This is a genomic window from Paracoccus sp. FO-3 (genome assembly GCF_006386455.1).
Classification (GTDB): Bacteria; Pseudomonadota; Alphaproteobacteria; order Rhodobacterales; family Rhodobacteraceae; genus Paracoccus; species Paracoccus versutus.
In genome coordinates this window covers 1-55,508 of record NZ_VCBQ01000024.1, presented here as the reverse complement: position 1 = coordinate 55,508, position 55,508 = coordinate 1, and the positions used below count along the sequence as shown (strand labels likewise).

Annotated in this window: 57 protein-coding genes (1 of these 57 running past the window's edge); 34 read left to right on the top strand and 23 right to left on the bottom strand. The window is 68.9% G+C overall.

Going from position 1 to position 55,508, the window contains the following annotated elements:
- The 3 genes in view from FE811_RS09140 to FE811_RS09130 are tightly spaced (at most 54 nt apart) and all read left to right on the top strand, a layout consistent with a single transcriptional unit that may run on beyond the window.
- Positions 1–205: the 3' portion of a response regulator transcription factor gene (locus FE811_RS09140; RefSeq protein ID WP_116220741.1), read on the top strand. It extends 167 nt beyond the left edge of the window; 205 of the gene's 372 nt are visible here — the last part of the coding sequence; its start codon lies beyond the left edge, outside the window; it ends in the stop codon at positions 203–205.
- Between the two features lie 54 nt (positions 206–259).
- Positions 260–1,279 carry a bifunctional enoyl-CoA hydratase/phosphate acetyltransferase gene (locus tag FE811_RS09135; protein WP_255469699.1) on the top strand — a complete coding sequence of 340 codons (1,020 nt, stop codon included), beginning with the start codon at positions 260–262 and terminating at the stop codon, positions 1,277–1,279.
- Positions 1,276–2,379, top strand: coding sequence for an acetate/propionate family kinase (locus tag FE811_RS09130; RefSeq protein ID WP_072463679.1), 1,104 nt, complete (start codon positions 1,276–1,278; stop codon positions 2,377–2,379). Before FE811_RS09135 ends, FE811_RS09130 begins: the two co-directional genes overlap by 4 nt.
- On the opposite strand, the gene FE811_RS09125 is transcribed toward FE811_RS09130, so the two are convergent.
- From FE811_RS09125 to FE811_RS09100, 6 genes are all read right to left on the bottom strand, one after another.
- Positions 2,376–4,142, bottom strand: coding sequence for an alpha/beta hydrolase (locus FE811_RS09125; RefSeq protein WP_116220742.1), 1,767 nt, complete (start codon positions 4,140–4,142; stop codon positions 2,376–2,378). The genes FE811_RS09130 and FE811_RS09125 overlap by 4 nt on opposite strands.
- 62 nt (positions 4,143–4,204) lie before the next feature.
- A complete protein-coding gene (locus FE811_RS09120) occupies positions 4,205–5,188 on the bottom strand; it encodes a zinc-dependent alcohol dehydrogenase family protein (RefSeq protein WP_116220743.1) in 984 nt (327 codons plus the stop codon).
- Positions 5,189–5,288: 100 nt separating this feature from the next.
- Positions 5,289–6,062: a heme ABC transporter ATP-binding protein gene (locus FE811_RS09115; protein ID WP_116220744.1), complete on the bottom strand. Its 774-nt coding sequence runs from the start codon at positions 6,060–6,062 to the stop codon at positions 5,289–5,291.
- Complete coding sequence (locus FE811_RS09110; RefSeq protein WP_116220745.1) at positions 6,059–7,135, bottom strand: iron ABC transporter permease; 1,077 nt, start codon at positions 7,133–7,135, stop codon at positions 6,059–6,061. The genes FE811_RS09115 and FE811_RS09110 overlap by 4 nt, the downstream gene beginning before the upstream one ends.
- Entirely contained in the window at positions 7,135–8,013 is an 879-nt protein-coding gene (locus FE811_RS09105; RefSeq protein WP_116220746.1) for a hemin ABC transporter substrate-binding protein, read from the bottom strand. Before FE811_RS09105 ends, FE811_RS09110 begins: the two co-directional genes overlap by 1 nt.
- Positions 8,010–9,050 (bottom strand): hemin-degrading factor, encoded by a 1,041-nt coding sequence (locus FE811_RS09100; RefSeq protein ID WP_116220747.1) that lies wholly within the window; start codon positions 9,048–9,050, stop codon positions 8,010–8,012. Before FE811_RS09100 ends, FE811_RS09105 begins: the two co-directional genes overlap by 4 nt.
- A 148-nt stretch (positions 9,051–9,198) precedes the next feature.
- Between FE811_RS09100 and FE811_RS09095 the strand changes: the two genes are divergently transcribed.
- The 5 genes from FE811_RS09095 to FE811_RS09075 all read left to right on the top strand — a co-directional run bounded on the left by FE811_RS09095 (position 9,199) and on the right by FE811_RS09075 (position 15,813).
- Entirely contained in the window at positions 9,199–11,253 is a 2,055-nt protein-coding gene (locus FE811_RS09095; RefSeq protein ID WP_116220748.1) for a TonB-dependent receptor domain-containing protein, read from the top strand.
- A gap of 411 nt (positions 11,254–11,664) precedes the next feature.
- Positions 11,665–12,960, top strand: a complete 1,296-nt coding sequence (gene ugpB, locus FE811_RS09090) for a sn-glycerol-3-phosphate ABC transporter substrate-binding protein UgpB (RefSeq protein ID WP_116220749.1) — start codon at positions 11,665–11,667, stop codon at positions 12,958–12,960.
- Positions 12,961–13,010: 50 nt separating this feature from the next.
- Complete coding sequence (gene ugpA / locus FE811_RS09085; RefSeq protein WP_116220750.1) at positions 13,011–13,892, top strand: sn-glycerol-3-phosphate ABC transporter permease UgpA; 882 nt, start codon at positions 13,011–13,013, stop codon at positions 13,890–13,892.
- Positions 13,885–14,748: a sn-glycerol-3-phosphate ABC transporter permease UgpE gene (gene ugpE, locus FE811_RS09080; protein ID WP_036757731.1), complete on the top strand. Its 864-nt coding sequence runs from the start codon at positions 13,885–13,887 to the stop codon at positions 14,746–14,748. The genes ugpA and ugpE overlap by 8 nt, the downstream gene beginning before the upstream one ends.
- Positions 14,749–15,813, top strand: coding sequence for a sn-glycerol-3-phosphate import ATP-binding protein UgpC (locus FE811_RS09075; protein WP_116220751.1), 1,065 nt, complete (start codon positions 14,749–14,751; stop codon positions 15,811–15,813).
- Positions 15,814–15,830: 17 nt separating this feature from the next.
- Here FE811_RS09075 and ligD read toward each other — a convergent pair whose 3' ends face one another.
- The gene (ligD, locus tag FE811_RS09070; protein ID WP_244294885.1) at positions 15,831–16,739 is read right to left on the bottom strand and encodes a non-homologous end-joining DNA ligase; all 909 of its coding nucleotides are present in this window, start codon (positions 16,737–16,739) and stop codon (positions 15,831–15,833) included.
- Between the two features lie 126 nt (positions 16,740–16,865).
- On the opposite strand from ligD, the gene FE811_RS09065 reads away from it, so the two are divergent.
- The 12 genes from FE811_RS09065 (at position 16,866) to FE811_RS09010 (ending at position 28,547) form a co-directional block, all read left to right on the top strand.
- Positions 16,866–18,296, top strand: a complete 1,431-nt coding sequence (locus FE811_RS09065) for an alkaline phosphatase D family protein (RefSeq protein WP_116220752.1) — start codon at positions 16,866–16,868, stop codon at positions 18,294–18,296.
- Between the two features lie 94 nt (positions 18,297–18,390).
- Positions 18,391–19,092: a 7-cyano-7-deazaguanine synthase QueC gene (gene queC / locus FE811_RS09060; protein WP_072463688.1), complete on the top strand. Its 702-nt coding sequence runs from the start codon at positions 18,391–18,393 to the stop codon at positions 19,090–19,092.
- Positions 19,092–19,445, top strand: a complete 354-nt coding sequence (locus FE811_RS09055) for a 6-pyruvoyl tetrahydropterin synthase family protein (protein WP_116220753.1) — start codon at positions 19,092–19,094, stop codon at positions 19,443–19,445. Before queC ends, FE811_RS09055 begins: the two co-directional genes overlap by 1 nt.
- Positions 19,442–20,149, top strand: a complete 708-nt coding sequence (gene queE / locus FE811_RS09050) for a 7-carboxy-7-deazaguanine synthase QueE (RefSeq protein ID WP_116220754.1) — start codon at positions 19,442–19,444, stop codon at positions 20,147–20,149. The genes FE811_RS09055 and queE overlap by 4 nt, the downstream gene beginning before the upstream one ends.
- Positions 20,150–20,166: 17 nt before the next feature.
- Positions 20,167–20,631, top strand: a complete 465-nt coding sequence (gene queF, locus FE811_RS09045; RefSeq protein WP_072463691.1) for a preQ(1) synthase — start codon at positions 20,167–20,169, stop codon at positions 20,629–20,631.
- Positions 20,632–20,777: 146 nt separating this feature from the next.
- Positions 20,778–22,085: a sugar ABC transporter substrate-binding protein gene (locus tag FE811_RS09040; protein WP_036757743.1), complete on the top strand. Its 1,308-nt coding sequence runs from the start codon at positions 20,778–20,780 to the stop codon at positions 22,083–22,085.
- 99 nt (positions 22,086–22,184) lie between these two features.
- The gene (locus tag FE811_RS09035; protein WP_036757744.1) at positions 22,185–23,054 is read left to right on the top strand and encodes a carbohydrate ABC transporter permease; all 870 of its coding nucleotides are present in this window, start codon (positions 22,185–22,187) and stop codon (positions 23,052–23,054) included.
- Between the two features lie 5 nt (positions 23,055–23,059).
- Complete coding sequence (locus tag FE811_RS09030) at positions 23,060–23,890, top strand: carbohydrate ABC transporter permease (protein ID WP_036757746.1); 831 nt, start codon at positions 23,060–23,062, stop codon at positions 23,888–23,890.
- Between the two features lie 10 nt (positions 23,891–23,900).
- Positions 23,901–24,899, top strand: coding sequence for an ABC transporter ATP-binding protein (locus FE811_RS09025; protein ID WP_036757748.1), 999 nt, complete (start codon positions 23,901–23,903; stop codon positions 24,897–24,899).
- Between the two features lie 65 nt (positions 24,900–24,964).
- Complete coding sequence (locus FE811_RS09020; RefSeq protein ID WP_116220755.1) at positions 24,965–26,428, top strand: mannitol dehydrogenase family protein; 1,464 nt, start codon at positions 24,965–24,967, stop codon at positions 26,426–26,428.
- Positions 26,429–26,432: 4 nt separating this feature from the next.
- A complete protein-coding gene (locus FE811_RS09015) occupies positions 26,433–27,089 on the top strand; it encodes an HAD-IA family hydrolase (RefSeq protein ID WP_116220756.1) in 657 nt (218 codons plus the stop codon).
- Between the two features lie 15 nt (positions 27,090–27,104).
- Entirely contained in the window at positions 27,105–28,547 is a 1,443-nt protein-coding gene (locus FE811_RS09010; RefSeq protein ID WP_116220757.1) for an FGGY-family carbohydrate kinase, read from the top strand.
- Between the two features lie 3 nt (positions 28,548–28,550).
- Here the strand turns inward: FE811_RS09010 and FE811_RS09005 are convergent, their stop codons facing one another.
- Positions 28,551–29,483 carry a sugar-binding transcriptional regulator gene (locus FE811_RS09005; protein WP_114535884.1) on the bottom strand — a complete coding sequence of 311 codons (933 nt, stop codon included), beginning with the start codon at positions 29,481–29,483 and terminating at the stop codon, positions 28,551–28,553.
- A 311-nt stretch (positions 29,484–29,794) separates the two neighbouring features.
- Here FE811_RS09005 and FE811_RS09000 point away from each other — a divergent pair, with 311 nt between their 5' ends.
- From FE811_RS09000 to FE811_RS08965, 8 genes are all read left to right on the top strand, one after another.
- Positions 29,795–32,017, top strand: coding sequence for a TonB-dependent receptor (locus FE811_RS09000; protein ID WP_116220758.1), 2,223 nt, complete (start codon positions 29,795–29,797; stop codon positions 32,015–32,017).
- Positions 32,018–32,160: 143 nt separating this feature from the next.
- Positions 32,161–32,568 (top strand): Rrf2 family transcriptional regulator, encoded by a 408-nt coding sequence (locus tag FE811_RS08995; protein WP_114535901.1) that lies wholly within the window; start codon positions 32,161–32,163, stop codon positions 32,566–32,568.
- Positions 32,569–32,571: 3 nt separating this feature from the next.
- Positions 32,572–33,192, top strand: a complete 621-nt coding sequence (locus FE811_RS08990) for a hypothetical protein (protein ID WP_116220759.1) — start codon at positions 32,572–32,574, stop codon at positions 33,190–33,192.
- On the top strand, positions 33,189–33,494 hold the full coding sequence (locus FE811_RS08985) for a DUF1971 domain-containing protein (RefSeq protein WP_036757758.1): 306 nt from the start codon (positions 33,189–33,191) through the stop codon (positions 33,492–33,494). The genes FE811_RS08990 and FE811_RS08985 overlap by 4 nt, the downstream gene beginning before the upstream one ends.
- Positions 33,495–33,600: 106 nt before the next feature.
- Complete coding sequence (locus FE811_RS08980) at positions 33,601–34,596, top strand: ABC transporter substrate-binding protein (RefSeq protein WP_116220760.1); 996 nt, start codon at positions 33,601–33,603, stop codon at positions 34,594–34,596.
- Positions 34,593–35,411, top strand: coding sequence for an ABC transporter permease (locus FE811_RS08975; RefSeq protein ID WP_072463698.1), 819 nt, complete (start codon positions 34,593–34,595; stop codon positions 35,409–35,411). The genes FE811_RS08980 and FE811_RS08975 overlap by 4 nt, the downstream gene beginning before the upstream one ends.
- A complete protein-coding gene (locus tag FE811_RS08970) occupies positions 35,408–36,157 on the top strand; it encodes an ABC transporter ATP-binding protein (protein ID WP_036757760.1) in 750 nt (249 codons plus the stop codon). Before FE811_RS08975 ends, FE811_RS08970 begins: the two co-directional genes overlap by 4 nt.
- The gene (locus FE811_RS08965; protein WP_116220761.1) at positions 36,154–37,323 is read left to right on the top strand and encodes an NnrS family protein; all 1,170 of its coding nucleotides are present in this window, start codon (positions 36,154–36,156) and stop codon (positions 37,321–37,323) included. The genes FE811_RS08970 and FE811_RS08965 overlap by 4 nt, the downstream gene beginning before the upstream one ends.
- A gap of 19 nt (positions 37,324–37,342) precedes the next feature.
- Here FE811_RS08965 and FE811_RS08960 read toward each other — a convergent pair whose 3' ends face one another.
- Positions 37,343–37,891 (bottom strand): FMN-dependent NADH-azoreductase, encoded by a 549-nt coding sequence (locus FE811_RS08960; protein ID WP_036757762.1) that lies wholly within the window; start codon positions 37,889–37,891, stop codon positions 37,343–37,345.
- Between the two features lie 135 nt (positions 37,892–38,026).
- Between FE811_RS08960 and FE811_RS08955 the strand changes: the two genes are divergently transcribed.
- Complete coding sequence (locus FE811_RS08955) at positions 38,027–38,392, top strand: helix-turn-helix domain-containing protein (protein ID WP_036757763.1); 366 nt, start codon at positions 38,027–38,029, stop codon at positions 38,390–38,392.
- Positions 38,393–38,436: 44 nt separating this feature from the next.
- Here FE811_RS08955 and FE811_RS08950 read toward each other — a convergent pair whose 3' ends face one another.
- Complete coding sequence (locus FE811_RS08950; protein WP_114535902.1) at positions 38,437–38,748, bottom strand: H-NS family nucleoid-associated regulatory protein; 312 nt, start codon at positions 38,746–38,748, stop codon at positions 38,437–38,439.
- A 515-nt stretch (positions 38,749–39,263) separates the two neighbouring features.
- Between FE811_RS08950 and FE811_RS08945 the strand changes: the two genes are divergently transcribed.
- Both FE811_RS08945 and FE811_RS08940 read left to right on the top strand, forming a co-directional pair.
- A complete protein-coding gene (locus FE811_RS08945; RefSeq protein WP_114535903.1) occupies positions 39,264–40,325 on the top strand; it encodes a YeeE/YedE family protein in 1,062 nt (353 codons plus the stop codon).
- Positions 40,326–40,447: 122 nt separating this feature from the next.
- Positions 40,448–41,032, top strand: a complete 585-nt coding sequence (locus tag FE811_RS08940; protein WP_072464274.1) for a rhodanese-like domain-containing protein — start codon at positions 40,448–40,450, stop codon at positions 41,030–41,032.
- 51 nt (positions 41,033–41,083) lie between these two features.
- On the opposite strand, the gene FE811_RS08935 is transcribed toward FE811_RS08940, so the two are convergent.
- The 13 genes from FE811_RS08935 to FE811_RS08875 form a co-directional block, all read right to left on the bottom strand.
- On the bottom strand, positions 41,084–42,022 hold the full coding sequence (locus FE811_RS08935; protein WP_036757768.1) for an MBL fold metallo-hydrolase: 939 nt from the start codon (positions 42,020–42,022) through the stop codon (positions 41,084–41,086).
- Positions 42,022–42,933: an MBL fold metallo-hydrolase gene (locus tag FE811_RS08930; RefSeq protein ID WP_116220762.1), complete on the bottom strand. Its 912-nt coding sequence runs from the start codon at positions 42,931–42,933 to the stop codon at positions 42,022–42,024. Before FE811_RS08930 ends, FE811_RS08935 begins: the two co-directional genes overlap by 1 nt.
- A 17-nt stretch (positions 42,934–42,950) precedes the next feature.
- Positions 42,951–44,213, bottom strand: coding sequence for an NAD(P)/FAD-dependent oxidoreductase (locus FE811_RS08925; protein ID WP_116220763.1), 1,263 nt, complete (start codon positions 44,211–44,213; stop codon positions 42,951–42,953).
- Between the two features lie 54 nt (positions 44,214–44,267).
- Positions 44,268–44,978, bottom strand: coding sequence for a c-type cytochrome (locus tag FE811_RS08920; protein ID WP_116220764.1), 711 nt, complete (start codon positions 44,976–44,978; stop codon positions 44,268–44,270).
- Positions 44,979–44,981: 3 nt separating this feature from the next.
- Positions 44,982–46,133, bottom strand: coding sequence for a c-type cytochrome (locus FE811_RS08915; protein ID WP_116220765.1), 1,152 nt, complete (start codon positions 46,131–46,133; stop codon positions 44,982–44,984).
- On the bottom strand, positions 46,117–47,409 hold the full coding sequence (soxC, locus tag FE811_RS08910; protein ID WP_036757778.1) for a sulfite dehydrogenase: 1,293 nt from the start codon (positions 47,407–47,409) through the stop codon (positions 46,117–46,119). The genes FE811_RS08915 and soxC overlap by 17 nt, the downstream gene beginning before the upstream one ends.
- Positions 47,410–47,432: 23 nt before the next feature.
- On the bottom strand, positions 47,433–49,127 hold the full coding sequence (soxB, locus tag FE811_RS08905) for a thiosulfohydrolase SoxB (protein WP_116220766.1): 1,695 nt from the start codon (positions 49,125–49,127) through the stop codon (positions 47,433–47,435).
- Positions 49,128–49,247: 120 nt separating this feature from the next.
- Complete coding sequence (gene soxA / locus FE811_RS08900) at positions 49,248–50,120, bottom strand: sulfur oxidation c-type cytochrome SoxA (RefSeq protein ID WP_116220767.1); 873 nt, start codon at positions 50,118–50,120, stop codon at positions 49,248–49,250.
- A 35-nt stretch (positions 50,121–50,155) separates the two neighbouring features.
- On the bottom strand, positions 50,156–50,485 hold the full coding sequence (soxZ, locus tag FE811_RS08895) for a thiosulfate oxidation carrier complex protein SoxZ (protein ID WP_036757783.1): 330 nt from the start codon (positions 50,483–50,485) through the stop codon (positions 50,156–50,158).
- Positions 50,486–50,507: 22 nt separating this feature from the next.
- Positions 50,508–50,930: a thiosulfate oxidation carrier protein SoxY gene (gene soxY / locus FE811_RS08890; protein WP_036757785.1), complete on the bottom strand. Its 423-nt coding sequence runs from the start codon at positions 50,928–50,930 to the stop codon at positions 50,508–50,510.
- Positions 50,931–50,969: 39 nt separating this feature from the next.
- Positions 50,970–51,443, bottom strand: a complete 474-nt coding sequence (gene soxX, locus FE811_RS08885) for a sulfur oxidation c-type cytochrome SoxX (protein WP_036757787.1) — start codon at positions 51,441–51,443, stop codon at positions 50,970–50,972.
- 114 nt (positions 51,444–51,557) lie between these two features.
- Positions 51,558–52,118, bottom strand: coding sequence for a thioredoxin family protein (locus FE811_RS08880; RefSeq protein WP_114535896.1), 561 nt, complete (start codon positions 52,116–52,118; stop codon positions 51,558–51,560).
- Positions 52,119–52,131: 13 nt separating this feature from the next.
- On the bottom strand, positions 52,132–52,869 hold the full coding sequence (locus FE811_RS08875; protein WP_036757789.1) for a cytochrome c biogenesis CcdA family protein: 738 nt from the start codon (positions 52,867–52,869) through the stop codon (positions 52,132–52,134).
- Positions 52,870–52,989: 120 nt separating this feature from the next.
- On the opposite strand from FE811_RS08875, the gene FE811_RS08870 reads away from it, so the two are divergent.
- From FE811_RS08870 to FE811_RS08860, 3 genes are all read left to right on the top strand, one after another.
- A complete protein-coding gene (locus FE811_RS08870) occupies positions 52,990–53,355 on the top strand; it encodes a thioredoxin family protein (RefSeq protein ID WP_240540516.1) in 366 nt (121 codons plus the stop codon).
- A 98-nt stretch (positions 53,356–53,453) separates the two neighbouring features.
- The gene (locus tag FE811_RS08865) at positions 53,454–53,777 is read left to right on the top strand and encodes a helix-turn-helix transcriptional regulator (RefSeq protein ID WP_243700249.1); all 324 of its coding nucleotides are present in this window, start codon (positions 53,454–53,456) and stop codon (positions 53,775–53,777) included.
- 70 nt (positions 53,778–53,847) lie between these two features.
- Positions 53,848–54,897 (top strand): YeeE/YedE family protein, encoded by a 1,050-nt coding sequence (locus FE811_RS08860; RefSeq protein ID WP_116220768.1) that lies wholly within the window; start codon positions 53,848–53,850, stop codon positions 54,895–54,897.
- The last annotated feature ends 611 nt before the right edge of the window (positions 54,898–55,508 follow it).

Genomic DNA, 55,508 nt, shown 5'->3' with positions numbered 1-55,508 from the left:
CGACATCTCGGGCTACCAGATCGTCGAGGCGCTGCGCGCCGACCCCGGCCTGCGTGACGTGCGGGTACTGCTGATGACCGCCCGCGGCTCGGTGGTGGAACGCCGCAAGGGGCTGGCGCTTGGCGCCGACGGCTTCATCGCCAAACCCTTCGAGCTGTCGGAACTGCGGGCCGAGATCGCCCGGCTTCTGGACCGCGCCGGCTGACCGCCGACGCCGGCCCCCGCGCCGGATCGTCGCAGCGGGCCGGCCTTTCCCGCGGTGCTTGCGGCGGGACGCCGCTTTTCCCTTGCCTCCCGCCGGCATATCGGGATCCTCGGGGGCGCGGGATCCGCGCCAGCACGGAGGATAGCGATGACCGACGCCTATCAAGCCATCATCGACCGCTGCGCCGGTTTGCCGCCGCTGCGCACCGCCGTGGTCCACCCGGTCAGCCATACCGTCTTCGACGCGGTGGAAGAGGCGCGCGCGGCCGGGCTGATCGAGCCGGTGCTGGTCGGCCCCGCCGCCCGCATCGCCGCCGCGCTGACCGAGGCGGGGCAGGCCCCCGACACCTATGAGATCGTGGATACCGAACACAGCCACGCCGCCGCCGCCCGCGCCGCGCAGATGGCCGCGACCGGCCAGGTCGGCGCGATCATGAAGGGCTCGCTGCATTCCGACGAGCTGCTGGGCGCGGTGATCCACCCGCAATGCGGGCTGCGCACCGAGCGGCGGATCAGCCACGCCTTCCTGATGCTGACCGAGGATTATCCGCGCCCCTTCATCATCACCGATGCGGCGGTCAACATCGCCCCCGACCTGATGGTCAAGGCCGACATCCTGCACAATGCCATCGTGCTCTGGCGCGTGCTGTGGGGGCCGGCCCGGCCCAAGGCCGCGATCCTTGCCGCGGTCGAGACGGTCAATCCCAAGATGCAGGCCACGCTGGACGCGGCGGCGCTGTGCAAGATGGCCGATCGCGGCCAGATCGAGGACGCCGATCTGGACGGGCCGCTGGCCTTCGACAATGCGATCAGCCCGGCGGCGGCGCGGGAAAAGGGCATCGTCTCGCCCGTGGCGGGGCAGGCCGACATCCTGCTGGTGCCCGATATCGAATCGGGCAACATGCTGGCCAAGCAGCTGGTTTTCATGGGCGGCGCCGATGCGGCGGGGATCGTGCTGGGTGCGCGGGTGCCGGTCGTCCTGACCAGCCGCGCCGATTCCGTGCGCGCCCGGATGCTGTCCACCGCGCTGGCCGTGCTGATGGCCGAGGCGCGCCGGCTGGGGCAGGTGAAATGACCCCGGCGATCCTGACGCTGAATGCCGGCTCGTCGAGCCTCAAGTTCCGGGTCTTCGCACGCGAGGGGCTGGCGCTTCTGGCGCGCGGCGCGGTCAGCCGGATCGGCGCGGATGCCGAGCTGGCGGCCCGGCTGGCCGGCGGGCCCGAGTTCCGCGGCCCGGTCGCGGGCGGCGATCATGCCGCCGCCATGCAGGCCGTGCTGGATTTCATCGACGCCCATGACGAGGGCTGGCGGATCGAGGCGGTGGCGCATCGCATCGTCCATGGCGGCACGCGCTATGTCCGCTCGACCCCGGTCACGCCGCAGGTGCTGGAGGATCTGGCGGCGCTGATCCCGCTGGCGCCGCTGCACCAGCCGCACGGGCTGGCCGCCATCGCCGCCGCCCGCCGGCTGGTGGGCGACGAGGTGCCGAACCTTGCCTGTTTCGACACCGCCTTCCATGCCGGGCGGGATGCCCTTTTCACCCATTTCGCCCTGCCCGAGCCGCTGTTCGAACAGGGCGTGCGCCGCTATGGCTTTCACGGCCTGTCCTATCAATGGCTGGCGCAGGTGCTGGCGCGCGACCATCCCGACCTGCACCGGGGCCGCGTGGTCGCCGCGCATCTGGGCAATGGCGCCAGCCTTTGCGCCATGCATCAGGGGCGCAGCGTCGATACCACCATGGGCATGACCGCGGTGGACGGCATTCCCATGGGCACGCGCTCGGGCGCCGTCGACCCCGGCGCGATCCTGTTGATGCAGCGCAGCTTCGGCATGACGCCCGAAGAGATCGAGGATCTGATCTATAACCGCTCGGGCCTTCTGGGCATGTCGGGCAAGTCGAACGATGTGGCGGCGCTGCTGGCGGATGGCTCGGCGCAGTCGCGTTTCGCGCTGGACTATTTCGCGCTCAGATGCGCGCAGGCGGCGGCGGCCATGGCGGTCTCGCTGGGCGGCATCGACGCCATGGTCTTCACCGGCGGCATCGGCGAGAACGCCGCCCCGGTGCGCGAGGCGATCCTGCGCCGCATGGCGCCCCTGGGCGATTTCGCGACCCTTATCATTCCCGCCAACGAAGAGCGGATGATGGCGATGGAGGCGGCCGCCCTGCTGGCCTAGCGCTGGCGGACATAGCTGCCGGGCGCGTCCTCCAGCACCGGATAGCCCGCGGCGGCCGCGCCCATGCCCGGCGGCGCCACCCGCTCGGCCGCGGAATGCCGCGCCAGCCAGTCGGTCCAGGCCGGCCACCAGCAGCCCTCGCGCAGCGCGGCGGCGTGCAGCCAGTCGTCGGGCGGCAGGCAGGTGCCGTCCCGCCCGCGGGTGGCGATGCGGTGATGGCCGGGCCCGGCCGGATCCAGGATGATCCCCGCCAGGTGGTCCCGGTCGCCCAGCACGAAGGTCAGCTCGGCATCGCTGAGGCAGTGCAGCCGATAGACCGAGCGCCAGGGGGCGACGTAATCCTCTTCGGTGCCGACGGCAAAGACCGGCGCGCGGATGTTGCGCAGCGCCACGGGCCGGCCGTCGGTCAGCAGCCGGTCGCCGGCCAGCGCGTTTTCCAGGTAGAAGCGGCGCAGGTATTCGCCCTGCATGCGATAGGGCATCCGGGTCGAATCGCTGCTCCAGGCCAGCATGTCGGTCATCGGCTCGCGCTCGCCCATCAGATAGGCGCGCACCATGCGCGACCAGATCAGGTCGTTCGAGCGCAGGAAGCGGAAGGCGCCCAGCATCTGTTCGGCCGTCAGGTAGCCGCGTTGCCGCATCGCGCTTTCCAGGCTGTTGAGCTGGTCGTGGTCGATGAACAGCCCCAGCTCGCCCGGCTCGGCGAAATCCGTCTGCGCCGCCAGCAACGAGACGCTGGCCAGCCGGTCGTCCCGCGCCCCGCCCATGGCCGCCGCCGCGATGGCCAGCAGCGTGCCGCCCAGGCAATAGCCCGCCGCATGGATGCCCCGCCCCGGCAGGATGGCCGCGATCGCATCCACCGCCGCCATCACCCCCAGGCTGCGGTAATCCTCCAGCGTCAGGTCGCGGTCCTCGGCCGTGGGATTGCGCCATGAGATGCAGAAGACCGTGTGCCCGGCGCCGACCAGATGCCGGACCAGCGAGTTTTCCGGCGAAAGGTCGAGGATGTAGTATTTCATGATCCAGGCCGGGACCAGCAGCACCGGCTCGGCCAGCACGGTGTCGGTCGCGGGGGCGTATTGGATCAGCTCGATCAGATGGTTGCGATAGACCACCTTGCCGGGGCTTGCCGCGACCTCGTGGCCGACGCGGAACTGCTCGGCCCCGACCGGGGGCTTGCCGGCGGCCAGCCGGGCCATGTCCTCGGCCCAGTTGCGCATGCCCACCCATTGGTTCAGCCCGCCGGTCTGCAGGGTGCGGGCGATCACCTCGGGATTGGTGAAGGGCAGGTTCGCCGGCGAGGCCATGTCGAGCCATTGCTGCACCATCGCTGACAGCAGGTTCTGGCGATGCGGATCGACGCCGGGCACGTCGCGCGTCGCCTCCTGCCACCATTGCCGCGCCAGCAGGAAGCCCTGGGCCCAGAGGCTGAAGGGCGGGTTCTGCCAGGCCGCGGCGGCAAAGCGGCGGTCCTGCGGGGGCGGCCGGATCACCGGCTCGGCCGCCGGATCGGCGGCGAGCGCCGCGGCATGGGCCAGCAGCGCCGCCGTCTCGCGCGCGGCCTTGTCGGCCAGCTCCAGCCGCTTGCCCGGCGCGGCGGCCAGGTGCGCCGACCAGTCCATCAGCGCCATGCCGAGCGCCAGCGGCGAGACGCCGGTGCCGAAGCCGGCGGCCATCGCCTCGCGCAGCCGGTCGATGGCGCGAAAGGGGCCGGCATCGGTCGGGACGGGGCCGGTTGCAAGGGTATTCGCCGTTTCCTTCATGGCAGCAGATCCCGGTCGGAAAGAGAGGGGCTGGCCGGGCGCGGCCGCGCCCGGCGGGCGGCTCAGGGCACCAGCACGGCCGCGCCGTCGAAGCGGCCGGCGCGCAGGTCGTCCAGCGCGCGATTGGCCTCGCGCAGCGGATAGGTCGTGGTTTCGGTGGCGATGCCGATGCGGGGCGCCAGCGACAGGAAGTCCAGCCCGTCCTGCCGCGTCAGGTTGGCGACCGAGGCGATCTGGCGTTCGTGCCAGAGCAGCGCATAGGGAAAGGCGGGGATGTCGCTCATGTGGATGCCGGCGCAGACCACGCGGCCGCCCTTGCGCACCGCCTTCAGCGCCGCCGGCACCAGCTCGCCCACCGGGGCGAAGATGATCGCTGCATCCAGCGGCTCGGGCGGGGGCTGGTCCGAGCCGCCGGCCCAGACCGCGCCCAGCCGGCGCGCGAAATTCTGCGAGCGCAGGTCGCCGGGGCGGGTGAAGGCATGGACCGCGCGGCCCTGCCACGCCGCCACCTGCGCGATGATATGGGCGGCCGCGCCAAAGCCGTAAAGCCCCAGCCGCGGCGCCTTGCCCGCGATCACCAGCGCGCGCCAGCCGATCAGCCCGGCGCAAAGCAGGGGCGCCAGCGCCACGTCCTCGCCGGCCTCGCCCAGGGGAAAGGCGAAACGCGCGTCGGCGATCGCCGCGGTCGCATAGCCGCCGTCCCGCGTGTAGCCGGTAAAGCCCGGCGCGTCGCACAGGTTCTCGCGCCCGTCGCGGCAATAGGGGCAGGCACCGCAGGCGTGGCCCAGCCAGGGGATGCCGACCCGCTGGCCCAGGGCAAGGCCGGCAACGCCGGGGCCGAGCGCCTCGATCCGGCCGACGATCTCGTGTCCGGGGATGATCGGCAGCACCGGGTCGGGCAATTCGCCGTCGACCACGTGCAGGTCGGTGCGGCAGACCCCGCAGGCCAGGACGCGGACCCGGATCTCGCCCGGACCGGGGTCACGGTCGGGCAGTTCGGTCCAGACCAGCGGCGCGCCGATCCTGTGCAGCAGCATGGCATGCATCGGGCATCTCTCAACAGCGGGGTCATGTCCAATATGCGGATGCCGGGGCGGGCTTGTAAATGGGCGCGGCCTTTGGTCGCGGGCCTTTCGGCCCGGCCGGTCACGCCGCCGCGTGCGGCAGCACCCAGATGCCGCTGTCGGGCACGGCATTGACGCGCAGCCGGCAGCCATAGGCGCTGGACAGCGCCTCGTCGGTCAAGACCTCGTCGGGGCGGCCCTGGCACAGGACGCGGCCGCCGCTCATCAGCACCAGCTTTTGCGCGAAAAGCGCGGTCAGGTTCAGGTCGTGCATGACCGCGACCACGCCGCCGCCGGCCCTGGCGTAATCGGCGGCCAGCCGCATCACCGTCAGCTGATGGGCGATGTCGAGGCTGCTGACCGGCTCGTCCAGCATCAGCCAGCGCGGGCCGTCCGCGTCCAGCGGCTGCCAGACCTGCGCCAGGACGCGGGCCAGCTGCACCCGCTGCTGCTCGCCCCCCGAAAGCTCCTGGTAGAGACGGCCGGAAAAGCCCGGCAGATCGACCGCCGCCAGTGCCGCCGGCACCAGCGCATCGGCGCGCTCGCCGCGGGCCTCGACGCCGATGCGCACCACCTCGGCCACGGTAAAGGGGAATGACAGGGCGGCGGCCTGCGGCAGCACGGCACGGCGCCGGGCCAGTTCCTCGGGCGACAGGGCGGCGATGTCGTGCCCGTTCAGGATGACGGCCCCGCGGCAGGCGAGTTCCCCGGTCAGGCTGCGCATCAGCGTGGTCTTGCCCGAGCCGTTCGGCCCGACGATGGCGGTGATCTCGCCCGCCCGCGCCTCGACCGAGACGCCGTGCAGGATCTGCTTGCGGCCAAGGCTGACCTGGATGTCGCTGGCGATCAGGCTCACAGGTCCAGCACCCCGCGGTTGCGCAGAAGGATCCACAGGAAGAACGGCCCGCCCATGACGGCGGTGACGATGCCGATGGGCAGCTCGGCCGGGGCGATCACCGTGCGGCTGACCATGTCGGCCAGCAGCAGCGTCACCGCGCCCAGAAGCGCCGAGTTGACCAGCAGCCAGCGGTGGTCCGGCCCGCTGGCCAGCCGCAACAGATGCGGCACGACGATGCCGACGAAGCCGATCCCGCCCGAGACCGCGACCGCGGCGCCGGTGGCCGCGGCGACGGTCAGGATGGCGCGGTTCTTGACCTTCTGCACGCGGATGCCGACATGGCCGGCCGCCGCCTCTCCCAGCGCCAGCGCATTGAGTCCGCGCGCGAGCCAGGGGGCGTAGAGCAGGGCCAGCGCCATGATCGGCGCCCCGGCCAGCAGCTTGGGCCAGTTCGCCCCGGCCAGCGAGCCGAGGCCCCAGAATGTCAGGTCGCGCAGCTCGCGGTCGTTGGCGCGCAGGATCGCCAGCCCGGCCAGCGCCCCCATGATCGCGGCCAGCGCGATGCCGGCCAGCAGCATGGTCGCGACCGAGGTGCGCCCGCGCCGGGTGGCGATGCGGTAAAGCGCCATGGTGGTCAGCCAGCCGCCGGCAAAGGCGGCGACCGGGACCAGATACCAGCCGAAGAACGCCGCCACCCAGCCGGGCAGCGCGCCGCCCAGCACGATGGCCAGGATCGCCCCCAGCGAGGCGCCGGAACTGACGCCGACGATGCCCGGATCGGCCAGCGGGTTGCGGAACAGCCCCTGCATCACCGCGCCCGAGACCGCCAGCGAGGCGCCGACGAAGATGCCCATCAGCACCCGCGGCAGCCGGATGTCCAGCAGCACCACCCGGTCCTGCACCGCGAGTTCGCGCCCCGCCAGCAGGTCCGAGAGCGCGCGGGCCAGCGACGTCCCCGAGGCGCCCCAGCCCAGCGAGATCACCGCGACCGCCGCCAGCAGCAGCGCCAGGAACAGCCCCAGGCGCCGCGCGCGATGGCTGCGGTCGCCTTCCAGCCGTCCGGGGCGAAGGTCGGGCGTCGCGGCCACCATCACGACCCCGCGTATATCAGGTCGTGCAGCTCGACCGCCGCCTCGCCGGTGCGGGGACCGAACCCCAGGAGCTTCAGCCCGTCCATCATCACCACCGCGCCCGCGCGGCCCGCCGGGGTCTGGGCCAGCGCCGGCATGGCCAGCACCGCCTCTTTCGCCGCGGTGTGGCTGCTGCCGCCATTGGCCTGCGCATCCGCCTGTTCGTCGCCGCGGCGCATCATCAGGATGACGTCGGGCGCGGCCCCGATCACCGCCTCGTCGGTGACGGGCTTGTAGCCCTCGACGCCCTGCAAGGCGTTCTGCGCCCCGGCCAGGCGGATGATGCCGTCCGCCGCGGTGTCCGCGCCGGCGGCCATGACCCGCCCGCCTTGCAGCGACAGCACGAACAGCACCTTTTTCGGCTCGCCCGCCACCGCTTGCGCCCGGCCGAGCGCCGCTTGCAGGTCGGCCGCCAGCTTGTCGTGCAGGGCGCGGCCCTTGTCCGGCACGCCAAGCGCCTCGGCCACCGCATCGACCTTGTCCAGCACGCCCTCGGCGTCATAGCGCTCGTCCACGCTGACGAAGGCCACGCCGGCCGATTGCAGCACCGAGACCGCCTCGGGCGGGCCCGCGCCCTCTTCGGCGATGATCAGGTCGGGCGAGACCGACAGCACCCCTTCGGGCGACAGCGCGCGGACATAGCCGACATCGGGCAGGGCATTGGCCTGGGGCGGCCAGTTCGAGGTGGTGTCGCGGCCGATCAGCCGCGCCTCTTCCCCCAGTGCATAGACGATTTCCGTCACCGAGCCGCCCAGCGACAGCACGCGCCGGGCCTCGGGGTGGCCTTCCGCGCCGGCCGGGCCGGCCAGCAGGACCAGGGCAAGCGCCAGCCGTTTCATTCCGCCGCCTCGGCCAGCGCCGGCAGGCCGGCGACCAGCGCCGCCCATTGTTCGGCATTACCGCCCTTTTCCGGGCGCAACCCGAAGCATTGGAAGATCAGCGCCCCCTCGGCATCGAAGGCCTCGACCGAGATCGCCGGGCCACGCTTGGTGGGCTTGTCCACCGCCCAGACCTCGGCGACGTGGTCGCCGCGCAGGTGCAGGTTGAAGCGCGGGTCCATGACGTTCAGCCACGGCCCCATGGGCCTCAGCGAATGGATCTTGCCGGAATGGATCTCGATGCAGCCCATGTTGCCGACGAAGAACATAACCCCCGCGCCATCGGCATGGACGCGCTCCAGCAGCGCCGGCACCGCCTCGACCGCCAGCGGCCGCACCAGCGGCGCGCCGGCGATGCGATAGGCGCCCAGCCGGTTCATCTTGAGCCGGCGGATCAGGATATTGAACTGATGCGTGTCGGTCATGTCGGCCCATTCCCGGCGCAGCGCATCGGCGCGCTCGGCGCCGGCCCTGGGCGGCTCGACCGGCGCACGCGGCTCGAAGCGGGCGGTGTCGGACTGGTCCGCCAGCGCCAGGTCGCGACGCAGCGCCCCCCAGGCTGCCAGGTCCGAGCCCTCGCGCAGGTGGATCTTGTGGACCGCGTCGCCCGCCGCGTCGAAGACCTGGACCGAGCGGCGGGTGCCGCTCTCGGCCTGCTGCTCGACGGCGAAGGCATGGACCCAATGGCGGGGAAAGATGCGCAGGTCGATCTCGGGGTCCACGGTCATGGCGGCATGCTCGCCGTCGTGGAAATCGTTGTAGGTGCCGACCTTCTCGATCACGCAAGAGCGGTTGCGGGTCAGCGCCATGACCTCGCCCAGGGCCTGCACCTGCGGGATCAGCCGGCCGGGCAGGGCGTCGATGCGGGTCGCGCCATGGCCGACCCGCGCCGCGACCAGCGCCGCCTCGGGGACGCCCAGCCGCTCGGCCAGGTCAAAGGGACGGCCGCCGTCCTCGGCCAGGATGCGGCGCAGCTCTGCGGGGGAATGGTCGGTCATCGCGGTGCCTTTCGCTGCTGTTGCATGCCCGGTTCGGACCGGGAAGATGCAAGGAATCATTGACAGTTTTACTAAGAATATTTTAACCGGCGCAAGATGCCAGCCCCGTGGCCAGCCGTAAACTTCACGACATGACGACGGGGATCACATGCCACGCCATCCGATTCGCGGCGCGCTTCTGGCCGGAAGTGCCTGCACCCTTCTCTTTTCCGCTCCGCTGCTGGCGCAGGAACGCGCCGAGGCCCAGTCCGCGCAGACCGCCTATGTGCTGGACCAGATCGTGCTGCGCGCCGGCAAGCCCAAGGTGGCTTCCGAGGTGCCGCAATCGGTTTCCGTGGTCGACGGCCAGCAGCTTCAGGACATCGACCCCGGCCATATCGGCGAGGTGCTGGCGACCGTGCCCGGCGTCGCCGGCGTCGGCTCGGGCAGCTTCTTCGGGCAGGGGTTCAACATCCGCGGCTTCGGCGCCAGCGAGCAGGCGGCGTCCGAGGCGGGCATCGTGCAGCTGCTCGACGGCGAAAAGAAGTTCTACGAATCCTATCGCCAGGGCGCGCTGTTCGTGGAACCGGACTTCCTGCGCCAGGTCGAGGTGCTGCGCGGTCCCGGCTCGTCCACGCTTTACGGCGCCGGCGCGCTTGGCGGCGTGATCGCCATGGAGACCATCGAGCCGGGCGACCTGATCGCCGAGGGCCAGACCTTCGGCGGCCGGACCAAGCTGGGCTATGCCAGCAATCCCGACACGGTGCTGGGCAGCATCGCGCTTGGCTGGCGGCCGAGCCATGACTTCGAGGCGCTGGCGGCGCTGGCCTGGCGCAAGCTGGGCGATACCAAGGATGCGGACGGCAACACCACGATCCGCTCGAACTCCAAGACGCCGAACCTGCTGCTGAAGGCAAGAAAGAGCTTCGGCGACCATTATGTCGCCCTGTCCTATCAGCACCTGGAGGCCAAGGGCGAGGACCAGGATTTCGACCAGCTGAACGGGGCGCAAAGGGATCTGTTCTATCCCGGCTTTTCCTGGGGCGTGGGCGACATCACCACGCGCGACCAGACGGCCAGGCTGACCTGGGGCTGGAACCCGCAGGACAACCGCTATGTCGATCTGACGGCGACGCTGTCCTATACCAACACCATGAAGGAGGTGCAGCAGGGCGACGACCCCGCCGAGCCGATCATGGCGTCCTTGCTGGGCCGGCGCGACTACCGGCTGTGGAAGTTCCGGCTACAGAACGCCGCCGACCTGTCTGGCGCCGGCTATGACCACCACCTGACCGCGGGGATGGAACTGTCCCGGCAGGACCGTTCCTCGCGCGTGCCCTCGTCCTCGCATCCCGAGGGGATCACCCGGTTCTGGTCCGCCTTTGCGCTGTCCGAGGTGACGTGGGGCGACCTGACCGTGAACACCGGCCTGCGCTATGACCGCCAGCGCATCGAGCCCAAGGCATCGGTGACGGCCACCGACGACCGCTACAGTTCGGATTCCTTCGAGCCGCAGCTGGCCGCGATCTGGCGGCTGGACGACAACTGGTCGGTCTTCGGCTCGGCCGCCTTCGTGAACCGGATGCCCACGGCGGACGAGCTGTTCGATACCTATATGGGCGGCGCGCCCTCGCCCGACCTGAAGGACGAAAAGGGCAAGAACCTGGAGGCCGGCGTCTCCTATCGCGGCTCGGGCATCTTTGCCGAGGGCGACGAGGCAGTGATGAAGCTGACGCTGTTCCGCAACCATATCGACGACATGATCGTGCGCACCGGGGCGGCGGCGCCCACGCCCGCCTATGTCAATATCGACCGCGCCTATCTGCGCGGCGGCGAGCTGGAGGCGACCTACAGCATCGACGCCTTCGAACTGGGCGCCGCGGTCTCGGTCGTCGATGGCAAGGACCAGGACGGCACGGTGCTGGACACGCTGCCCAACGACCGCGTGACCTTGCAGGCGATCTGGCAGGCCAGCGACGCCTGGCGGCTGGGCCTGCGCAGCACCCTGGCCAAGGGCCGCGACAAGGCGGATGGCGAACATCGCGCCGGCTACGGCGTGCATGACGTCTTTGCCACCTGGGCGCCGCAAGCCGGGGCGGCGGCGGGGATCGAGGTCCACCTCGGCGTCGACAACCTTACCGACCGCGACTATACGCCCGCCTCCTGGCTCAGCGGCCCGGCGCCGGGGCGGAACTTCAAGCTGTCGGTCTCGCGCAGCTTCTGACGGGGCTTTCGGGCAGTCACCGGAACGGCCGGCCCTGGTGGCCGGCCGATTTCATGCCCCGCACCGGCTGCGGCCGTCCATGCGACCCTGCCAACCCCCGGCGGTTTACGCGACGGAACCGGCGCCGTCCTCTTGCTGCCGACAAGGGGCGGGCGGTCGGAAATCACCTCAAGAGATGGATTTTACCCATTGCTGTCATTGGATTTTCACAAACCCATGCCACAGAGCCGGAGTTTCCGGCGCGGTGCTTGCCTGCCGCCTGCCATACCAAACCGACCAGTTGCGAATTGACACCCCGGCCCCCGGCAGGTGACAAATCCGCACAGGGAGGCGGATGGCGCATGGCGGGCCCTGGCCCAGCTGCTGCCGTCCGGGAACGATGACGCCGCAAGGCACGACTCGGAGGATACCATGCAGAAAACCCCATTCTGGCTTGCAGGGCTGATGGCGCTGCCCGTCGCGGCCGAGGCCAAGACCGAAATCTCGTGGTGGCACGCCATGACCGGCGCCAATGCCGAGGTGGTGACCAAGATCGCCGGCGATTTCAACGCAAGCCAGGCCGATTACGAACTCAAGCCCGTCTTCAAGGGCACCTATCCCGAAACCCTGAACGCCGGCATCGCCGCCTTCCGCGCGGGCCAGGCCCCCGACATCATCCAGGTCTTCGACGTCGGCACCGGCGTCATGATGGGCGCGCAGGGCGCCATCAAGCCGGTGGCCGAGGTGCTGCAGGAAGGCGGCTACGAATTCGACAAGAGCCAGTATCTGCCCGGCATCGTCGGCTATTACTCGACGCCCGAGGGGGACATGCTGTCCTTCCCCTACAACTCCTCCTCGCCGATCCTGTATTACAACAAGGACATCTTCGAAAAGGCGGGGCTGGACGTCGAGAACCCGCCCAAGACCTGGGCCGAGGTCTGGGCCGCCGCGCGCAAGATCAAGGAATCGGGGGCGGCGACCTGCGGCTATACCTCGACCTGGCTGACCTGGATCCATACCGAGAACTTCGCCGCCTGGAACGATGTCAGCTGGGGCACGAACGAGAACGGCCTGGCCGGCACGCCCGAGCTGAAGATCGACGGGCCCCTGTTCGTCAAGCATTTCCAGGAGCTGGCGGACCTGGCGAAAGAGGGCGTCTTCGTCTATGGCGGCCGCACCAGCGAGGCCAAGCAGAACTTCACCTCGGGCGAATGCGGCATCCTGACCGAAAGCTCGGGCGGGCTTGGCGACATCGTCAAGTCGGGCATGAACTACGGCATCGGCCAGCTGCCCTATGACGAGACCGCCGAGGGCGCGCCGCAGAACACCACGCCGGGCGGCGCCTCGCTCTGGGTGATGGGCGGCAAGTCGGACGAGACCTACAAGGGCGTCGCCGCCTTCTTCAACTATCTGTCCCAGACCGAGGTGCAGCAATACCTGCACGAGCAATCGGGCTATCTGCCGGTGACGATGGCGGCCTACGAGGCGACCAAGGGCTCGGATTTCTACCAGCAGAACCCCGGCCGCGAGACGCCGATCCTGCAGATGATGGGCAAGCAGCCGACCGAGAACTCCAAGGGCGTGCGCGCGCCGAACCTGCCGCAGCTGCGCGACATCCAGAACGAGGAGTATGAAAAGATGCTGGCCGGCCAGCAGGATGCGGCCACGGCGCTGAAGAACGCCGCCGAGCGCGGCAATGCCGCCATCCGCGAGGCCGCCGGCGGCTGAGGCCAAGGGGCGGGCGTTCCGGCGCCCGCCCGATGCGACAAGGGGGACGGATGAGACGCACGGTCTTTCCGCACAAGCTGCTGCCCTGGCTGTTGCTGGCGCCGCAGCTGGCGATCACGCTGATCTTCTTCTACTGGCCGGCGGCGCAGGCCTTTCGCCAGTCGGTGCTGCGCGAGGATGCCTTTGGCCTGAAGACGACCTTCGTCGGGCTGGCGAATTTCCGCAAGGTGCTGGGCGATCCGAACTACCTGAACTCGGTCCGGGTGACGGTGGTGTTTTCGGTGCTGGTCGCCTTTTGCGCCATGGCGATCGCGCTGTTCCTGGCGGTGCAGGCGGAAAAGATCATCCGCGGCAAGGGGTTCTATCGCACGCTGATGATCTGGCCCTATGCGGTGGCGCCCGCCATCGCCGGCATGCTGTGGCTGTTCATGTTCAACCCCAGCTTCGGCACGCTGGCCTGGCCGCTGCGGCAGATGGGCATCTACTGGAACCCGCTGCTGGACGGCGAGCAGGCGATGGCGCTGGTGGTCGCGGCCGCGACATGGAAGCAGATCAGCTACAACTTCCTGTTCTTCGTCGCCGGCCTGCAGGCGATCCCCCGCTCGCTGCTGGAGGCGGCGGCCATCGACGGCGCCTCGCGCCGCCATGCCTTCTGGACCATCACCTTCCCGCTGCTGGCGCCGACGACCTTCTTCCTGCTGGTGGTGAACACGGTCTATGCGCTGTTCGACACCTTCGGCATCATCCATGCCGTGACCGGCGGCGGCCCCGGCAAGGCGACCGAGACGCTGGTCTACAAGGTCTATAACGACGGCTTCGTGAACCTGATCATGGGCGACAGCGCCGCGCAATCGGTGATCCTGATGATCATCGTGATCGCGCTGACCGCCTTCCAGTTCCGCTTCATCGAAAGGAGGGTGCATTATGGCTGAACCCTCCCCCCTGGCCGCGCGCGGCGCCGGGCGGCTGCTGGCGCATCTGTGGATGGTGCTGGGCGTGATCGTGGTGGCCTTCCCGGTCTATTACGTCTTCGTCGCCTCGACCCATTCGGTGCAGACCATCCTGCGCCCGCCGCTGCCCCTGCTGCCCGGACCCGAGGCGGCGCGGAACTATTCCGACGCCTTCTCGGGCGGGATCAGCCGCATCGGCGGGGTCAGCCTGTGGCGGCTTCTGGCCAATACCACCATCGTCGCCATGGGCATCGCGCTGGGAAAGATCGCGATCTCGATGGCCTCGGCCTATGCCATCGTCTTTTTCCGCTTTCCGCTGCGCATGGCCTGCTTCTGGCTGATCTTCATCACCCTGATGCTGCCGGTCGAGGTGCGCATCCAGCCGACCTACAAGGTCATGGTCGACCTGGGCCTGATCGACACCTATCCGGGGCTGATCCTGCCGCTGATCGCCTCGGCCACCGCGACGCTTCTGTTCCGGCAGTTCTTCATGACCATCCCGGACGAGCTGCTGGAGGCGGCGCGGGTCGACGGCGCCGGGCCCTGGCGGTTCTTCAAGGACATCCTGTGGCCGCTGTCGCTGACCAATGTGGCGGCGATCTTCGTGATCCAGTTCATCTATGGCTGGACGCAATACCTGTGGCCGCTGCTGGTCACCAATTCCAACGAAATGAACACCATCGTCATCGCGCTGAAGAAGATGATCTCCTTTGCCGATGCCGATACGCCCTGGAACCTCGTGATGGTCACAAGCGTGCTGGCCATCCTGCCGCCGATCCTGGTGGTGGTGCTGATGCAGCGCTGGTTCGTCAAGGGCCTGGTCGAGACGGAGAAATAGATGGCCCGCATCCTGCTCAACGACGTCCGCAAGAGCTATGCGGGAAACCAGGTCATCCACGGCATCACCATGGAGATCGCCGACGGCGAATTCGTGGTGATCGTCGGGCCGTCCGGCTGCGGCAAGTCCACGCTCCTGCGCATGGTGGCGGGGCTCGAGGCGATCAGCGCCGGCACGGTCGAGATCGGCGGCAAGGTGGTCAACGACCTTGAGCCGCGCCAGCGCGACATCGCCATGGTGTTCCAGAACTATGCGCTTTATCCGCATATGTCGGTGCGCGAGAACATGGCCTACGGGCTCAAGATCGCGAAGCTCCCGAAAGCCGAGATCGAGGCCCGCGTCGCCAAGGCCGCGACCATGCTGGAGCTGGAGCCCTATCTGGACCGCAAGCCGCGCGCGCTGTCGGGTGGCCAGCGCCAGCGCGTCGCCATGGGCCGGGCGCTGGTGCGCGAGCCCGCCGCGCTGCTTCTGGACGAGCCGCTGTCGAATCTCGACGCCAAGCTGCGGGTGCAGATGCGCCTGCAGATCAAGGAGATGCACCTGCGCACCGGCCAGACCACGCTTTACGTCACCCATGACCAGGTCGAGGCGATGACGCTGGCCGACCGGCTGATCGTGATGAACAAGGGCGTGGCCGAACAGATCGCGACGCCGCTCGAGGTCTATCAGCGACCGGCCAGCGAATTCGTGGCCGGCTTCATCGGCTCGCCGGCGATGAACATCTTCACCGTCTCGGCGGCCGAGGGGCGGGCCACGCTGCCCGGCGGGGCGGTGCTGCCGCTGCCGGGCCTGCCGCGCGGCGGCGATCTGCGGCTTGGCCTGCGCCCCGAGCATCTGCGGCCCGCCGCGCCGGGCGAGGCGGCGATCCCGGTCGTGCTGCGCTCGGTCGAAAGGCTGGGCGCCGATGCCTTCGGCTATGGCATGATCGAGGGCTCGGACGTGCCCCTGGTGCTGCGCCTGCCCGGCACCAGCGGGCTGGCGCGCGGCGACCGGGTCGAGGTGGCGCCCGATCCGGGGCACCTGCATTTCTTCGATGCGCAAGACGGCCGGCGCATCGAGGGCTGAACCGGGCTGAACCGGGCTCAGCCGGCCCCGGCCAGCGCCTTGTCCAGCGCGGCGAAGATCGGCCGGGTCAGGCCTTGCGGCTTGCGCGTCACGCCGGCCCAGCCGCGTTCCTGCGCCGCCTGGGTGTCGAAGGCGCGGGCGGTGGTGATCCCGGCCAGCTCGTCCCAGCCGACCGGCGCCGCCACCGGGGCGCCCGGCCGCGCCCGCACCGAAAACGGCGCCACCGCCGTCGAGCCGCACTCGTTGCGCAGCCAGTCGATGAAGATCCGGCCCTTGCGGCTGGCCTTGGCCAGTTCCACCGTATAGCGGTCGGGTTCGTCCTGCGCGCAAAGCGCGGCGAAGCCGCGGGCGAAGCGCTTGAGATCGCCCCAGCCGATGCTGCGGCGCAGGGGCACCACCAGATGCACCCCCTTGCCGCCGGTCAGCATCGCCCAAGGGTCAAGGCCCAGGTCCAGCAGCCGGCCGCGCAGCGACAGGGCGGCGCTGCGCACGGCGTCGAAGCCCAGCCCCTCGTCGGGGTCGAGGTCGAAGACCAGCCGGTCGGGCCGCTCCAGCCGGTCGCGGCGGGCGGGCCAGATGTGGAACTCGACCGTGCCCATCTGCACCGCGGCGACCAGCCCGGCCGCGTCGGCGACATAGGCATAGGCCGCATCCTCGCCGTCGCTTTCGGTGATCTGCATCTGCCGGATCGCCTTGGGAAAGCCCTTGCCGGGGTGCTTCTGGAAGAACCGCTCGCCCGCCATCCCGTCGGGCAGGCGCAGAAGCGACAGCGGGCGGTCCGCGGCCTCTTCCAGCATCAGCGGCGCGATCCGCTGGTAATAGCGCGCCAGCCCCGCCTTGGTCAGCCCGGCCTTGCCCGGCCCGGCATCGTCAAAGATCACCCGCTCGGGATGCGAGATGGTCACGCCTTCGATCCGCTCGGTCATCGCCGGCTCCTGCGCTGCCTTTCGGGACCAACGCCGGCACCGGGGCCGCGGTTCGCCGCCGGTCCGGTTTGCGCTTGGCCGCGCCGCACCTATATCCCTCGCTGCAATGCGAAAGGGACAGGTTGAATGATGGACGAGGCGCAGCAACCCGGCCGGGCGGGGCCGATCCTGCATTTCCGCGGCATGGCGGGGCAGGGCATCCGGCTGGCGGCCATCGTCATCCGGCCGAAGGACGAGCCCGCGCCGCCGCCGATCCGCCTGTCCGGCAGCGAAATACCGCCGCGCCGCATCGCCGAGATCGCCGGCATCGCCGCCTGGCGCCACGATTTCACCCTGACCCCGGCGGATCGCGGCTATGAGTTCGAGGGCCGTTTTCACGCGGTCGCGACCGATCTGTCGGGCGACCTGCGCCTGGCCTTCGTCTCTTGCAACGGCGAGGAGAACGGCGATCTGGACCGCGACGGCGCCGAGCGCAACCTGATGTGGACGCGGCTGGCGCACGACCATGCCCAGGCGCCCTTTGCGTTGCTGTTGCAGGGCGGGGACCAGATCTATGCCGACGAGGCGACGCAGGGCCATCCGCTGAGCCAGGACTGGCCCGACAAGGTGCCGCAGGTGGAGGATCCCGCCCAGCTTGCCGATCTGGCCGCGCATCTGCGCCGCCGCTTCGTCGCCCGCTATCTGCATGTGCTGCAGGCGCCGGGCTATGCCGCGATGGCGGCGCAGGTGCCGGCGTTGTCGGTCTGGGACGACCATGACATCTGCGACGGCTGGGGCTCGCTGCCCGAGAAGCGCAGCCGCTCGGCCGTGGGCCAGACCCTGTTCGCCGTCGCGCGCGAAACCTATCTGCTGTTCCAGCACGGCGCGGTCGAAAGCGACATTCCCGAGCTGTTCCTGGATGCCTCGGGCGCGAGCCTCAGCTGGAAGCGCGAGCTGCCCGGCCTGACCATCGCCGCGCCCGACCTGCGCTCGGAACGCCACCGCCATCGCATCATGGGGCCCGCCGGCTGGCAGGCGGTCGAGGCGCTGGCGCCGCAGGGCGAGCAGGTGTTCCTGGTCTCCAGCGTGCCGCTGCTGGGTCCCCGCCTGTCGCTGCTGGAGCGGGTGATGATGGCCATGCCGCGCATGCAGCATTACGAGGACGACCTGCGCGACCAGTGGCAAAGCCGCGCGCATCGCGCCGAATGGCGGCGGATGCTGGGCGAGGTGCTGAAATGGCGCACCCGTGCCCATGTCACCGCGCTGTCGGGCGAGATCCATCTGGCGACCCGCGCCGTCATGGGGCCGGAGGCGCAGCGGGTGCATCAGCTGGTCGCCTCGGGCATCTCGCATCGCGCGCCGCCGCAGGCCTATGCCCGCGCGCTGGGGCTGTTCGCGGGGCTGGGCGAGGCGCCCTTGCCCCGCCATCCGATCCGCATCCACCCGCTCCCCGGCCAGCGCCACCGCTATGTGGCGGAACGGAACTACCTGACCCTGGCCCGCCAGGACGGGCGCTGGCAGGCGGTCTGGCACCTGGAGGACAGCGGCGAGACCCCGGCGCTGGATCTGTCCGACTGACCCCGGCGGGCGGTTGCGCCGCCCGCCAAAGCCCGCTATGTCGGGCGCCCATACCGGTCGCAGCCTACCCGGTCATCAAAACAAGGGTCACATCATGAAGACGACAGTTGTCTGCTCGGGCGGACTCGATTCCGTGTCGCTGGCGCATATGGTCGCGGCGCAAGGGAGCCTGACGCGCCTGATCTCCTTCGACTACGGCCAGCGCCACCGCAAGGAGCTGGATTTTGCCGCCGCCGCCGCCCGGCGGCTGGGCGTGCCGCATCACGTCATCGACATGCGCGGGGTGGGGGCGGTGCTGACCGGCTCGGCCCTGACTGGCGGGGCCGAGGTGCCGGACGGGCATTATGCCGAGGAAACCATGCGCATCACCGTGGTCCCGAACCGCAACGCCATCATGCTGACCATCGCCTTCGGCATGGCGGCGGCGATGGGCGACGAGGCGGTGGCGACCGCCGTGCATGGCGGCGATCATTTCATCTATCCCGACTGCCGCCCCGCCTTCACCGAGGCGTTCCAGCACATGCAGGACGCCGCGCTCGACGGCTATGCGCAGTTGCGGCTGCTGACCCCCTTCGTGCATCGGACCAAGGCCGACATCGTGGCCGAGGGCGCGCGCCACGGCACGCCCTTTGCCGAAACCTGGTCCTGCTACAAGGGCGGGGCGGTCCATTGCGGGCGCTGCGGCACCTGCGTCGAGCGGCGCGAGGCCTTCCACCTGGCCGGCATCCCCGACCCGACCGCCTATGAGGATGCGGATTTCTGGCGGCAGGCCATTGCGGAACGGGGGCGGGCCTGATGTTCCGCATCGCGAAGGAGTTCCATTTCTCGGCCTCGCACCAGCTTGCGCATCTGCCGCCGGACCACCAATGCGCCCGGCTGCACGGGCACAATTATGTCGTGGTGGTCGAGCTGGCCGCCGCGGAACTGAACGCCGACGGTTTCGTGCGCGACTATCACGAGCTTGTGCCGCTGAAGCATTACATCGACACGCATTTCGACCATCGCCACCTGAACGAGGTGCTGGACGGCCCCTCGACCGCCGAGAACATGGCGCGGCATTTCCATGACTGGTGCAAGGCGCGCTGGCCCGAGACGGTGGCGGTCCGGGTCTCGGAAACGCCCAAGACCTGGGCCGAGTATCGGCCATGACGCTGCGCATCGCGGAAATCTTCGGCCCGACCATCCAGGGCGAGGGCGCGCTGATCGGCGAGCCCACGGTCTTCGTCCGGGCGGGGGGCTGCGATTATCGTTGCGTCTGGTGCGACAGCCCGCACGCGGTGGAGAGCCGCCACCGCCACGAATGGCGGCCGATGAGCGCCGAGGCGGTCTGGGCCGAGGTGCGGCGCCTGTCCGGCGACCAGCCGCTGACCGTCTCGCTGTCCGGCGGCAATCCGGCTATCCAGGACTTCGCCCCGCTGATCGCGCTGGGGCGGGCGGCCGGCTATCGCTTTGCCTGCGAAACGCAGGGCTCGGTCGCGCAGCCCTGGTTCGCGGATCTCGCCATGCTGGTGCTGTCGCCGAAACCGCCGTCAAGCGGGCAGGTGGTCGATTGGGACGCCTTGGACCGCTGTGTGCAGGCGGGCGAGGGCGCGGGGCAGCGGGTGCTGAAGATCGTGATCTTCGACCAGGCCGACCTGGACTGGGCGCACGAGGCCGCCGCCCGCCATCCCGACCTGCCGCTTTACCTGCAACCCGGCAACCCCGAGACCGACCCCGCCCTGCCGGTCGATCCGCAGGCCCTGGCCGACCGGCTGCTGTGGCTGGTCGAGAACACGGTCGGCCGCGGCTGGCTGAAACCGCGCATCCTGCCGCAGCTGCATGTCCTGATCTGGGGCAACCGGCGCGGCGTCTGACATCCCGGAGGGAAACCATGACCGAGACGATCTACAGCGGCCTCAAGCAATTGGGCGGCGCCACCCGGCTGCCCGAAAGCCCCGACCAGGCCGAGCTGGAGCGGGTGCAGAACCCGCAGGCCGACGTGGCCTATAACGTGCGCTTCACCGCGCCCGAGTTCACCTCGCTCTGCCCGATGACGGGGCAGCCGGATTTCGCGCATCTGGTTATCGACTATGTGCCGGGCGACTGGCTGGTCGAATCGAAATCGCTGAAGCTTTACCTTGGAAGCTTCCGTAATCACGGCGCTTTCCACGAGGATTGCACCGTCTCGATCGGCCGGCGGCTGGCCGGGTTCCTCAAGCCGCGCTGGCTGCGCATCGGCGGCTACTGGTATCCGCGCGGCGGCATGCCCATCGACGTGTTCTGGCAGACCGGCCCCATGCCCGAGGCGGTCTGGATCCCCGACCAAGGCGTGCCGCCCTATCGCGGCCGCGGCTGAACCCCACCCATCCCTGCAAGAAACTATCGGTCGGCGCGGTCCCGGAGTATCGGGCCGCGCCGATTTCGCTTGACAGCCCGGCTGCGAGTATGTGAGCATTTGCCCATCGCATTAGCAAATGCTGATCCGCAGGGGAGGACAATCGAATGAGCATGATGCTGCGCGGCCTGATGGGGGCCTGCGCCATGACGGCGCTGGCGGTGCCTGCAGTGGCCGAGACGCTGACCATCGCCACCGTGAACAATGGCGACATGATCCGCATGCAGAAGATGACCAAGCCGTTCACCGATGCGAACCCGGACATCCAGCTGGAATGGGTGACGCTGGAAGAGAACGTGCTGCGCCAGCGCGTCACCACCGACATCGCCACCAAGGGCGGGCAATACGACATCGTGACCGTCGGCAATTACGAGGTGCCGATCTGGGCCAAGCAGGGCTGGCTGCTCGCGCTCGAGGACATGGGCGAGGATTACGACGCCGCCGACATCCTGCCCCCCATCGCCGAGGGGTTGTCGCTGGACGGCAAGCTTTACGCCGCGCCCTTCTATGGCGAATCCGCGATGATCATGTATCGCACCGACCTGATGGAAAAGGCCGGGCTGGAAATGCCCGAGCGCCCGACCTGGGACTTCGTCTTCGACGCGGCGCGCAAGATGACCGACAAATCGGCCGAGGTCTATGGCATCTGCCTGCGCGGCAAGGCCGGCTGGGGCGAGAACATGGCCTTCCTGACCTCGATGGGCGCCAGCTACGGCGCGCCCTGGTTCGACATGGAATGGAAGCCGCAATTCTCGGGCGAGGCCTGGAAGAAGGCGCTGACCGATTACGTCGCCGTCATGAACGAGGCCGGCCCGCCCGGCGCCTCGTCGAACGGCTTCAACGAGAACCTGGCGCTGTTCCAGACCGGCAAATGCGGCATGTGGATCGACGCCACCGTGGCCGCCAGCTTCGTGTCGAACCCCAAGGACTCGACCGTTGCCGACAAGGTGGGCTATGCGCTGGCCCCCGAGGGCGAGAAGCCGCAGATGTGGCTCTGGGCCTGGACGCTGGCGGTTCCGTCCTCGACCGACGCGCCGGATGCCGCGAAGAAATTCGTCGCCTGGGCAACCTCCAAGGCTTACACCGAGCAGGTCGCGGCGGAAGAGGGCTGGGCGAACGTCCCGCCCGGCACCCGGACTTCGCTTTACGAGAACCCCGCCTATCTTGAGGCCGCGCCCTTTGCCAAGCCGACGCTGGACAGCATCATGTCGGCCGACCTGAAGAACCCGACCACCGTCGAGGTGCCCTATATCGGCACGCAATGGGTGGGCATCCCCGAGTTCCAGGCGCTTGGCACCGCGGTCGGCCAGCAATTCTCGGCCGCCCTGGCCGGGCAGGCCAGCGTCGACCAGGCGTTGCAGATGGCCCAGCAGATCGCCGAGCGCGAGATGGCCAAGGCCGGCTATCCCAAGTGACGCCCGGCCCGGCCTGACGGCCGCGAAACGGCGCAGGGGGCGGCAAGCCCGGCCCCTGCCGCAATCCGAACCCTCATCGCTCGCGTGGGAGGCGCGCCGATGGCTACCCGACATCAGAAAACACTCGCGCGCCTGATGGTCGCGCCCTCGGTCCTGCTGCTGCTGGGCTGGATGATCGTGCCGCTGGCCATGACGCTGTGGTTCAGCTTCCAGAGCTACAACCTGCTCTCGCCCGGCATGGAACAGTTCATCGGCTGGACCAACTACAAGTATTTCCTGTCCGATCCCGCTTTCTGGACGGCGATGCAGAACACGCTGCTGCTGGTCGGGGGCGTGCTGGTCATCACCGTCGGCGGCGGCATCCTGCTGGCCTTGCTGCTGGACCAGCCGATGTTCGGGCAGGGCGTGGTGCGCATCCTGGTGATCGCGCCCTTCTTCATCATGCCGACCGTCTCGGCGCTGGTGTGGAAGAACATGTTCATGAACCCGGTCAACGGGCTTTTCGCCTGGCTCGCCAAGGCGGTGGGGGCGCAGCCCATCGACTTTCTGGCACAGTATCCGCTGCTGTCGATCATCCTGATCGTCGCCTGGCAATGGCTGCCCTTTGCCACGCTGATCCTGCTGACCGCGCTGCAATCCTTGGACAGCGAGCAGATGGAGGCGGCCGAGATGGACGGCGCCGGCACCTGGGCCAAGTTCACCCACCTGATCCTGCCGCACCTGTCGCGCGCCATCACCGTGGTGATCCTGATCGAGACCATCTTCCTGCTTTCGGTCTTTGCCGAGATCCTGGTCACGACCAACGGCGGCCCCGGCTACCAGTCCACCAACCTGACCTATCTGGTCTATAGCCAGGCGCTGCTGCAATTCGACGTGGGCGGCGCATCCGCCGGGGGCATCATTGCCGTCATCCTTGCCAATATCGTCGCGATCTTCCTGATGCGGATGATCGGCAAGACGCTGGAGTAAGAACCATGGCCCGCAAAGTCACGAATAGCCGCCGCTGGACCTTCACCATCCTGGCCTGGGGCGTGGCGCTGCTGATCTTCTTCCCGATCCTGTGGACGATCCTGACCAGCTTCAAGTCCGAGGCCGATGCCATCGCCAGCCCGCCCAAGTTCCTGTTCTTCGACTGGACGACCGAAAACTATGCCGAGGTGCAGTCCCGCTCGCCCTATTTCCGGCATTTCATGAACTCGGTCATCATCTCGGTCGGCTCGACGCTCTTGGGCCTGCTGATCGCCATTCCGGCCGCCTGGTCGATGGCCTTCCAGCCGGCCAAGCGGACCAAGGATCTGCTGATGTGGATGCTGTCGACCAAGATGATGCCGGCCGCGGGCGTGCTGATCCCGATGTATCTGCTGTTCCGGTCCTGGGGCCTTCTGGATACGCGGCTGGGCATCACCGTCGTGCTGATGCTCATCAACCTGCCGATCATCACCTGGATGCTCTATACCTATTTCCGCGAGATCCCGTCCGAGATCCTCGAGGCGGCGCGGATGGACGGCGCCAGCCTGATGAAGGAGATCCTGCATGTGCTGACGCCGATGGCGGTCCCCGGCATCGCCTCGACCCTGCTGCTGAACGTCATCCTGGCCTGGAACGAGGCGTTCTGGACGCTGAACCTGACCACCTCCAGGGCGGCGCCGCTGACGACCTTCATCGCCAGCTATTCCAGCCCCGAGGGGCTCTTTTACGCGAAACTTTCGGCGGCCTCGACCATGGCCATCGCCCCGATCCTGATCCTCGGCTGGTTCAGCCAGAAGCAACTCGTGCGCGGCCTGACCTTCGGCGCGGTGAAATAAGGAGGAAACCATGGGTAGCATCACGCTTCAACAGGTCCGCAAGAGCTTTGGCGATGTCGAGGTCATTCCGGGCGTCGATCTGGAAATCAACGACGGCGAGTTCGTCGTCTTCGTCGGCCCCTCGGGCTGCGGCAAGTCCACGCTGCTGCGGCTGATCGCCGGGCTCGAGGACGTGACCTCGGGCCAGATCATGATCGACGGGCGGGACGTGACCCATGCGCCGCCCTCGCAGCGCAAGCTGGCGATGGTGTTCCAGTCCTATGCGCTTTACCCGCATATGTCGGTCAGGAAGAACATCGCCTTTCCGCTGAAGATGGCCGGCATGGCGGCGGCCGAGCAGGAGCGGCGCGTCCAGCACGCGGCCGGTATCCTGAACCTGACCGATTACCTGGACCGCCGTCCCGGCCAGCTGTCGGGCGGCCAGCGCCAGCGCGTCGCCATCGGCCGGGCCATCGTGCGCGAGCCCTCGGCCTTCCTCTTCGACGAGCCCTTGTCGAACCTCGACGCGGCGCTGCGGGTGAACATGCGGGTCGAGATTTCCGAGCTGCACAAGAAGCTGGCGACGACCATGGTCTATGTCACCCACGACCAGGTCGAGGCGATGACCATGGCCGACAAGATCGTCGTCCTGCGCGCCGGCCGGGTCGAGCAGGTGGGCAGCCCGCTGGAGCTTTACCGCAAGCCCGCCAACCGCTTCGTCGCGGGCTTCATCGGCAGCCCGAACATGAACTTCATCGAGGGCGAGGCCGCGGCGCGCCTGGGCGCCCATGCCATCGGCGTGCGCCCCGAGCATTTTGCCATGTCCACCACCGACGGCGCCTTTGCCGGCACGGTGGGCGTGGCCGAGCATCTGGGCTCGGACACCTTCCTGCATGTCGAACTGGACGGCGGCACCCCCATCGTCGCGCGGGCGGCGGGCGAGTTCCCGGTGGACCACGGCGACCGCATCTGGCTGACCCCGCAGGAAGGCCGGGTCTATCGCTTCGATCAGCAGGGGCTGGCGCTTTGACGGCAGCCCCGTCGGGGTCGCCGCCGCGGCCCCATCCTCACAGATCAGAACCGGGATGAATTCGGATGGACAGGCTTTCCAACCAGACCCTTGACCGCCTCGGCCAGCCGGTGCCGGGCTATGACCGCGCCGCCCTGCGCCCCGGCATCCTGCATTTCGGCGTCGGCAATTTCTTCCGTGCCCACCAGGCCGCCTATCTGGACCGGCTGATGAACATGGGGCTGGCGCAGGACTTCGCCATCATCGGCGCCGGCGTCATGCCGGGCGATGCGCGGATGCGCGACACGCTGGCCGCGCAGGATTACCTCTATACGCTGGTCGAGCAATCGGCCTCCCGCTCGGACGCGCGGGTGCTGGGGCCGATCGTGGACTATATCGCGCCCGGCGACCATGGGCGGGTGATCGCCGCGCTGGCCGATCCGGCGATCCGCATCGTGGCGCTGACCATTACCGAGGGCGGCTATTTCATCGACGCCGCCACCGGGCATTTCGACAGGGCGCATCCCGCCATCGCCGCCGATGCGGCCAATCCCGACGCGCCGCAGACCGTCTTCGGCCTGATCGTCGCGGGGCTCAGGGCGCGCCGCGCGGCGGGGCACGCGCCCTTCACCGTCATGTGCTGCGACAACATCCCGCATAACGGCAACGTCACCTGCGAGGCGGTCGTGGAAACCGCGCGGCTGTCGGACCCGGAACTGGCGGGGTGGATCGCCGCGACCGTGGCCTTTCCGAACGCCATGGTGGACCGCATCACCCCGGCCACCAGCGACCGCGAACGCCGCATGGTGCGCGAGGATTTCGGCATCCAGGACGAGGCCCCGGTCTTTTGCGAGGATTTCATCCAATGGGTGCTGGAGGACAACTTCCCCGCCGGCCGGCCGCCGCTTGAGAAAGCCGGCGTCGAGTTCGTCGCCGACGTGACGCCATGGGAACTGATGAAGATCCGCATCCTGAACGGCGGCCATGCGGTGATCGCCTATCCGGCCGGGCTTCTGGACATCCATTTCGTGCACGAGGCGATGGAGGACGCGCAGGTCCGCGCCTTCCTGGAAAAGATCGAGGCGGACGAGATCATCCCCGCCGTGCCGCCGGTGCCCGGCACCGACCTGCAAGCCTATTTCGCCAAGGTGGCCGAGCGCTGCGCCAATCCCAAGATCGGCGACACGGTGCGCCGGCTGTGCCTGGACGGCTCGAACCGGCAGCCCAAGTTCATCGTGCCGACCATCGCGCATCGGCTTGAGCGCGGGTTGCCCGTGGATGGGCTGGCGCTGGAATCGGCGCTCTGGTGCCGCTATTGCGCCGGCACCAGCGACAGTGGCGCCGTGATCGAGCCGAACGATCCGAACTGGGACCGGCTGGTGCAGGTGGCGCAGGCGGCCCGGACCGACCCCTCGGCCTGGCTCGACATGGCCGAGATCTATGGCGAGACCGGCCGCGATCCGCGCCTGGCCGAACCCTTTGCCCGCTGGCTCGCCATGCTGTGGGACAAGGGCACGCGCGCGACGCTCGACGCCTATCTCAAGGGCTGAGGGCTTGGCGCGCGGGCTGATCTTCGACTGCGACGGGGTGCTGGTCGATTCCGAGCCCCTGGCCGCGGCCGAGATCGAGGCGCTGCTGCAAGGGCTGGGCGCGCCGATCACCCGCGCCCGCATCTATGACGAGTTCCTGGGCCGTTCCTTTTCGACCATCGTCGAGGCGGCGCGGGACCAGGGCGTGGACCTGGGCCCGGCGCTGCCCGGCTATGCCGAGGCCCTGGCGCTGCGTTTTCGCCGCGAATTGCGCCCGGTGCCCGGCATGGCCGAGGCGCTGGCGCAACTCTCGGGGCCGCGCGCCGTGGCCTCGTCCAGCGCGCCCGAGCGGCTGCAGCTGTCGCTGTCGCTGACCGGGCTTGCGCCGCTGTTCGGGCCGCATGTCTATTCCGCGACGCAGGTGGCGCGCGGCAAGCCCGAGCCCGACCTGTTCCTGTTCGCCGCCCGGCACCTGGGCATCGCCCCGGCCGATTGCGTGGTGATCGAGGACAGCCCGGCCGGGCTGCGCGCCGCCCGCGCGGCGGGGATGCGGGTGATCGGCTTTCTGGGCGGCAGCCATGCCGCCCCCGCGCGCCTGGCCGAAAAGCTGGCGGCGCTGGCCCCCGATGCGCTGATTGACCAGGCGCGGGATTTGCCCAAGACTTTGGCCGGTCTGGGCTAGGGAAGGGGAATCGGCGTGCTGATCGGGGCCGTGGATGTGGGCTCGGCCCGCGCGCGAGCGGGGCTTTTCACCCCCAACGGCCGGCTGGTCGCCCGCGCAAGCCGCGGCTTCGCCACCCTTCCGGGGCCCGACCGGCAAGCCATGCACGATTTCGCCGAGATCTGGCGGGCCGTGGCCGAGGCCCTTGCCGAGGCGCGGCGGCAGGCCGGCGCCAGCCCGGCGCAGGTCGGCGCGCTGGCCTTTGACGCCACCTGCTCGCTGGTGGTCGAGGCGCCGGGCTTTGCCCCCGACGTGATCGCCTGGCACGACCACCGCGCCGTGGCCGAGGCGGCCGAACTGAGCCGCATCCCGCATGAGATCGTCGCGCGGGCCGGCGGCTCGGTCTCGCCCGAGATGCAGACGCCGAAGCTGATGTGGCTTCGCCGCCACAGGCCCGAGGTCTGGGCGGCGCTGACGGGCGTGCGCGACCTTTGCGACCACCTGGCCTTTCGCGCCACCGGCATCGAGGCGCGTTCGCTTTGCGCCGCGGCGGCAAAATGGCCCTGGCTGCCCGACCGCGGCGGCTGGCAGCAGGACTTGCTGGACCGGGCCGGGATCGCCGATTTCCCGCGCCCCGGCCCGGTGCTGCCGCCCGGCACGCGCATCGGCCCGCTGTCGCCGCAAGGCGCGGCCGAGCTGGGGCTGGAGCCCGAGACGCTGGTCGCCGCCGGGCTGATCGACGCCTTTGCCGGCGCGCTCGGCGCGGCACCGGAGATGCCGGCGCTGATCGCCGGCACCTCGAATTGCGTCATGGCGACGGGGCTCGCGCCGCGCGCGGCGCTGTGGGGGCCCTATCCGGGCGCGATCCTGCCCGGCGAAAGCGTCAGCGAGGGCGGCCAGTCCGCCACCGGCGCGCTGCTGGAGCGGGTGCGCGGGCTTTACCCGCAGCCTGCGGGCCATGACGACATCCTGGCCCGGATCGCCGCCGATCCCGAGCCCGAGCCGGACCTGCATGTCCTGCCCGACATCAAGGGCAGCCGCACGCCCTTTGCCGATCCGCTGCTGCGCGGCGCGATCCACGGCCTGACGCTGGAGCGCAGCCCGCAGGCGCTGGACGCACTGTATTGGCGCGCGGCGGTGGGCATCGCCTTGGGGACGCGGCAGGTCATCGCCCATATGGGGCTGGCGCCCGCCGCGCTGGCCATGGCCGGGGGGCAGGCGCGCTCGGCCCTGCTGCGCCAGCTCTATGCCGATGCCATCGGGGCCGAGATCCACTGGCAGCCCGAGGATGCGGTGCTGCGCGGCACCGCCATCGCCGCCGCAGCGCCGCTTCTGGGCGGCATCCGCGCGGCGCGGGCACGCTTCGCCCGCCCGGTCGAGATCACCCGCCCCGAGCCCGCCGCCCGCGCCCGGCGCGAGCGGGACTGGCGCATCTTCCTGCGCATGCAGCAGCAGCGCGCCGAGATCGCGGCGATGTAGGGGTCAATCGGCCAGCAGCGCCGCCCCGGTCTCGGCATCGGTGATCAGCCCGCTGACCAGCCCGCCGCGCAGCGCGCCGCGGATCGCCGGCACCTTTTCGACACCATGGGCGGCGCCGATGACCAGCGTCGTCTCGCGCGGGGGGATCGGGGCCGAGGCCACGCGGTCGTTGCTGAGCCCAGGCACCAGCGCGCCCTGCGCGTCATAGGCCCAGCCGGTGATCTCGCCCACCGCGCCGGCCGCGACCAGCGCGTCCAGGTCGGGCTGCGACAGGAACCCGTCCAGCATCAGCGGCGCGCGCGCGCCCACCGTGCCGATGCCGACAAAGGCCACCGCGGCCTCGGCCGACATGCGGATCAGCCGCTCGATGCTGGGCTGGCCGTTGACCGCCTGCCGCTCGCGCACGCTGGGGGCGATGACCGGCAAGGGCAGGGGAAAGCTGCGCGCTGTCACCAGGTCCGAAAGCGTGAACAGCACGTTGTAATAGGCGGTCGAGCCGTCGGGCGCGATATTGCCGGTCAGCGAGACGATGCGGTGCTGCGGGCAGTCGATGTGCGGCAATTGCGCGATGGCGCTGCGCAGGGTGCGGCCGGTGCCGATGGCCATGGTCATCGGCTCGGGGCGGCGCAGCCATTGCTCGATCGCATCGGCCAGCATCAGCGCCACCCCGGCCTCGGGGGCGTCCGAAGGGGCGATCTGGCAGAACGCCAGCGCGTATTTGCGCTGCAATCCGGCGGCAATATCCATGCAATGCGCAAAGGGATGGTCGATGCGGATCTTGACGATGCCCTCGGCCATGGCCTGCGCCACCAGGCGCTGCGCGGTCTGGCGCGAGATGCCCATGATCCCCGCGATCTCGTCCTGGGTCTTGCCCGCGACATAGGAAAGCCACGCCGCCTTGGCCGCCTGTTCCAGTTTCCGGCCCTGGTTCGACATGGATGGGGCTTTTCCGTCTTTCGCGCTGGTTCGGGTCGCTTTTGCGGTTCCTGTGTAGCGTGCCTGCGGCCCGGCTGTCCAGCGCACCCCGCGCGGGCCGGGGCTGCGGCAAAAGCGCCCCGGATAAAATATGACCTTCACATTCATGTTTGATCGGCCTATGCAGGCGGGGTCATCCCGGCGCGCCCGCAGCCCATGCCCGCCGCCGCTATGCCGCATCGCAAGCCCTGTGCCAGCCGTCTCATTGCCACCCTCGCGCCGCGCATTGCCGTGGGCGCTGTCCCCTGCGGGAAGATCAAGGACGTGCCGACATGGACGCTGACGACAAGACGAAACGCTTTGCGCGAATGATCCCCGCCCTGACTGGGCTGGCGGCGGCCGGGCTGTCCTTGCAGGCCGGGGCCGCCCTGGCGCAATCGGCCGCGCCCGGCGCGGTGATCGTGCTGGACGAGATCGAGATCCGCGCCGACACCACCGCGCGGCGCTTCGAGGCGACGCCCGGCGCGGTCACGCTGATCGACCGCAGCGAGGCCATGGGCGAGGCGGCGCCGACGCTGGCCGACTCGCTTTCCGAGGTGCCGGGCGTGGTCGTGCAGGAATTCTTCGGCGGCAACGACCAGCCGCGCATCCAGATCCGCGGCTCGGGCCTGCAGCAGAACCCGGCCGAGCGCGGCTTGCTGATCCTTCAGGACGGGATGCCGGTGAACCGCGCCGACGGCTCCTATGTCGTGGGCCTTGCCGCGCCGGGCCAGGCCGAGAGCATCGAGGTGTTTCGCGGCGCCGCGGCCAACCGCATCGGCGCCAACGTGCTGGGCGGCGCGATCAACTTCGCCTCGCCCTCGGGGGCGACGGCGCCGGGGGTGCGGCTCAGCTTCGGCGGCGGTAGCTTCGGGCGGGGCGAGGTCGCGGGCAGCTATGGCATCGACGGCGAGCGGGCCGATGTGCTGCTGCGCTTCGAACATGCGCAGAAGGACGGCTATCGCGACTACAACGGCTCGCGCCGCAGCGCCATCGGCGGCAACGTCACCCTGCAGACCGGCGAGGCGGTGACGCGGCTGTTCTTCAGCCATACCGACCTGGAATTCGACGTGGCCGGGCCGCTGACCTGGGACGCGATCCAGAACGATCCCGAAAGCAACCATGCCGGCCCGGTGATCGTCGGAGGCAATGCGGTCGGTCCGGGACCGAACGTGCTGCGCGACCAGCCGCGGCGCGACACCCGCCAGACCCTGGCAGGCGCGCGCACGACGCTGGAGCGCGGCGAGAACATCTATGACTTCGGCCTGAGCCTGTCGCGGACCGACGACAGCTTCGCCTTTCCGATCTCGGCCGGGTTCCGCGACACCGAGGGCAGCGACGCCACGCTGACCGCGCGCTACAGCCGGCTGGGCGAGGGGGAATTGCCGCTGTTCGAGACCGGGCTGACCTGGTCCTTCGGCAAGGCCGACCGCGACTATGACCACAACCTGGGCGGCGCGCGCGGCCCGGCCTTCGGCCGCAACCGCCTGACGGCCGATACGCTGTCCATCTTTGCCGGGGCGAACCTGCCATGGGGCGGCTTCACCCTGTCGCCCTCGATCGCCTTCAACCATGCCAGCCGCGAAAGCGAGGATCGCTGGACTGCCGCGACCCGGCCGACCGTGGCCTACAGCCCGATGAACCCCGGCATGCGCCTGCCCGATGGTGCTGTGCCGGCGACCTCGACCAGCTACGACCGCAGCTATAGCGGCTTCACCCCGGCGCTGGCCCTGTCCTGGGCCCCGGCCGAGGGGCAGTTCGCCTGGATCTCGCTGGCGCGCGGCTTCGAGCCGCCGACCCATGACGACCTGCTGGGCACGGTGGGCGGCACGCCCAACAGCGGGCCGGGCCGGCCGAACCCCGCCGATCCCGCCGCGCCTGCGGCCATGTTCGCCACGCCCGATCTGGAGGCGCAGACCTCGACCACGCTGGAGCTGGGCTGGCGCGGGACATGGCAGCGCCTGTCCTGGGATGCGACCGTCTATCACGCGCGGCTGAAGAACGAGCTGCTGTCGCTGCGCGACGTGACCGGCGCCACGCTCGCCTCGGTCAATGCCGGGCGGACGCGGCACAGCGGGATCGAGCTTGGCCTGTCGGGCGAGCTGACGGAAACGCTGTCGGGGCGGCTGGCCTGGACCTGGCAGGATTTCCGCTTCGACGACGATCCCTTGCGCGGCGACAACCGCATCGCCGGCGCGCCGCGCAACGTCGTCACGCTGGCGCTGGACTGGCGCCCGGTCGAGCGGCTGACGCTGCACGGCAAGCTGCATTGGGTGCCGGGCAGGACGCCGGTGGACAACATGAACACGGTCTTCAACGATTCCTATGCGCTGGTGGACCTGGGCGCCGAATATGCGCTGACCGAGAATGCCGCGGTCCATGTCGAGGTCACGAACCTGACCGATGAGCGCTATGCCGCCTCGACCCTGGTGCTGGACCAGGCGGTGGCGGGGCAGGCGGCCTTCATCCCCGGCGAGGGGCGGGCCTTCTACCTGGGCACGCGGCTGCGGTTCTGATGATGGCGGTCGCCGCTTTCGCCCCGTCGCCGCCCGCCCCGCGGATCTGGCCCCAGGCCGGGCCGCGCCGGGCCCTGGCGCGTGCCATTGACCGCCTGGCGCGGGCCGTGCTTTTGTGCGGGCGGATCGAGGAAGCCCCCTGCATGCGACTGACCAGCTTTTCGGATTACGCCCTGCGCCTGCTGATCTATGCGGCGCGGCATCCCGACCGGCTGGTCACGATCGAAGAGGCGGCCGCTGCCTATGACATCTCGCGCAGCCACCTGACCAAGGTGGCGAACGTGCTGACGCGGGCGGGGTTCCTGAACTCGGTCCGCGGCCGCTCGGGCGGGCTGGAGCTGGGGCGCGACCCCGCCGCGCTGCCCCTGGGCGAGGTGCTGCGCGTGACCGAGCCGGACATGGCCGCCGCCGAATGCTTCGGCCCCGAAGAGATCCGCGACCCGAACCGCCCCGGCGCGCTGGACGCGGCGATCCGCGACGCGCTGGCCGCCTTCCTGCAAGTGATGGACCACCGCACGCTGGCCGACCTGCTGGCCGAGGAACAGGAGTGAGCCATGGTTTTTCCCGCCTTCTTCGCTGATGCGCCGGCGATCCGGCTCCGCGATCCCCTGGCGGGCTTCCTGGGCTCGGCCGAGGACGGGGTGATGACCTATCGCTATGCTGACGCCGTGCGGCTTTGCGGCCATTCCTGCCCGGTGGTGGCCGGGGCCTGGCTGATGGCGCTGGCCGGGCTGGAATGGCTTTACGGCGACGACCTGCCCGAACGCGGCGGCATCGAGGTCCACATGCGCGACGGCGTCGGGCAGGGCACGACCGGGGTCGTCGCCTCGGTCGCGACGCTGCTGACCGGCGCGGCGGCCGAGGGCGGCTTTCACGGCATCGGCGCGGGGCACCTGTTCGCGCGCCGCGGGCTCTTGCGCTTCGAGGCGCCGATCGACGGGGTGATGGCGCTGCGCCGGCGCGACAATGGCGCCGGCGTGGTCGTCGACATCGACACCGGCCATGTGCCCCACGATCCCGCCATGGCCGAGCTGATGCCGCGTGCGGTCGCGGGGCGGGCCGAGCCGGCCGAGCTGGCCCGTTTCGCGGCGCTGTTCCAGGACCGGGTGCGACGGATGCTGGCGGCGGCCGACGATCCCAAGCTGGTCCATCTCTACGATTGGCCCGCGGCATGAGCCTGCCGGCCTGGCCCGACGACGCCGCGCCCTATCGGCGCACGCCGGAGTTCACCGAGGCCAGCGTGCCCAAGGGCCTCTTGCGCGCCCATGCGACCCGGCCCGGCACCTGGGCGCGGCTGCATGTGCTTGAGGGCGGGCTGGTCTTTCGCGACCTGGTCGACGGGGCCGAACTGCTCTTGGGACCGGGCATCCATCCGCTGATCCACCCCGAGCGGCTGCACGAGGTCGCGGCTGCGGGTCCGGTGCGGTTTTTCATCGAGTTCTGCGCCCGGCCGGGGGATTTCGCGGCGCCGGCCTGACCTAAATCAAGGACGGTCGGTCCCGGCGGCCTATGGTATCGTCAACCCCGCGCCAGCCCTCCGCCAGCGATCCCCCGTTCATCTTGCGACTGCCAGGAGGGCAGACATGTCCCAAACCCCTCGTCATCCCTCGCGCCGCGCCCTTCTTGCCGGGGCCGGCGCGCTTGCCGCCACCCTGGCGGCGCCCGGCATCCTGCGCGCAGCACCCCTGGCGCGGCTTGCGCTGTTCGGACCGCCTGCCGGGCCCAGCATCACCCTGGCCCATGCCGTGGCCAGCGGCGCGCTGAAGGATCTGTCGGCCGAGGTGTCGCTGACCGTCTGGCGCACCCCGGACGAGTTGCGCGCCGGGCTGACCTCGGGGACCATCGACCTGTCGGTGGTGCCGGTGCAGGTCGCCGCGAATCTCTATAACCGCGGCATGGGGCTGCGGCTGGTCAATACCATGACCGACGGGCTGCTGTTCATCGTGGCCGAATCCGGCGTGGTCGCCGATTTCGCCGGGCTGGAGGGCAGGCGCCTGGCCGTGCCCTTCGTCAACGACACGCCCGATTTCGTGCTGCGCGCGCTGCTGGCGCGGCAGGGCATCGCCGACAAGGTGCAGCTGGTGCCCGTCGGCAGCCCCATCGAGGCGGCGCAGATGCTGCTGGCCGGCCAGATCGAGGCGGCGCTGCTCAGCGAGCCGGCCTCCAGCGTGGCGATCATGCGCGGGCGGACCGTGGGCAAGGCTTTCGCGCGGGTGATCGACCTGCAAGAGGAATGGGGCCGGCAGGGTGATGTCGGCCCGGTGCTGCCGCAGGCCGGGCTGGCCGCGACCGACGCCTTCATGGCCGGCGGCGCCGAGGTGCTGGCGCCCTTGCAGGCCGCGCTGGCGCAGGCGAACGGCGAGGTGCTGGCCGATCCGGTACAGGCCGCGACCGAAGCCGCCGGCGCCCTGGACATGCCTGCCCCGATCCTGGCGCTCTCGGTGCCGCATTCCCGGCTGGCCGTGCGCCCCGCCGGCGAGGCGCGGCCGGCGATCGAGGCGATCCTGTCGCTGATGGCCGAAACCGATGCCGCGATCATCGGCGGCAAGCTGCCCGACGACGGGTTCTATCTGCTGTGAGCCTGCTTTCGGCCTGTCTCGACCGGCTGGCGCGGCTGGGCCGGTTCCTGTGGTCGGCCTGGGCGGGGCTCGCGGGCCTGGCGCTGATCGGCGCGCTGTGGCAGGCCGGGCACGAGGCCTATGGCGATTTCATCCTGACCGCGCCGCTGGACACGCTGGCCGCGGCGGCGCGGCTTATGCACGAGGGCAGGGCGCAGGAACTGCTGGCCCTGACCACCGCCCGCGCGCTGGCCGGCTTCGGGCTTTGCGCGCTGATCGGCACGCTTTTCGGGGTGGCGGCGGGCTATTCCCCGGCCACGCTGCGGCTGTCGCGGCCGATCCTGACCCTGCTTCTGGGCGTGCCGCCCATCGCCTGGATCGTGCTGGCGATGATCTGGTTCGGCCCCTCGGACCTGACCGTGGCGGTGACGATCCTGATCTCGGCCACGCCGGTCGTCTTCGTCGGCGCGGTCGAGGGGGTGGTGACGCGCGACCGCGGCCTGGACGACATGGCGCAGGTCTTTGGCGCCGGGCCGCTGCGGCGCTTCCTGTTCGTCTCGGCCCGGCAGATTTCGGCGCAGCTGTTCCCGGCGCTGATCCTGGCGCTCGGCTCGGCCTTCAAGGTGGCGATCATGGCCGAGCTGCTGGCCAATGCCGGCGGCATCGGCGGCGCGCTGGCGCGGGCGCGGGCCATGCTGGACATCGCCGAGGCGCTGGCCTGGGTCAGCCTGGCCGTCGCCGCGCTGATCGCGGTCGAATACGTGCTGATCCGCCCGGTCCGGGCCGAGCTGGAGCGCTGGCGCGAGGCCGCAGCGCCCTGGGGCGTCAAGCGATGAGCCTGCTGGAACTGAACCGCATCGGCCACGCCTTTTTCGGCCGCACCGTGCTCGAAGGCATCACGCTGGGCGTCGCCCGGCAAGAGATCGTGGCGCTGGTCGGGCCGTCGGGTTCGGGCAAGTCCACGCTTGCGCATATCGCCGCCGGGCTGGTCGAGCCGCGCGAGGGGCGCATCGCCCGCCACTACCTGCGCCACGCGATGGTCTTCCAGGAGCCGCGGCTGATGCCCTGGGCCACCGCGGCCGGCAATATCGGCTTTCCGCTGCGCCTGTCGCGCGCGCCGCGCCGGATGCGGCGCCGGGTGATCGCCGATGCCGCCCTGCGCGCCGGCCTGCTGCCCGAGGATCTGGGGAAATACCCGTCCGAGCTTTCGGGCGGCATGCGCCAGCGCGCCGCCATCGCCCGCGCCCTGGTGACGGACCCGGATTTCATCTATTTCGACGAACCCTTCACCGCGCTGGATGTGGCGCTGAAGCGGCGGATGCAGGATCTGGTGATCGAGGCCGCCGCCTCGGCGCGCTTCGCCGCGCTCTTCATCACCCATGACCTGCTGGAGGCGATCCGCATCAGCCACCGCATCCTGGTCCTGGACGCGGGCGGGCGCGGCATCGCCGGCGAGCGCCTGCCGCCGGGCAGCCCCGGCACCCGCGACGAGGCGGCGATCTTTGCCCTGCGCCAGCACTACCTGACCGCCGACCCGCTGTTTGCGCATATCCACGACATCGACGAACGGCTGCGCCCATGACGCCTCCGCTGCACCGCGTGCTGTCCGACGAAGGCTTCCGGCTGTTCTTTCCGCTGGCGGCGCTGCATGCCGGGCTGTGGCCGCTCGTCTGGGTCGGGCTCTGGTCCTTCGACCTGCCCCTTGCGCGGCAGATCCCGGCCGGCATCTGGCATGCGAACGAGATGATCTTCGGCGCCTGGGGCGCGGCGCTGCTGGGCTTTCTGACCACCGCCGCGCCGGAATGGAGCGACACCCCCCGCCTGCGCGGACGGCCGCTTTGGGTGCTGGCCGCACTTTGGGGCCTGGCGCGGATCGCGGGGCTTCTGGGCGCGGACCTGCTGGTCCTGCCGGCGATGCTGGCGGACCTGGCCTGGCTGGTGCTGCTGCTGGCCTATCTGCTCAAGGTCTCGCTGCAGCAGCGGACCACGCGGCTGCTCAGCTTTGCGGGCTGGCTTTTCGCGCTGGCGCTGGCCGGGCTGATGGCGCGCATGGCGATGCTGGCCGGGCAGGCCGAGGCGGCGGCGGAATGGCTGCGCGTCGCCGGACTGGTGTTTCTGGGGCTGCTGTCGCTGGCGCTGGCGCGCATCAGCGTGCCGGTGACGAATATCGTGCTGGACCCCAGCGAAAGCACCTCGCCCTTTCGGCCGCATCCGGGGCGGCTGAACCTGTCGGCCGGCTTGGTGGCGCTGGCCCTGGCGGGGCAGGTCGCGGGGCTCTCGCCGGCGGTCGCGGGCTTTCTGTGGATCGCCGCCGGCGCCGCCTTCATGGACCGCATGGCCGAGGGCTTTGTCGGTGCCGAGGCGTTTCGCGCCGAGATCATGGTGCTGATGGCGGCGGCGGGATTTGCCGGCGCGGGGCTGCTGGGCTTGGGTGCCGCCGCGCTTGGCGCGCCCTGGGCCGAGGCCGGGCCGCTGCATCTGGCGCTGATGGGCGGCCTGGGCCTGGGCGTGCTGGCGGTGCTGGCGATCGCCGGGCGGTTCCATACCGGGCAGGGGCTTGGCCTGAACCGGCCGACCCGCGCGGCTTTCGTGCTGGCTGGACTGGCGGTGCTGCTGCGCGCCCTGCCCGAGATGGGGCTGATGCCGTGGCCGCCCGGCCCGCTGCACCTGCTCGCCGCCCTGCTGTGGGCGGCGGCGTTCCTGCTGTGGCTGGCCGATTACTGGCCGGCGATACGCCGCCTGCCCTAGGGGGCGGGCGGCGCGGGGTTCATGCGGCAAGCTGCCGGGTCTGGCCAAGCGCCTGGTCGATGGCGGCCTGGCGCTGTTCTGGGCCGATGCTCACGCCGTCGGCCATCACGAATTCGGCCTCGATGCCGATGAAGGCAAAGACCGAGCGCAGGTAGCTTTCCAGATGCTCCAGCGCCACCCGCGCGTCGTCGCTGTAAAAGCCGCCGCGCGCCAGGGCGATGATCACGCGCTTGCCGCCGGCCAGCCCCTCCGGCCCCTCGGCGGTATAGCGGAAGGTCTTGCCGGCGACGACGATGCGGTCGATCCAGGCCTTGAGCTGGCTCGGCAGGGTGAAGTTATACATCGGCGCGCCGATCACCACCGTCTCGGCGGCCAGGAACTCGTCCAGAACCGCGCTGTCGGCCAGCGCATCCAGCGTCAGATGCGGCAGCGGCGCGCCGGCCAGGTCGCGGCGGATGACGGGGACGCCGGGCCGGGCCTCGGCCAGCCGGTCGATGATCGCCTGGCTGACGATGCGGCTGACGCTGTTGTCGCCGGTGATGCTGCTGTCGATATGCAGGATGGTCACTTTTGTCTCCTAGGTATGGAATTTATACTGAGGCCGCTTAGATAACCATCGGGAAGACCCCCGCAAGAAGGCACAATCCTGTGCCGCAGTTACATGGCTGTGACCCGGTCACGGCAAGGAAACCGGAGAAACCAGATGCATGACCCCAACAGTTTCGGTTGCCGGGCCTTTGCCGCCGTCCTGCAGCGGATCGGCGACAAATGGAGCCTGCTGATCGTTTCGGTCCTGGCCGAGGGGCCGCGGCGGTTCAGCGAATTGCGCCGCGAGATCCCCAGCATTTCCCAGCGCATGCTGACGCTGACCCTGCGCGGGCTGGAGCGCGACGGGCTGGTGTCGCGCACGGTGACGCCCAGCATTCCGCCGCGCGTGGATTACGAATTGACCGAGCTTGGCCGTTCGCTGCGCAAGCCGGTCTGCGCGCTGGCGGAATGGGCGATGGCGAATATCGACGCGATCCATGATGCCCAGGCCCGTTTCGACCGGGCGGGCGAAAAGGTCTAGCCGGGACAAGGCCCCTGCATTCGATCTGCCGGGGGCAATGCCGTTCAGATGGCGAAATCTTCCAGCGCCTTGCCGGCGGCCAATCCTTCGGCGATCCAGCGGGGTTTGCGGCCGCGCCCGCTCCAGGTCAGATCGGGATTCTCGGGGTGGACATATTTCGGCGCGGCCGCGGGACGCTGCGCCGCCGTCTCGATCAATTGCGTCAGGGAAAAGCCGAATTGTTTCGCGGCTTCCTCGGCCTTGGCGCGGGCTTCGGCCTTGCGGCGGGCCTCGAAACCGGTGATGGCCCTTTCGACATCCTTGCGCAGCTGTTTCAGCTCGGCCAGGGACATGGCGTTCAGATCGATCTCGGTCATTTGCAGTTCCTTTCGATAGGCGATTGGCGCCGCTGCCGCATTCACGCCGGAAACCGGCGGCCGGCGAAGGCGCCGCGCTGATCGCTCGAAAATAACCGCCGGGCGGTCGGAATATCAAGATCCAGCGCCGCGGTTTTTCAATCGCCCATTGGCGACGCCGGCAGCATTTCAAGCCGCCCGATGGCCATGCGCGGCGTGCGATCTTAATCCCGGCGATCATCGGGTTTTGCGTCGCTGGGGCCGCAGGAGATCGCCTTTTCATTCCAGCGTTTTGCCTGGTCGATTTGCGCCGATGGGCGCACCGATTATGCGATCTTCATCGCTTGGCTTCCAGAAACCTTGCCGGCCGGTTGTCCTGGAATCCGCCGGATCATTGGCGTTTTTATCGCAGGCGACCGGCAATTCCGGGCGGGGCGGCCGCGTGCCGCGTTGATGCCTGGGCTTTGGCCCGGATATGATCCATGTCAAGGCGCGGTCGGGGCGGCCGGGGCCATATGTCGAAAAGGATGGCTGCCATGGATCTCGACTTTCTGCTTGAGCATGTTCCCGAGCCGCAACTGGCCGCGATCTTCGGTTTGCTGGTCGGGGCCGTCTTTGGCTTTTCCGCGGAACGGTCGTCCTTTTGCCTGCGCGCGGCCACGGTGGAATTCGCTCGTGGCAGCCTGGGGCCCAAGGTCGCGGTCTGGCTGCTGACCTTTTCGACCGCGGTGATCTGGGTCCAGGGGGCAGGGCTTCTGGGCCTGTTCCGCGCCGAGGAGGCGCGGATGATGGCCGTCACCGGCAGTTGGTCGGGCGCGGTGATCGGCGGGCTGATGTTCGGCGCCGGCATGGTGCTGGCGCGCGGCTGTTCGGGGCGGCTTCTGGTGCTGGCGGCGACGGGGAACCTGCGCTCGGTCGTGTCGGGGCTGATCTTCGCGGTGGTGGCGCAGATGGCGCTGCATGGCTGGCTGGCCCCCTTGCGGCAAGAGCTGGCGGGGCTGTGGACCACGCCGGGCGGGCGCAATGTCAGCCTGCTGACAGCGCTGCCGCTGCGCGAATCCGGCGCCATCCTGGTCGGCATCGGCTGTGCCGTGCTGGCGCTTTGGCTGGCGCGGGCGAACCGGATCGGCCTGCCGGTGCTGGTCTTTGCCTCGGGCGTGGGCTTTGCGGTGGCGCTTGGCTGGGTGCTGACCTTTTCGCTGTCGCAGCAGGCCTTCGATCCGGTCAGCGTGACCTCGGCCACCTTTTCCGGGCCTTCCGCCAGCACGCTGATGTTCTTTCTGACCGAAAGCCCGATCCTGGATTTCGACATCGGCCTGGTGCCGGGCGTCTTTGTCGGCGCCTTCCTGTCGGCGGCGCTGAAGCGGCGGCTGAAGTTCCAGGGCTTCGAGGGCGAGGGGCAGATGCGGCGCTCGATGTTGGGGGCGGCGCTGATGGGCTTCGGCGCCATGCTGGCCGGGGGCTGCGCCATCGGCGCCGGCGTCTCGGGCGGCTCGATCTTCGTGGCGACGGCCTGGCTTGCGCTGTTGTGCATGTGGATCGGCGCCGTCATCACCGACTGGCTGGTGGACCAATCCGCGCATCGGGCGACGGCCTGACCGGCCGGGGGCGGGAAAAGGCAGGGGCCGGAAAAATGCCGGCACGGACGCATGAAATCGCTTCGTTATATCGCTCAAGTCGTATATTCGTATCTTGCTATATAAGCAGGAGAGGATTTCACATGCGTGCCATTCTTTTTGGCCTGGCATTGTCGGCGCTGTCGCCCCTGGCTCCGGCCTGGGCGAGCGATGCGGCGGCCTTGCCCGAAAACAAGCAGACGGTGCAGAAGCTGTATCTGACCGCGGCCGAGGCCTATGAAAAGGTCGTGCAGTCCCCGCAGGAGGTGCTGTTTCTGGATGTGCGCTCGCCCGGCGAGGTGGCCTTTGTCGGCATGGCGACCGTCGCGGATGCCAACGTGCCCCACATGATCCAGCCCGCATCGCCCGCCTGGGACGACAAGCGCTCGACCTTCAAGATGGAAAGCAATCCCGGCTTCATCGACGAGGTCCGGGCCCGCCTGGGGGCCAAGGGCCTTGGCCAGGATGCGGCCATCGTCCTGATCTGCCGGTCGGGCGACCGTAGCGCCAAGGCGGCCAACGAACTGGCCAAGGCGGGCTTCGGCAATGTCTGGTCGGTGACGGACGGGTTCGAGGGCGACCTTGCCAAGGACGGGCCGCTGGCCGGAACCCGCAGCGTCAACGGCTGGAAGAACGCGGGCCTGCCCTGGAGCTACAAGCTGGACAAGGCCAAGATGCACGGGATGTAACCCGGCGGGCCGGAGCGGCCGGGCAGGGCAGGCGCCCGCCCGGCCGCAGCCTTATTCGAACTCCATCTCGGCAAAGACCACGCCGGCATTCTTGGTCGCCAGTTCCTCGAACGTATCGAGCCGCGACCAGCGCGACTGGTCGACGTAATAGGCGCCGCCCAGGTCGCCGCCCTCTTCGATATGCGCGCCGATCTTTTCGCGCAGATCGGCCAGGTAGTCGCGGGTATAGCGCGTCACCTGCGCCAGGTTGGTCGGATGGCCATGGCCGGGAATGACATGGGCCGGGGCCAGCGGCGCGAATTTCGTCTCCCATGTCTCGATCCAGCACGAGGTGCAGGTGCCCTCGAAGATCGGCGGCATGCGCTCGTGAAAGGCGATGTCGCCGGCGATCATCATCGACCATTGCGGGATCCAGACCTGGGTGTCGCCGGGCGAATGCGCGGGCCCCAGGTGCAGCACCTCGATGGCGACGCCGCCCATGGTGATGTCCTTGCGGTCGGTGAAGGTCTCGGTCGGATGGGCGATGACCGTGCCCTCGGCCCTTTCGCGGGCATAGTTCTGCAGGCCGGCCAGATCCTGCGGCGCGCCGTCGGCGAATTCGGCGGCGGCCTCTTCATGCGCCAGGATCGGCACGCCCTGCGCCGCCCAGTAGCCGTTGCCCAGCATGGCGTGGCCCTGGCCGTTTTCGTTGATGACCAGCTTGACCGGTTGGTCGGTGACGGCGCGGATTTCCGCGTGCAGCGCCTCGGCCAGCTGCCACGACGCGCCCGAGTTCACCACTACCACGCCCTCGTCGGTCACGATGAAGCTGAGGTTGTTGTTGTGCCCGGCATTGTCATAGGTCGGCGGCGCGGTGGCGCCGATGGCCGAAAAGACGTTCGGGATCACCTCGACCGGCTTCGAATACAGGACCGATTGCGGGTATTGGTCGGGGATGTCCTCGGAGGCGAAGGCGGGCGCGGCGACCAGGCAAAGCATCAGTCTGCGCATCAGATCTCTCCCGTGAAGCGATAGCCGGTTTCCGCCTTCTCGACCCGGCCGAGCCCGCCTTGCGGCAGGTGGTAGCCGATGAAGGGCATGGCATCCGCCGCCAGCCGTTCCAGCAGCGCAATGCGGGTGGCGGCGGCCAGCGGCGGATCCTGGTCCGAGGGCGAGGGCCAGTCGGGGCGCTCGAAGGCGATGTGGTGGTTGCCGATCGCATCGCCCACGACCATCAGCGCGCCCTCGGGCGTCGCGATCTCATAGGCCAGGTGGCCGGGGGTATGGCCGGGGGTCAGACGCGCGGTGATGCCGGGCAGGGCCTGTTCGCCGTCCGCCAGCTTGCGGATGCTGTCGGCCACCACCTCCAGCCGGCGCGAGGCGCCGATGGCAAAGCTGGCGCGCTCCTCGCCGATGCTGTCGACGGTGGCGGGGTCCATCCAATAATCGAACTCGGCCTGGCCGATCATGTATTCGGCCTGGGCAAAGACCGGCTCGTCGAATTCGTCCAGCAGGCCCCAGAGGTGATCGGGATGGCCATGGGTGATCAGCACATGGGTCACGTCCTCGGGCGCCAGCCCCAGCGCCTCCAGCGCCTCGATCACCTTGCCGGCGGTCGGCATGAAGTCCGGGCCCGATCCCAGGTCGAACAGCACCGTGTTGGTGCCGTCGCGCAGCAGCGTCAGGTTGCAGGGCGGCGTCAGCGCGCCCGCCGCCAGCCCGTGCCGGGCCATGAGGGCCGAGACCTCGGCCTCGGGCAGGCCGGCGAAGGTGAAGTCCAGCGGCAGTTCCAGATGCCCGTCCGACAGGCTGTCGATGCGCACCGGACCCATGGTCAGGGTGGTGGCGGCCCAGGCCCGCCTGTAGGGCAGGGCCAGGGCGGCGGCCGAGGCCGCAAGGAAATGGCGGCGGCTCAGTTGCATGGGTTCGTCCTTCCGGTTCAGCCGAAGATGTCGGCGGTGATGCCCGCATACCAGCCGAGGCTTTCCTCATAGGTCAGCTTGCGCAGCGCGGCATCCTCGCCGGTGTTGCTGATGAAGTTCTCGACGCTGGCGATCCGGTCGCCGTTCGGCTGGTAGGACGCGCCCAGCTTTATGCCGTCATCGGGGGCCAGCAGCGACCAGCAGGTGTTGGAATACTTGGCCGGGAACACCCGCGAGCCGGTCAGCTCGCCGCGGATCGCCATGGCGGCGACCTTGGCCTGGCTGTTGGCCGAGAAGGCGGATTTCGGCATGTCGCCCTGGGCGCTGGAATCGCCCAGGATCCAGACATTCTCGTCCATCCGCGACTTCATGCTGTCGGGATGCACCGGGGCCCAGCCGCTCTCGTCCGTCAGCCCGGCGATGGCGGCGATCCGGCCGGCGCTCTGGGCCGGGATCACGTTGCAGCAATCGACCTTTTGCGCCGTGCCCTCGACCAGCACCTCCATGCTGTCGGGGCGCACCTCGACGCTGGCGCCGCCGAATTCGGGGCTGATCCATTCGACCATGCCGTTGTAATATTTCCCCCAGCCCTCCTCGAACAGCGTCTGCTTGGAGAATTTTTCCTTGGGGTCCAGGATGATGATCTTGGCGGTCGGATTGCCCTGCTTGAGCAGATGCGCGACCATGCTGATCCGCTCATAGGGGCCGGGCGGGCAGCGATAGGGGTTGGGGGGCGCGACCATGGCGAAGACGCCGCCCTGGGGCATCGACTCGATCATGCGCCTGAGCAGCTGGGTCTGCGGCCCGGCCTTGTAGGCATGGGGCATGATTTCGGCCGCCTCGAGCGACCAGCCGGGGACCGAATCCTCCTTGAACTCGATGCCGGGCGACAGCACCAGCCGGTCATAGGGCAGCACCTGCCCGCCCGCCAGCGTGACCGTCCGCGCCGCGCGATCCACCCCGACGGCCGTGTCGTTGACGACGGCGACCCCGGCGGCGGACAGCTTGTCATAGCCGTGCTGAAGGCTTTCGAAATCGCGGAACCCGCCGATATAGAGGTTCGAGAAGAAGCAGGTCGTATAGACCGGATTGGCCTCGACCAGGGTCACGTCCAGCGCGCCCCGGGAATCTCTGGCCATGTAATGGGCCGCCGTGCCGCCGCCGGCGCCGCCGCCGATGACGACGACCTTCGGCTTGCCCTGTCCCAGGACGACGGGCGCATAAAGCAGCCCGGTGGCGGCGGTGGCGCCCGCGATCAGCGATCGTCTCGTCAGGATCATCTTTCTCTCCTCCCTGATGAACGGTCCGGTGCGTGGCAACCGGCCGCTTTTCGGTCATTCGAGCGTGGCGAAGAAGGCGGCCAGCGCCGCGATCTCTTCCTCGCTGAGCCTGCCGGCCATCATCTGCATCACCGGATGCGGCCGCAATTTCTGCTTGTAGGCGTGCATGGCGACCACGAAATCCTCCTGCGGCCAGCTGGCGATCGAGGGGATGCCCTGGTCGGAACCGTCGCGCTGGTGGCAGGTGGTGCATTCCGCCGACAGATAGGCGCCGAACTCGGGATCCCCGCGCAGGGCCAGCACCTCTTCGGACAGCACCGGCGCGTTGCGGCGGGCGGTGGGCTCGGCCTCGGGAATGTCCTGGGGCCGGTCGGAATAGTCGCGCATATAGGCCATCAGATCGGCCCGCGCCTGGGGCTCGGCCAGCCCGCGATAGGACATGCGCGTGCCGGTCACCAGCGCCTTGGGGTTCTCGATATAGGCGTCGAGCGTTTCCAGGGTCCAGGTCAGCCCGTCATTGCCCTTGCGCTTCATGGCCTTGGAATAGCTGAAATCGGCCAGGCTGGCGGCGCGGCGGCCGAAGACGCCGTTCAGCCGCGGGCCGACGGAATGGCGCGCGCCCTTGCCGATCCGGTGGCAGACCGAGCATTCCTTGCCGAACAGCTCTGCCCCGTGGACCGCGTCTCCGATTTCGGCCGCTGCGGCCGGCGTGGTGCCGGTCGCGGCGGCCAGGAACAGCGCGGGCAGAAGCTTGCGCTGTTTCATGGGTTACTTGGCGAAAGTGGCGAGATAGGCGATGACGGCGGCGCGATCGTCCTCCTTCTTCAGCCCGGCAAAGGACATCTTGCCGCCCTTGATCATCCCCTTGGGGCTTTCCAGATAGGTGTGCAGGGAAGCATCGTCCCAGACCAGCCCGTCCGCGGCCATGGCGAGCAGGGGCTTGGAGTATTTGAAGCCCTCGACCTTGCCCGCCGGGCTGCCGACGATGCCGTTCAGCGTCGGGCCGGTGCTGTTCTTGGCGCCGTCGCCGACCTTGTGGCAGGCGGCGCATTTCTTGAACACCTTTTCGCCCTGGGCCAGCAGCGCCGGGTCCGCAGCGGCCGCGGCTTCCGCCGGGGCCGGGGTTTCCGGCGCCGCTGCGGCGGTCTTGACCACGACCTCGGGCGCGGCTTGCGCCGGTGCCTCGGCCGGCGCGGCCTCGGCCTTCTTCTCGACCGGCGCGGCGGGTTCGGCCGGTTCGGCAGCTGCGCCCAGGTTGGGCATGCTGCCGGCCGGGCGGCCGTCGGGATCCTCGGGCGTCACGTTCAGATCGACCGCGCGCTTGGTGATCTCGACCCCGACCGCGCAATCCGTCATGCAGGGCTCTTTCGAGAACAGCGGATATTCGCTCTGGTCGCGGTCGTCGGGATAGAAGCCCTCGGCATTGGGCAGCACGACCTTGGTGAAGTTCTCGTGGGTCAGGACGAAATCGTCCTCAACCAGCCCGTTGGAATAAAGCAGGAAGGCGGTGATGGCATAGGTGTCGTCCACCGACAGGGTTTGCGCCGAGCCGAAGGGCATCGAGCGATGGACATAGTCGTAGACCGTCGACAGATAGGGCCAGTAGCTGCCGATGGTCTTGACCGGGCGCGGATCGGTCAGGCTGCCGTCGCCGCCCGCCAGCACCGGCCAGCTGTCCAGCCCCTCGGCGAAGTCGCCGTGGCACGAGGCGCAGTTGTCGGCGAAAAGCGCATCCCCCGTGGCGACATCGCCCGAGCCGGGGCGCAGCCCCTGGCCGTCGGGCAGGACCGCAGTGTCCCAGGCGCTGATCTCTTCGGGCAGGGCCACGCGGCCCAGTCCCAGCTTTTCCGCCATGGCCGGACCGGCAAGCACCGAGGCCGCCAGCACCGAGCCCAAAAACAGCTCAAGCGATTTCGACATTCTCGACCTCCCCGTCGGCCTTGACCCACCAGGTCTGGATTCCATTGTTGTGATAGACGTTGTTGCGGCCGCGGATGGCGCGCAGGGCATCCTTGGTCGGCTGGACATAGCCGGTCTCGTCCACGGCGCGCGATTGCAGCAGCATTTCCGACCCGTCCCATTCGATGTCCAGGTGGAAGCGGGTCAGCGCCTTGGGCAGGGCCTGGCCGGTGATCCGCGCCGTGGTCCAGTTCTTGCCGCCGTCCAGCGAGACATCGACGCGGGTGACGCGGCCGTTGCCGCTCCAGGCCAGGCCGGAGATCACCAGCGGCCCCTTGCCGTGGCGGATCGGCACCTGCGGGCTGGGCGAGGTGATGACCGATTTCGCATCCATCACCCAGGTCCATTTCCGCGCCCGGCCGTCCGGCATCAGGTCGGTGTATTTCGAGGTCTCCTCGCGGCTTTCCACCGCCTTGTCATAGATCCCCAGGCGGCGGACCCATTTCACCCACATGTTGCCTTCCCAGCCCGGCACGACCAGGCGGGCGGGATAGCCGTGTTCCTTGCGCAGCGCCTCGCCATTGGCGAAGAAGGCCAGCATCATGTCGTCCATCACCTTTTCCATCGGGAAGGAGCGACCGTTGGACGAGGCATCCGCCCCCTCGGCGTAAAGCCATTTGCCCTCGGGCTTGACCCCGGCCTCGGCCAGCAGCACCGACAGCGGCACGCCGACATATTCCATGTTGTGGATCATGCCCTGGGTATACTGGCAGCCCTCCAGCTGCGCGCCGCCCCATTCCATGCCGCCGTTTGCCGCGCATTCGCAGAAGGCGGTGGTGGTGGTGCGGGGAAAGCGCAGCAGATCCTCGAAGGTGAAGACCAGCGGCTTTTCCACCAGCCCGTTGATCATCAGCCGGTAGTCCTGCTTGCTCAGCTCGATGGAGCCGGAATGGTGCCGCTCGAAGGCACAGCCCTGGGGCGTGATCGTGCCTTCCAGCGCATGGATCGGCGTGAAGTTGATCGAAGAGACCGGGCTTTCGGTCAGCCATTCGACATATTGCCGCTTCACATGCGATTCGAAATGGATCGGCAGGCCGTAGGGATTGGCATCGACCGCCTCGCCGAATTCCGAGGCCCAGGGCTGGATCTCGGTAATCAGCGGGTCGGGGGTTTCGGCCGCGCGGGCCAGGCCCGTGCCGGTGACAAGGCTGGCGCCGGCCACCGCGCCCCCGCGCAGAAAGGCGCGGCGCGAGGTGCCGACGGCGTCCTTGCCGTCCTTGGTGAGTTCGTCTTTCATGGGCGAACGCTCCTTCGTGATTGTCAGACCCCGGTCACGGTGACCGAGGTGTTGGGTTGCAGGCGGACGGTGCCGATCTTGCGGATATGCGATTCGACCACGTCCCAGATTTGCGGGCCCTCGGTGCCTTCGTTGACCGATGCCCAGCCGGCGACTGTGTAGGATTTGGCGGGCTCGATGGCCTCGCCCGTGTCGGCCAGCGCCATGGCGCCGATCCGTTGCCCCATCGGCTTGGACACGTCGATCGCATAGGCCAGCCCGCCCACGCGCACCATGTCCCCGCCTTGCTGGTAATAGGGGTCCGTGTTGAAGATGTTGTCGGCGACGTCCTCCAGGACGGTCCTGAGCGTCTCGCCGGTCATTTCGGTGCGGTAGACCGCGCCATAGGTCATCGAGGTGACGTTGTGGACGTCCTCGCGGGTGATCGCATCGCCGGGCAGCAGCGTGGTGCCCCAGCGCACGCCCGGCGACAGCGCGATCTGCACGTCGCGTTCCGTGCGGATGGCGTCGCAGATCAGGTCGTCCCAAGAGCCGTTGAAGTTGCCGCGGCGGTAAAGCAGGCTTTCGGTGGTGCCGATCTTTTCCTCGAGCTGCGCCTTGAAGGGCGCGCGCTCGGCGTCGATCAGGGCGGCCATGTCGGCATCGGGCGTGATGACGTCCGAGAAGATCGGGATCAGCTTGTGGCGGAAGCCCATCATCTTGCCGTCGCGCACGTCCAGGTCGACGCGGCTGACGAATTTCCCGTTCGAGCCGGTGGCGATCAGGATCGTCTCGCCGATCAGGACCGGCTCGGGGACGGCGTCATGGGTATGGCCCGACAGGATCACGTCGATGCCCTTGACCCGGCCCCCCATCTTCTTGTCGACGTCGAAGCCGTTGTGCGACAGGACCACGACCAGGTCGACGCCCTCGGCACGCAGCTCGTCCACGACCTGCTGCATCCGTTCCTCGCGGATGCCGAAGCTGTATTCGGGGAACATCCATTTCGGGTTGGCGATGGGCATGTAGGGGAAGGCCTGGCCGATGACGCCGATGCGCTGGCCGCCGCGCTCGAAGATCTTGTAGGGCTCGAAGGCCGGCTCGTCCCATTCCACGTCGAAGATGTTCGCGCCGAGGAAGGGGAACTTCAGCTGGGTCTCGACGATCTCCTTGACCCGCTCGGTGCCATAGGTCCATTCCCAATGGCTGGTCATGGCATCGACGCCAAGCGCGTTCATCACGTTCACCATGTCCTGGCCCTTGGTCAGGAACGAGGTCATCGAGCCGTGCCAGGTGTCGCCGCCATCGAGCAGGATCGAGTCGGGCCGGGCGGCGCGGATCGCCTTGACCACGGTCGCGACGCGGTCCATGCCGCCCATCCGGCCGTAGCCGCGCGCCAAGGCCTCGAAATCCGGGTAGCTGAGCGCATAGGCATCGGCCGATCCGGGCGCGATGCCGAACATCTTCTGGAACTCGGCGCCGGTGACATGAGGCACCTTGCCCTTGGCGTCGCCCACGCCGATGTTGATCTCGGGCTCGCGGAAATAGATTGGTTTCAACTGGGCATGGATGTCGGTCACATGGATCAACGTCACATTGCCGAAATCGTCGAACTGCAGCAGCTGGTCCTGGGTCAGCGCCTGCTGCGCCGACACCCGCGACCATGTCCCGAAACCCGAGGCCCCGACCAGGGCCGAGGTGGCCATGGCGACCTGAATGAACTCACGTCGGGTAATCATCCCCCGGTTACTCCTGTGCGTTTCGGACAAGACTCTTCCGCCGCGCCAAGGCGCGCCGAAGCATTGCCCTTTCGATTGGTAGGGAAGGGGACCGCCGGCAGGGCCGGCGGTCGCAAGGCTTCAGTGCCGGACCGACACGCCTTCGACCGAAAGGCCGTTGCCGCGCGAGGCGACGTAAAGCTCCAGCGCCTTGAAGTCGTCCGAGCCGGCCTTGAAGGTCTCGGCGCGGGTGTCGCGGACGCAGCCCACGAAACGCTGCTGTGCCGTGACCATGCCCGAGTCCTTGAGCCGGTAGGTCGGGAAGCCGTTCACCTGGCCCTGGCTCAGGTGGTCGGCCCGGATCATCAGGCCGTTGTTGTCCTCGTGGCAGTTCGCGCAGGACATTTCCAGCTGGCCATAGCGGGTATAGTAGATCTCCTTGCCATGCTCCCAATAGGGGGCAGCGGGCCCGTCGATCTTGACGTTGACAGCCATGCCGCGTGACTGAAGCGAGATCAGCGACAGCATGTCCTTCATGTTCTCCGAGGTCACGCCCCATTTCTCCAGGCCCATGCGCTCGGTCACGCAGGCGTTGACGTAATCCTCCATGATCATCAGCTTGCCGGTCTTTTCGTCGACCCGAGGCATGACGGCGCGCAGCCCGGCCATGGATTCCGGTCCCTGGTGGCAACTGGCGCAGCTTTCGCCGCCCGTGCCCATGGCCGCGTTCCACTTGTCGAGGCCGCGGTCCACGAAGACCATGGCGGGGTTGTCGAAATCGTCCCGCTCCAGATCCCGCGTGGTGTCGTCGCGAAAGTGCCAGCCGGAATAGATCGCGTCGAACGTGTCGGCCAGAAAGGCGGGCGGTGCGGTCTTGGTCACGATCTCGACCTGGCCCTCCTCGGCTTCGATGACCAGTTCGTCCTCGACCGGGTCCGCGAAAGCCGCGCCCGCAAGGGCGAGGCCAAGGGCCGTGGCGGCCAAGGTGCCTTTTGTCTTGGTAAAGCGCAGCATCGCGTCTCCTCCCTGGATCTGGATGTTTGCGGCGCTCAGGCGACCGAGATCGGCTTCACGTCTTCGTAGACAGAGCCGTCGTCGTCATACCAGGTGAACTTGAATTCCCCGGCCGCATCGACCTTGGCGTCGAATTCGAAATAGGGGTTGGTCGAGACCGCCGGGTCGATCGCCACGTCCACCACGTTCACCCCGTTCAGGTCGCACGTGAAGCGGTTGATGATCGAGCGCGGGATCAGCTTGCCCTCGGCATCCTTGCGCTGGCCCGATTCCATCTTGTGCGAGATCAGCGCCTTGATCGTCACGCTCTCGCCCGCCTTGGCCGAACTCGGAACCTTCACGCGGGGCTTTGCATCATCTGCCATCGTAATTCTCCTGTTCCTGGACTCAGCCGCCGCAGCCGCCGATGGTGACTTTGACGGTGGTCTGGGCCTTCACGATCGAACCGTCGCCCATCTTCGCCAGCGCGATCACGTCCTGGGTCTGGGCCAAGCGGATGCGGGTCGCGGCGCGCTGGTCGGCGGCGGCGGGACCGAAGTTGAAGGTGGCGACCGCCGGCTCGGGGTTGCCCGCCGCCAGCAGCATGACCGACACCGCGCCGGGGGCGCTGACCTCGATCGGCACGGTATTGCCGTTCTCGGCGATCTCGGGGGCGGTCAGGGTAATCCCGCCTTCGCCCGCGGCCGCGCCGCCGGTGAAGGCCGCGGTCAACTCGTCAACGGTGCTCGCCATCACGGCCTTGCCCGGCAGGGCGGCGGCGGCAAGCCCGCCAAAGCCGATCCAGAGCGCCTCACGTCTTGAAAGGATCATGTCTTTCTCCTTGATTGTCGGGCCTGTAGAGATCAGGCGTCATTCCTTCAGCGTCACGAGGAAGGCCACGACATCCTCGATCTGCTGTGCGTTCAGGATGGGGGCCAGCGGCTCGGCCCCGGCCTTGCCGGTGAAGCCGTCGCCGGGCCGGACGAAGCCGTCCACCTTGTAGAAGGCCGGCATGAAGGTGCCCTCGAAGGTCATCTTCGCATTGGCGACGATGCCGCGCAGCTGGGCCTCGGTCCAGCGATCGCCGGCGCCGTCCAGCGGCGGGGCGATGGTGCCCGGAAACTCGACGTCCGGCAGCGCCCCGATCTGGTGGCAGGCCACGCAGTTGCCAAGCGCGTTGGTGGTCATGACCCGAACCCCTTCCTCGGGGTTGCCTGGGGCGCCGGTCAGGGAAGCCTCGACCGCGCCTTCGACATAGACCACTTCCTTAGGTGCCGTTTCACAGATGGCAGGCGTCGCGATGGCCATGGCCACCACCGACGCATACCATAGATGGCTGCTCATGCTGTCCTCCCTGTGCTCTCCCTGGGTTGATGATAGCGAATGGACGCCGGTCCTTACAACATAAATATAGCAATTTTTGAATATTTATATGTATGCCGGTCCGAAGGGGCCGGATCAGTCCTTGCGTTCCAGTTCGCGGGCCAGAAACTTCTGGAAATGCTCGCCATTTTCATAGCCATGCGCCCGGACCCAGGTCAGCAGGGCGCTGGTCGTGCCCTTGCCGAACGCTCCCGGCATCATCGCCACGGCGGCCTGGGCGGCGGTCTTGTCGGCCGGCACTTCCTCGGGAAGGAAGATCATCGTCGGCGTGAACATGACGCCCCAGCGCACGGCCATGTCCTTTTCCGAAAGGGCGGTGCCGTCGAAATCCGTGACCTCGACATCGCCGAACAGGTTCATCTGGACGACGAAATAGCCGTCGCGGATCAGCGCGTCGATCTCGGGGTCGGGAAAGACCTTCTCGTGCATCTCGGCGCAATAGATGCAGCCGCGCTGCTCGACCAGGATCAGCAGGCGCTTGTCCTGCGCATTGGCCTCGGCCAGATCCTCGCGCAGATCCTTGAAGGTCTCGCGCAGCCAGGTGGGCTTGTGCAGGCCGTCGTCGCCGATTTCGGCGGCGGCTGCGGGTGCTGCCGCCAGCAGCAGGCAGGCGGCCAGGGCGCGGATCGGTGTCATGGTCGGGCTCCTCTCAGGTAAGCGTGGCTGTCCAGTCGAAGTTGCGAATCATCCAATCGGCGATGGCGTTGACGGAATTGGTGGCGATCAGGATGCCGAAGACGATCAGCATGACCCCCATCGCCTTTTCCACATGCCCCATCATCGCGCGGTGCCGCGCGACCCAGGACAGGAACGGTGCCGCGAAAAAGGCCGCCAGCACGAAGGGCAGGGTCATCGCCAGGCCGTAGACCACCAGCAGCAGCCCGCCCCGCCACAACTCGCCCATGCCCGAGGCCACCATCAGGATCGCCGCCAGTGCCGGCCCCACGCAGGGCGTCCAGCCGAAGCCGAAGGCCAGCCCCATCACATAGGCGCCGATCAGGGTCGAGGGCTTGGCCTCGGTCTGCACCCGCGCCTCGCGGTAAAGCAGGCCGATCCGCAGCACGCCCAGGAAATGCAGGCCGAACAGGATCAGCACCCCGGCGGCGACCCAGGACAGGGTTTCCTTCCATTGCGCGAAGGCCTTGCCCAATGCCGTGGCCCCCAGCCCCAGCAGCAGGAAGATCGTCGTCACGCCCAGGGCAAAGGCCAGCGCGCGCAGCACCATCCGCCGGCGCGCGCCCGGCGCCACCGTGCCGCCGTCGCGCAATTCGCGCACCGACGCCCCCGCCATATAGGACAGGTAGAACGGCACCATCGGCAGGATGCAGGGCGAAAGAAAGGAAAGCAGCCCCGCCAGCGCGGCCCCGCCATAGGTGACATCCAGCATCGTTACCCCCCGCAACTTGCCGTGCTGCCGATGCTTGCCCGGCGGCCGGCGTTATATTAGAATATTCCTATGTTCAAATTATGGCGTCAATCCTGTTCTGGAATCCCCCTATCCAAGCCCATGCTGCTGGCGCTGCTTGCTGCGGCATGGCCGGCCGGGACGGCATGGGCGGCAGAGCTGCGGCTCTTGATGTTCGAACAGCCCGGCTGCCTTTATTGCGCGCGCTGGGACGCCGAGATCGCGCCGCAATATCCGCTGACCGACGAGGGCAGGGCCGCGCCGGTGCAGCGGCTGCAGATGCGCGACCCCCTGCCCTCGGGCGTCGAGCTGGCGCGGCCCGTGACCTTCACCCCTACCTTCGTGCTGATGGCCGGCGAGGTCGAGTTCGGCCGCCTGGAAGGCTATCCGGGCGAGGACTTCTTCTGGCCCATGCTCGCCCGGCTGATCGGCCAGGCCGAGCCTGATTCCACCACCGATCCGCGATAAATTGGCCCAGCCCTCCGGTTTGGGTTGCCGCGCGCCGGCTTACCCGGCATTTAGGGACCGAAGGGAATGGGGATGAGCCCTTGGGCGGTATCGAGAACATCCGGCAGGAACCGGAACAGGAAGCCGATTTCGACGCGCTGATCAAGGCTGCGAACGATGCCTCGACCTTTCTGAAAGCGCTTGGCCATGACGGCCGCCTGATGATCCTGTGCTATCTGATGAGCGGCCCGAAAAGCGTGACCGAGCTGGAGAATCTGCTGTCCTCGCGCCAGGCCGTGGTCAGCCAGCAACTGGCGCGGCTGCGCCACGAAGGACTGGTCAGCGCGCGGCGCGACGGGCAGACGATCTTTTATTCGATCCTCGATCCCAAGGTCGTTGACTTGCTTGTCGTTCTGAAAAAGCTGTTCGGGACGGATTGCTGATCCCGCGGGGAGGCGGGGGCGGTGCCGGGAGGCCGCGGAACCGGATTTCCGCGGGAATGGGAGAGATGCGATGGATGAGCTGCCCTATGGATTGCTCGCCGCCCTGGTAGGGCTGGCAGGCGGGATCGTGCTGGGACTTGCCGCACGGCTTGGGGACTTCTGCACGCTCGGCGCGCTGGAATCGGCGGTCTATGGCAAGGACGCCCGGCGGCTGCGGCTTTGGGGCGTGGTGCTGGGGGTGGCCATCCTGACGACGCAGGCGCTGGCCCTGGTGGGCTGGATCGAGCTGGAGAACAGCTTCTACCACACCATCCGCTGGAACCCGCTGGCCTCGATCGTCGGCGGGCTGGTGTTCGGCTATGGCATGGCCATGGCCGGGAATTGCGGCTTCGGCGCGCTGGTGCGCTTCGGCAGCGGCGACCTGCGCTCGCTGGTGGTGGTGGTGGTGATGGCAATCATCGGCTTCATCGTCCTGTCCGGGCCGCTGGCGCCGCTGCGCGTGCTGCTGTTCCCCCAGCCCGAGGCAAGCGGCCCGCAGGGCATCGTCCACGACCTGGGCCTGCTCGGCCTGCCGGCGCCGCTGACGGTGGCGCTGTTCGGTGCCGGGGCACTGGCCTGGGGGCTGGGATATGCGCCGCTGCGGGCAAGGCCGCAGATGATCGCCTGGGGCGCCGCTGCGGGCCTGGCGGTCAGCTGGTGCTTCTTCGGCACCAGCTGGCTTTACGACCACAGCCTGGGCGCGGTCCAGATCGAGGGGCCCTCGTTCACCGCGCCGGTGGGCCGGACGCTGATCTACCTGATGACCTCGACCGCGGGCGGGATCACCTTTTCCGTGGGCTCGGTCGTGGGCGTCATGGCCGGGGCGCTGATCGGCTCGATGATCCGCGGCCTGTTCAAATGGGAGGCCTGCGAGGATCCCCGCGAACTGGGCCGGCAGGTCGGCGGCGCGGCGCTGATGGGCGCGGGCGGCGTGGTGGCGATGGGCTGTTCGGTCGGGCAGGGGGTCTCGGCCTTCGCGGCCCTGGCCTGGTCCGGCCCCGTCACCCTGATCGCCATCGCCGCCGGTGCTGCATTCGGGCTGCGCCGCCTGATCGGCGGCTTCCAGAACGCCGTGGACTGAAACCTGGCGCCGGCCGACCCTGCCTGCGTCGCGCGGATCGCCAGCCTGCCGCGGCTGCGCCAGGGGTCGGTCCCACCACCCTGATCGCCATCGCCGCCGGTGCCGCATTCGGGCTGCGCCGCCTGATCGGCGGCTTCCAGAACGCCGTGGACTGAAGCCTGGTGCCGGCCTGCCCCGCCTGCGTCGCGCGGATCGCTGGCCTGCCGTGGCTGCGCCAGGGTCCGGTCCCACCGCCCTGATCATCCTCGCGGCCGGTGCTGCATTCGGATCGCTCCGCCTGATCGGCGGCTTCCAGAACGCCGTGGACTGAAGCCTGGTGCCGGCCGGCCCCGTCTGCGTCGCACGGATCACCAGCCTGTCTCGGCTGTGCCAAGGGTCGGCCTCGCTACCCCCGAAAGCAATCACCGGAAAAGCGAGGCCGCCCCCCGGTCCGGCAAGTACTTGGCAGGGGACGGCATCGCCTTTTCCGGGCCGCGGCCGAAGGCGCGGCAGGGCGACGGCACGCGATCCGGCCGCGGCCCCGCTGCATCGCTTCGCCGGAACGGCCCCTGCGCTTCTGCGCGCCGGGCCGTTCCCTTTCGTCACTCCATCTCTATCATGAGGTCTTTTGC

Excerpts from the sequence above, each read along its gene's own strand:
- FE811_RS09130 (WP_072463679.1), top strand. The coding sequence starts at position 1,276 with ATGACCCCGGCGATCCTGACGCTGAATGCCGGCTCGTCGAGCCTCAAG.
- FE811_RS09125 (WP_116220742.1), bottom strand. The coding sequence starts at position 4,142 with ATGAAGGAAACGGCGAATACCCTTGCAACCGGCCCCGTCCCGACCGAT.
- FE811_RS09120 (WP_116220743.1), bottom strand. The coding sequence starts at position 5,188 with ATGCATGCCATGCTGCTGCACAGGATCGGCGCGCCGCTGGTCTGGACC.
- FE811_RS09110 (WP_116220745.1), bottom strand. The coding sequence starts at position 7,135 with ATGGTGGCCGCGACGCCCGACCTTCGCCCCGGACGGCTGGAAGGCGAC.
- FE811_RS09105 (WP_116220746.1), bottom strand. The coding sequence starts at position 8,013 with ATGAAACGGCTGGCGCTTGCCCTGGTCCTGCTGGCCGGCCCGGCCGGC.
- FE811_RS09100 (WP_116220747.1), bottom strand. The coding sequence starts at position 9,050 with ATGACCGACCATTCCCCCGCAGAGCTGCGCCGCATCCTGGCCGAGGAC.
- FE811_RS09095 (WP_116220748.1), top strand. The coding sequence starts at position 9,199 with ATGCCACGCCATCCGATTCGCGGCGCGCTTCTGGCCGGAAGTGCCTGC.
- ugpB (WP_116220749.1), top strand. The coding sequence starts at position 11,665 with ATGCAGAAAACCCCATTCTGGCTTGCAGGGCTGATGGCGCTGCCCGTC.
- ugpA (WP_116220750.1), top strand. The coding sequence starts at position 13,011 with ATGAGACGCACGGTCTTTCCGCACAAGCTGCTGCCCTGGCTGTTGCTG.
- ugpE (WP_036757731.1), top strand. The coding sequence starts at position 13,885 with ATGGCTGAACCCTCCCCCCTGGCCGCGCGCGGCGCCGGGCGGCTGCTG.
- FE811_RS09075 (WP_116220751.1), top strand. The coding sequence starts at position 14,749 with ATGGCCCGCATCCTGCTCAACGACGTCCGCAAGAGCTATGCGGGAAAC.
- ligD (WP_244294885.1), bottom strand. The coding sequence starts at position 16,739 with ATGACCGAGCGGATCGAAGGCGTGACCATCTCGCATCCCGAGCGGGTG.
- FE811_RS09065 (WP_116220752.1), top strand. The coding sequence starts at position 16,866 with ATGATGGACGAGGCGCAGCAACCCGGCCGGGCGGGGCCGATCCTGCAT.
- queC (WP_072463688.1), top strand. The coding sequence starts at position 18,391 with ATGAAGACGACAGTTGTCTGCTCGGGCGGACTCGATTCCGTGTCGCTG.
- FE811_RS09055 (WP_116220753.1), top strand. The coding sequence starts at position 19,092 with ATGTTCCGCATCGCGAAGGAGTTCCATTTCTCGGCCTCGCACCAGCTT.
- queE (WP_116220754.1), top strand. The coding sequence starts at position 19,442 with ATGACGCTGCGCATCGCGGAAATCTTCGGCCCGACCATCCAGGGCGAG.
- queF (WP_072463691.1), top strand. The coding sequence starts at position 20,167 with ATGACCGAGACGATCTACAGCGGCCTCAAGCAATTGGGCGGCGCCACC.
- FE811_RS09040 (WP_036757743.1), top strand. The coding sequence starts at position 20,778 with ATGAGCATGATGCTGCGCGGCCTGATGGGGGCCTGCGCCATGACGGCG.
- FE811_RS09035 (WP_036757744.1), top strand. The coding sequence starts at position 22,185 with ATGGCTACCCGACATCAGAAAACACTCGCGCGCCTGATGGTCGCGCCC.
- FE811_RS09030 (WP_036757746.1), top strand. The coding sequence starts at position 23,060 with ATGGCCCGCAAAGTCACGAATAGCCGCCGCTGGACCTTCACCATCCTG.
- FE811_RS09025 (WP_036757748.1), top strand. The coding sequence starts at position 23,901 with ATGGGTAGCATCACGCTTCAACAGGTCCGCAAGAGCTTTGGCGATGTC.
- FE811_RS09020 (WP_116220755.1), top strand. The coding sequence starts at position 24,965 with ATGGACAGGCTTTCCAACCAGACCCTTGACCGCCTCGGCCAGCCGGTG.
- FE811_RS09005 (WP_114535884.1), bottom strand. The coding sequence starts at position 29,483 with ATGTCGAACCAGGGCCGGAAACTGGAACAGGCGGCCAAGGCGGCGTGG.
- FE811_RS09000 (WP_116220758.1), top strand. The coding sequence starts at position 29,795 with ATGGACGCTGACGACAAGACGAAACGCTTTGCGCGAATGATCCCCGCC.
- FE811_RS08995 (WP_114535901.1), top strand. The coding sequence starts at position 32,161 with ATGCGACTGACCAGCTTTTCGGATTACGCCCTGCGCCTGCTGATCTAT.
- FE811_RS08990 (WP_116220759.1), top strand. The coding sequence starts at position 32,572 with ATGGTTTTTCCCGCCTTCTTCGCTGATGCGCCGGCGATCCGGCTCCGC.
- FE811_RS08985 (WP_036757758.1), top strand. The coding sequence starts at position 33,189 with ATGAGCCTGCCGGCCTGGCCCGACGACGCCGCGCCCTATCGGCGCACG.
- FE811_RS08980 (WP_116220760.1), top strand. The coding sequence starts at position 33,601 with ATGTCCCAAACCCCTCGTCATCCCTCGCGCCGCGCCCTTCTTGCCGGG.
- FE811_RS08970 (WP_036757760.1), top strand. The coding sequence starts at position 35,408 with ATGAGCCTGCTGGAACTGAACCGCATCGGCCACGCCTTTTTCGGCCGC.
- FE811_RS08965 (WP_116220761.1), top strand. The coding sequence starts at position 36,154 with ATGACGCCTCCGCTGCACCGCGTGCTGTCCGACGAAGGCTTCCGGCTG.
- FE811_RS08955 (WP_036757763.1), top strand. The coding sequence starts at position 38,027 with ATGCATGACCCCAACAGTTTCGGTTGCCGGGCCTTTGCCGCCGTCCTG.
- FE811_RS08950 (WP_114535902.1), bottom strand. The coding sequence starts at position 38,748 with ATGACCGAGATCGATCTGAACGCCATGTCCCTGGCCGAGCTGAAACAG.
- FE811_RS08945 (WP_114535903.1), top strand. The coding sequence starts at position 39,264 with ATGGATCTCGACTTTCTGCTTGAGCATGTTCCCGAGCCGCAACTGGCC.
- FE811_RS08940 (WP_072464274.1), top strand. The coding sequence starts at position 40,448 with ATGCGTGCCATTCTTTTTGGCCTGGCATTGTCGGCGCTGTCGCCCCTG.
- FE811_RS08935 (WP_036757768.1), bottom strand. The coding sequence starts at position 42,022 with ATGCGCAGACTGATGCTTTGCCTGGTCGCCGCGCCCGCCTTCGCCTCC.
- FE811_RS08930 (WP_116220762.1), bottom strand. The coding sequence starts at position 42,933 with ATGCAACTGAGCCGCCGCCATTTCCTTGCGGCCTCGGCCGCCGCCCTG.
- FE811_RS08925 (WP_116220763.1), bottom strand. The coding sequence starts at position 44,213 with ATGATCCTGACGAGACGATCGCTGATCGCGGGCGCCACCGCCGCCACC.
- FE811_RS08920 (WP_116220764.1), bottom strand. The coding sequence starts at position 44,978 with ATGAAACAGCGCAAGCTTCTGCCCGCGCTGTTCCTGGCCGCCGCGACC.
- FE811_RS08915 (WP_116220765.1), bottom strand. The coding sequence starts at position 46,133 with ATGTCGAAATCGCTTGAGCTGTTTTTGGGCTCGGTGCTGGCGGCCTCG.
- soxC (WP_036757778.1), bottom strand. The coding sequence starts at position 47,409 with ATGAAAGACGAACTCACCAAGGACGGCAAGGACGCCGTCGGCACCTCG.
- soxB (WP_116220766.1), bottom strand. The coding sequence starts at position 49,127 with ATGATTACCCGACGTGAGTTCATTCAGGTCGCCATGGCCACCTCGGCC.
- soxA (WP_116220767.1), bottom strand. The coding sequence starts at position 50,120 with ATGCTGCGCTTTACCAAGACAAAAGGCACCTTGGCCGCCACGGCCCTT.
- soxZ (WP_036757783.1), bottom strand. The coding sequence starts at position 50,485 with ATGGCAGATGATGCAAAGCCCCGCGTGAAGGTTCCGAGTTCGGCCAAG.
- soxY (WP_036757785.1), bottom strand. The coding sequence starts at position 50,930 with ATGATCCTTTCAAGACGTGAGGCGCTCTGGATCGGCTTTGGCGGGCTT.
- soxX (WP_036757787.1), bottom strand. The coding sequence starts at position 51,443 with ATGAGCAGCCATCTATGGTATGCGTCGGTGGTGGCCATGGCCATCGCG.
- FE811_RS08880 (WP_114535896.1), bottom strand. The coding sequence starts at position 52,118 with ATGACACCGATCCGCGCCCTGGCCGCCTGCCTGCTGCTGGCGGCAGCA.
- FE811_RS08875 (WP_036757789.1), bottom strand. The coding sequence starts at position 52,869 with ATGCTGGATGTCACCTATGGCGGGGCCGCGCTGGCGGGGCTGCTTTCC.
- FE811_RS08870 (WP_240540516.1), top strand. The coding sequence starts at position 52,990 with ATGCTGCTGGCGCTGCTTGCTGCGGCATGGCCGGCCGGGACGGCATGG.
- FE811_RS08860 (WP_116220768.1), top strand. The coding sequence starts at position 53,848 with ATGGATGAGCTGCCCTATGGATTGCTCGCCGCCCTGGTAGGGCTGGCA.